Annotated in this window: 30 protein-coding genes (2 of these 30 cut by a window edge); 14 read left to right on the top strand and 16 right to left on the bottom strand. The window is 39.1% G+C overall.

The features are described from left to right. Both ACSBFT_RS16235 and ACSBFT_RS16230 read right to left on the bottom strand, forming a co-directional pair. On the bottom strand, positions 1–58 hold the 5' portion of the coding sequence (locus tag ACSBFT_RS16235) for a hypothetical protein (protein ID WP_489601472.1). The gene continues 2,288 nt to the left of window position 1, outside the view; only the first 58 of its 2,346 coding nucleotides appear in the window; it begins with the start codon at positions 56–58; its stop codon lies off the left edge, out of view. Between the two features lie 32 nt (positions 59–90). After that, positions 91–1,113: a hypothetical protein gene (locus ACSBFT_RS16230; protein ID WP_489601471.1), complete on the bottom strand. Its 1,023-nt coding sequence runs from the start codon at positions 1,111–1,113 to the stop codon at positions 91–93. Positions 1,114–1,229: 116 nt separating this feature from the next. Between ACSBFT_RS16230 and ACSBFT_RS16225 the strand changes: the two genes are divergently transcribed. Next, positions 1,230–3,053 carry an ABC transporter ATP-binding protein gene (locus ACSBFT_RS16225; RefSeq protein WP_489601470.1) on the top strand — a complete coding sequence of 608 codons (1,824 nt, stop codon included), beginning with the start codon at positions 1,230–1,232 and terminating at the stop codon, positions 3,051–3,053. Between the two features lie 79 nt (positions 3,054–3,132). Here the strand turns inward: ACSBFT_RS16225 and ACSBFT_RS16220 are convergent, their stop codons facing one another. The 4 genes from ACSBFT_RS16220 to ACSBFT_RS16205 form a co-directional block, all read right to left on the bottom strand. Next, positions 3,133–3,783 (bottom strand): hypothetical protein, encoded by a 651-nt coding sequence (locus ACSBFT_RS16220; protein ID WP_489601468.1) that lies wholly within the window; start codon positions 3,781–3,783, stop codon positions 3,133–3,135. Positions 3,784–3,804: 21 nt separating this feature from the next. Further along, entirely contained in the window at positions 3,805–5,157 is a 1,353-nt protein-coding gene (locus ACSBFT_RS16215) for a glycoside hydrolase family 140 protein (RefSeq protein WP_489601467.1), read from the bottom strand. 24 nt (positions 5,158–5,181) lie between these two features. Continuing rightward, on the bottom strand, positions 5,182–6,702 hold the full coding sequence (locus tag ACSBFT_RS16210) for a sialate O-acetylesterase (protein ID WP_489601466.1): 1,521 nt from the start codon (positions 6,700–6,702) through the stop codon (positions 5,182–5,184). Between the two features lie 187 nt (positions 6,703–6,889). Then, positions 6,890–7,108, bottom strand: a complete 219-nt coding sequence (locus ACSBFT_RS16205) for a DUF1059 domain-containing protein (RefSeq protein WP_489601465.1) — start codon at positions 7,106–7,108, stop codon at positions 6,890–6,892. Between the two features lie 145 nt (positions 7,109–7,253). On the opposite strand from ACSBFT_RS16205, the gene ACSBFT_RS16200 reads away from it, so the two are divergent. Together ACSBFT_RS16200 and ACSBFT_RS16195 are read left to right on the top strand one after the other, a co-directional pair. Continuing rightward, positions 7,254–8,960 (top strand): GMC oxidoreductase, encoded by a 1,707-nt coding sequence (locus ACSBFT_RS16200; protein WP_489601463.1) that lies wholly within the window; start codon positions 7,254–7,256, stop codon positions 8,958–8,960. A 4-nt stretch (positions 8,961–8,964) separates the two neighbouring features. Beyond that, the gene (locus tag ACSBFT_RS16195) at positions 8,965–9,549 is read left to right on the top strand and encodes a gluconate 2-dehydrogenase subunit 3 family protein (RefSeq protein WP_463048263.1); all 585 of its coding nucleotides are present in this window, start codon (positions 8,965–8,967) and stop codon (positions 9,547–9,549) included. A 245-nt stretch (positions 9,550–9,794) separates the two neighbouring features. Here ACSBFT_RS16195 and ACSBFT_RS16190 read toward each other — a convergent pair whose 3' ends face one another. The 6 genes from ACSBFT_RS16190 to ACSBFT_RS16165 form a co-directional block, all read right to left on the bottom strand. Beyond that, entirely contained in the window at positions 9,795–10,538 is a 744-nt protein-coding gene (locus ACSBFT_RS16190; protein ID WP_463048264.1) for a methyltransferase family protein, read from the bottom strand. Positions 10,539–10,638: 100 nt separating this feature from the next. Then, entirely contained in the window at positions 10,639–11,967 is a 1,329-nt protein-coding gene (locus ACSBFT_RS16185; RefSeq protein ID WP_463048265.1) for a BNR-4 repeat-containing protein, read from the bottom strand. A gap of 144 nt (positions 11,968–12,111) precedes the next feature. Continuing rightward, the gene (locus tag ACSBFT_RS16180; protein WP_489601461.1) at positions 12,112–12,933 is read right to left on the bottom strand and encodes a DUF2911 domain-containing protein; all 822 of its coding nucleotides are present in this window, start codon (positions 12,931–12,933) and stop codon (positions 12,112–12,114) included. A gap of 109 nt (positions 12,934–13,042) precedes the next feature. Continuing rightward, positions 13,043–13,951 (bottom strand): sterol desaturase family protein, encoded by a 909-nt coding sequence (locus tag ACSBFT_RS16175; protein WP_489601460.1) that lies wholly within the window; start codon positions 13,949–13,951, stop codon positions 13,043–13,045. A 143-nt stretch (positions 13,952–14,094) separates the two neighbouring features. Next, entirely contained in the window at positions 14,095–14,592 is a 498-nt protein-coding gene (locus ACSBFT_RS16170; protein ID WP_489601458.1) for an META domain-containing protein, read from the bottom strand. Positions 14,593–14,649: 57 nt separating this feature from the next. After that, complete coding sequence (locus ACSBFT_RS16165; protein ID WP_489601457.1) at positions 14,650–14,784, bottom strand: hypothetical protein; 135 nt, start codon at positions 14,782–14,784, stop codon at positions 14,650–14,652. A 32-nt stretch (positions 14,785–14,816) separates the two neighbouring features. On the opposite strand from ACSBFT_RS16165, the gene ACSBFT_RS16160 reads away from it, so the two are divergent. Next, positions 14,817–18,722 (top strand): 3-coathanger stack domain-containing protein, encoded by a 3,906-nt coding sequence (locus tag ACSBFT_RS16160; RefSeq protein ID WP_489601456.1) that lies wholly within the window; start codon positions 14,817–14,819, stop codon positions 18,720–18,722. A 1-nt stretch (position 18,723) separates the two neighbouring features. Here the strand turns inward: ACSBFT_RS16160 and ACSBFT_RS16155 are convergent, their stop codons facing one another. Next, positions 18,724–20,559: an ABC transporter ATP-binding protein gene (locus ACSBFT_RS16155; RefSeq protein ID WP_463048271.1), complete on the bottom strand. Its 1,836-nt coding sequence runs from the start codon at positions 20,557–20,559 to the stop codon at positions 18,724–18,726. Between the two features lie 365 nt (positions 20,560–20,924). Here ACSBFT_RS16155 and ACSBFT_RS16150 point away from each other — a divergent pair, with 365 nt between their 5' ends. From ACSBFT_RS16150 to ACSBFT_RS16120, 7 genes are all read left to right on the top strand, one after another. After that, the gene (locus ACSBFT_RS16150; RefSeq protein WP_489601455.1) at positions 20,925–27,221 is read left to right on the top strand and encodes a choice-of-anchor Q domain-containing protein; all 6,297 of its coding nucleotides are present in this window, start codon (positions 20,925–20,927) and stop codon (positions 27,219–27,221) included. A 240-nt stretch (positions 27,222–27,461) separates the two neighbouring features. Continuing rightward, positions 27,462–33,701: an FG-GAP-like repeat-containing protein gene (locus ACSBFT_RS16145; protein WP_489601453.1), complete on the top strand. Its 6,240-nt coding sequence runs from the start codon at positions 27,462–27,464 to the stop codon at positions 33,699–33,701. A 144-nt stretch (positions 33,702–33,845) separates the two neighbouring features. After that, the gene (locus ACSBFT_RS16140) at positions 33,846–34,001 is read left to right on the top strand and encodes a hypothetical protein (protein WP_489601451.1); all 156 of its coding nucleotides are present in this window, start codon (positions 33,846–33,848) and stop codon (positions 33,999–34,001) included. 120 nt (positions 34,002–34,121) lie between these two features. Continuing rightward, the gene (locus tag ACSBFT_RS16135; RefSeq protein ID WP_489601450.1) at positions 34,122–35,777 is read left to right on the top strand and encodes a tetratricopeptide repeat protein; all 1,656 of its coding nucleotides are present in this window, start codon (positions 34,122–34,124) and stop codon (positions 35,775–35,777) included. Between the two features lie 226 nt (positions 35,778–36,003). Beyond that, positions 36,004–36,339, top strand: a complete 336-nt coding sequence (locus ACSBFT_RS16130; RefSeq protein ID WP_463048276.1) for a LytTR family transcriptional regulator DNA-binding domain-containing protein — start codon at positions 36,004–36,006, stop codon at positions 36,337–36,339. Between the two features lie 5 nt (positions 36,340–36,344). After that, complete coding sequence (locus tag ACSBFT_RS16125) at positions 36,345–42,395, top strand: Ig-like domain-containing domain (protein ID WP_489601449.1); 6,051 nt, start codon at positions 36,345–36,347, stop codon at positions 42,393–42,395. A 554-nt stretch (positions 42,396–42,949) separates the two neighbouring features. Beyond that, a complete protein-coding gene (locus ACSBFT_RS16120) occupies positions 42,950–46,879 on the top strand; it encodes a choice-of-anchor Q domain-containing protein (RefSeq protein ID WP_489601448.1) in 3,930 nt (1,309 codons plus the stop codon). Positions 46,880–46,963: 84 nt separating this feature from the next. On the opposite strand, the gene ACSBFT_RS16115 is transcribed toward ACSBFT_RS16120, so the two are convergent. The 3 genes from ACSBFT_RS16115 to ACSBFT_RS16105 are packed head-to-tail and all read right to left on the bottom strand — an operon-like array spanning position 46,964 to position 49,876. Then, positions 46,964–47,959 carry a GRP family sugar transporter gene (locus ACSBFT_RS16115; protein ID WP_489601447.1) on the bottom strand — a complete coding sequence of 332 codons (996 nt, stop codon included), beginning with the start codon at positions 47,957–47,959 and terminating at the stop codon, positions 46,964–46,966. 16 nt (positions 47,960–47,975) lie between these two features. Further along, positions 47,976–48,884, bottom strand: coding sequence for a ribokinase (gene rbsK / locus ACSBFT_RS16110; RefSeq protein ID WP_489601446.1), 909 nt, complete (start codon positions 48,882–48,884; stop codon positions 47,976–47,978). 5 nt (positions 48,885–48,889) lie between these two features. Next, on the bottom strand, positions 48,890–49,876 hold the full coding sequence (locus ACSBFT_RS16105; protein ID WP_489601444.1) for a nucleoside hydrolase: 987 nt from the start codon (positions 49,874–49,876) through the stop codon (positions 48,890–48,892). 141 nt (positions 49,877–50,017) lie between these two features. Between ACSBFT_RS16105 and ACSBFT_RS16100 the strand changes: the two genes are divergently transcribed. From ACSBFT_RS16100 to ACSBFT_RS16090, 3 genes are all read left to right on the top strand, one after another. Then, positions 50,018–51,571 carry a sulfatase gene (locus tag ACSBFT_RS16100; RefSeq protein ID WP_463048283.1) on the top strand — a complete coding sequence of 518 codons (1,554 nt, stop codon included), beginning with the start codon at positions 50,018–50,020 and terminating at the stop codon, positions 51,569–51,571. Between the two features lie 38 nt (positions 51,572–51,609). Next, positions 51,610–54,348: a glycoside hydrolase family 2 protein gene (locus tag ACSBFT_RS16095; protein WP_489601443.1), complete on the top strand. Its 2,739-nt coding sequence runs from the start codon at positions 51,610–51,612 to the stop codon at positions 54,346–54,348. Positions 54,349–54,528: 180 nt separating this feature from the next. After that, positions 54,529–57,671 carry the 5' portion of a DUF8578 domain-containing protein gene (locus ACSBFT_RS16090; protein ID WP_489601441.1) on the top strand. 460 nt of this gene lie beyond the right edge of the window, so the window shows 3,143 of its 3,603 coding nt (coding positions 1–3,143); the start codon lies at positions 54,529–54,531; its stop codon lies beyond the right edge, outside the window.

The following is a 57,671-nucleotide window of genomic DNA, read 5'->3' as shown; positions in this document are numbered from 1 at the left end:
AGGCGAAAGAGAATAAGATGAAATAAGAAAGAAGCTTTTTGAAAGAGGTTTTTTTCATGGGGTCAAAAGGGTGCTTTGTTGATTATAAAATTAACGCTGCAAAAGACTTTGGTATTGATCTATGGTGAAATTATTCATACTCTTTTCATCTAGATGGAAAAGTAATATCTGGACATCCTTGTTAGGTACTCTTTGTAAAATGGCTTTTTTGACCTTGTTTAAGGTTTCGAAGCTGGCTTTTTCATGTCTGAAAATATCACCTTTTCGGAAAGACTGATTTTCAAATTCACAGTTTTCTTGACAAATCAGAAGTTTGCCATTTATACCAGGTAGGGTATTGAAATGTTTCTGTAAGTCTATCTTTGAAACATTTTTAAAGTAGGTATGGAATTTATTATTTCTGAAAACGATGGCCTGCTGATAAATAGGTAGGGCAATATCCACGGGCAATGGATACTCCGGAAGCCTGTAAATGTATTGGTCGATGATACTAGGATCAAAAAGCGAGTTTTTAGTATTAACATTGGTCCAGTCGCCCACATTATAGAGCATGAGTGCTACTCTGGCCACTGGCGGAACACCAGTTTGTTCTTTAAACTTTACCTGATGAAGTCTTAAAGTAGCAGTCAGCATGATTTCTTCACCCAGTTCTGGTTTTATTTTTTCTAAAAACAAGAAGTATTTTTCTCTCGTCTTCTTAGTCCAGTCGCAATCCAGCTGCACTTCTTTAAAAGTCAGAGCGTCTTGAGAAGCGATGGATTTTATTTTAGCAGCCGTTTTTGTTGCCAATTCTTCTATTTGAATCTCATTCAGAGCGGTAAACGTTCTGTTGGTGATATAAATAACTGGAACTATATCCCCCTGAGGCTTGTCTTTAAATTTAACCATTCCTTTAGGAATTGCCTCTTTGGCATCTGAGCTAAAATCAATATCAAAAAAACGAATATATTGTTTCCCGATATTTAATTTTTCAATGTCATTAAGGATTTTTTGAGAGGGCTGGTAAATAGATTTCCAGTGGTAAACTGCCGACGAGACATTCTTTTCTTCTGTATTTTTGGTACAGGATAAAAGAGAGAGACAGAACCATAATAATAAGAAACAACGACTCATAGATTCAAAGTAAATGCTTTTCCGCAACTTTGCGAATCAAAACAGAATAACTGAGACACAAAAGGGTGACTTAGGGATTTTATTTTTATCAGGAACGGCCAAATGGCTTAATTAATATGAAAACTTATTTCAAACTACTTTCTTTCGCTGGTAATTTAAGAAAGTTTGTAGTGCCTTTTTTGTTCACATCGCTTATCGCTGCGGTTTTTGGAGTATTGAATTTAGTGCTCTTAAAACCTATTTTAGATGTACTTTTTGGGCAGGCAGATCCAGAAATTATTCAAGGCTTTCTTCAAAAACCAGACGGCTTTAATCCTTTAAATTGGTTCAATTATTATTTGGCTAGTATGATGGAGGCCAATGGTAAACTTGGAGCTCTCCAGTTTGTTTGTGTGGCTCTTATATTGGGTATTCTTATAGGGAATGTTTTTAGGTATATCAGCTTACGTTTGTTGGAAGGTTTTAAGGTGAATATGGTTTCAAATCTCCGTCAAGCCATTTTTGACAAGGCTTTGCTATTGCCTATTGGCTTTTTCAATAATCAAAGAAAGGGAGACATCATCTCTCGGATAGTAACAGATGTGCAGGAAGTAGAAAACAGTATTGCCAATACCACTTCGGCGGGAATAAAGGAGCTTTTTCTTTTGGTGGGCTATTTGGTGGCTCTTTTTTATATGTCGGTTAAGCTGACCTTTTTTGCTCTTATTGTCATTCCTATTACGGGTACTTTTTTAGGCTTGATGCTCAAAAAATTAAGACATGATGCCGGTCAAGGGCAAAGCAGACTGAGTAATATTCTGAGTCTGATGGATGAGACCTTTGGTGGAATGCGTGTGGTAAAGGGTTTTGTGGCAGAGCGTTTTATAAGTGATAAATTTGAAACAGAAAATGAAGGGTATAAGAAATCTATATTTTCTTATGCGGTGAGAAGAGAATTGGCTAATCCGTTTTCAGAGGTTGTAGGTGTTACCATGGTGGCTTCGCTTTTATTATATGGAGGGAGCTTGATTTTATCAGAGCAGAGCAATCTGGATGCATCCACTTTTATGGCATATTTGGCGGTTTTTTCTCAGGTGGTACGTCCGGCTAAGACTATAGCTCAGGCTTTTAGTGCTTCACAAAGGGGAATGGCTTCTGGAAATAGAATTTTGGAAGTCTTAAATATGGATCCTGAAATTGCTGATTCGCCTGATGCGGTGGCGGTCAAATCTTTCGACCATACCATTTCTTTTGAAAATGTTTCTTTTGCGTATGAAGAAGGACAGCAGATATTGAACAGCATTGATTTTGTGCTAGAAAAAGGGAAAACCGTGGCTTTAGTGGGGCAGTCGGGTGGAGGTAAATCCACCTTGGCAGATTTGCTTCCAAGGTTTTATGAACCCACCGAAGGACAGATTAAACTAGACGGTATAAATATCAACGACATCTCTCAGGCATCGCTTAGAAGCTTAATGGGTATTGTTACTCAAGACCCCGTTTTGTTTAACGATAGTATTTATAATAACATTACTTTCGGCAAGGATGTAAGTCGTGAGGATGTATTAGCTGCAGCCAAAATTGCGAATGCTCATGAGTTTATAGAAGAACAGTCGGAAGGCTATGAAACCGTGATAGGCGACCGTGGCGTGAAGCTTTCGGGTGGACAACGACAAAGAATATCTATTGCCAGAGCCATTTTACAGAATCCACCGATATTGATTTTAGATGAGGCCACCTCTGCACTAGATACTGAATCAGAAAAATTAGTACAAGATGCCATCATGCATCTGATGAAAGATAGAACGTCGTTGGTGATTGCTCACCGCCTGAGTACCATTCAGCATGCAGATGAGATTTTGGTGATAGATAAAGGTCAAATAGCAGAAAGAGGAACGCATCAAGAATTATACTCCAGGGCAGACGGTATTTACCATAAATTGGTGGAGTTGCAGGAGATTTGATAAATATTTCTAAATTGATTCTCCATGAAAAACGAAAGCTAGTCTTTTGATTTTCATGGTAAATTGGCTTGTATTAGTCTCAATCGGGAGGCAAGAATTCAATCTTATCATTTATATATTTTCTCTTCCAAGTATACCTTTCTTTGTCGTAATAGTGTTTTTTTGTTTTTGCGTCCAGTACATTGGATTCTTCTTCGGTGATTCTTCGAATAAAAAAATGGGTGTTGCTCTTCTTTAAATAATCCGTTAGTTCTATAAAAGCAGTGTTATTAATTGTATCGGAATCTGATACAATGGCATAACCTTTAGAAAAGCTATTTAAAGTTTCAATGTTCTCTTCATAATTAAGTTCAATGAATTCGATTAAATGTTCTTTGGGAACGGATAGTAAATTATCGGGTTGGAGGTCTAGGAAGTGAACGTCTTCATATTCAATGCCTGTACCACACGAAGAAACCAATACTCTATTTAAATGAATGTAAATTTTATCTCCATAGAATATTATATTTTGTGGAGCGTAGGTGGTTCCGAATCCATCCACTACTTCATCTTTGATATATTCAAGAATGTTAGTTTTATAATGTTTTTCTAGTAATGAATCTTTTTTTGATATCACATACGGGATATTATAAAAGTCATCGCTCAGAGGGTTATCAGATGTTTCTTTTCCACAAGAAGAAAAAATACAGGATGCACCAATTAGTAGGATGTAGTTAAAATTTAGCCCCATGGGTGTAGTGTGAAATAATCTTTAAAACTTCGGAAGTTGATACTCAGAAAAAACATCCATCACTACCAAAACAAAATCACTTCCCCAGCCATTTGACCAAGGTGTAAAAACGGGGTTTTCTGTTGTTTTGAAAGTGCCAGCACTTTTGGATTTTCCACTTCTAGGGTTGTACCAATATGCTTTTAAATCATTTCCAGTCTTTATTTTTGATAAATCTAGTTGAAACGACTTTCCTGTGGGTGTATAAGCAATAATAAAATCCTTATTTTGACCAATGGATGCTAAAACATAAGACGCATCTTCTAGATTCGTAGAGCGTATCAAACTTTGGTCTCGGCTCATTTGCTGCCATGGAAAACTTTCAAAAAGAGCCTTTAAATACTTCATTTGATTAGCCCCAGGGAGTTGTAAAGCGGCTTCCCATCCTGTTCGTGCTTTAATCTGTGGTTCTTTATCAATCGCATACATTTGCCATACGTCATTGCAACCATAGGTATAACCTGCCGTACCTGATAAGATACTCCAGTACCCACTTATTCTAGCATCGGCATCATCTAACCAGCCCGTTTGTTCTTTGTCCCAAAAACGGTCACCTATATTCTCATATCTGGCCTCTCCATTGATAATGGGCCTGCTTTCAGAAACTTTATGTACATATTCATATTCTTTAGAGACCCTGCTATGTCCACTTTGGAACATATCTATGTCTAGCCATTTTTCGTCAAAATAATTACTCGCTATACTTGAACCTGAAGGATGGTAACTTATCAAATGCTTTTGGTCTACGCTTTTTATTCCTTTTGCCATAGACCTAACGATATCAAAATGAATACTTTCTTCAGGTATTCTATCGCCACCTAAAACCCAAATGATATTATCATACTTCAGATATTTTTTTGCCAATAATTGACCAAATACTTCAGCGTTTTCCGGATTGAAAATCACAGGCCCCTTACCCCATTTAAGATTGAACTTATCTCCCCAAGTGGGCAGTAAAGCTACTTGTAAGCCTAGCTTTTTGGCTTTTTTGATAACATAATCTACGTGCTCAAAATAGGCCTCGTTTAGTAGCTTGGGGTCATTGTTTACGAGTGGTTTTTGACCGTAGGCATTTGCCGTGTTTAGTCCATCAAGCTCGGCTAAAATTACCGTTTGAATTACATTAAAGCCCTGAGCAGACCTAGTTGTAAGGTAGTGATCCACTTCCGCTCTGTCTAAGCGATGAATTAATTCCCAAGCCGTATCTCCCATCCAGAAAAAGGGTTCCCCCTTTTCTGTGGATAGAAATTTTCCATTCTCGCTAATTTTAAGCTTTTGGCTATAGCTATTAAAGGAGAGAAGAACTAAGATTAAAAGACTAAGAAAAGCTTTCATTTGTATGTTTTTAGTCCAGACTTATTATCGTCCCGTTTTGCCGAAAGTTACACCTTCCCAAGTATCTGTTCTGAATGGCGTCATTGGCAGTCCATCACGGTTATACATGTTGCAAACAGGGTTATTTGCCCAAGCATATCTTACAGAAACAGGGTTTGAAATACTTTCGCTTGATATTTCCATTTGATTATTAGAGATGATTTTACCCTTCGCCCAAACGAATTTTTTATCTGCTCCGGCAATAGCAAAACCTACGGGCTCATTGGTGTCAAAGGCATAAAGTCCCTGACCAACGTTATCAAACGTCAGTAGAATTTTATCTCCTTTTACCTCCATTGATTTATAGCTTGGACCTTCGTAAATGATGTCTTTATGATAGTCTCTTGCCAGTGCAATTCTTGCCAAACGGTCGGCTACGGTTTGTTTGTTTCTTGGATGAATATCCCTGCCTTCTCCCAAGTCGATGATAACGGCTTCTCCAACATTTGAAAGTTTGCTTTTGGTCATCGTCTGAGCCTCACGAAGCTCTGCCCATCCACTTTCTTCTGGTTGTTCAGATTCTGCCATGAAATCTGCTAGTTGCACATAATAGAAAGGAAAATCGCCTTGCTTCCATTCGTTACGCCAGTTTTGAATCATGAAAGGAAACAAGTCGCGATATTGGTAAGAACGACTAGCATTTGATTCGCCTTGATACCAAATGACGCCTTTGATTCCGTAACCAATAGTTGGGTGAAGCACACCATTATAAATGTTTGCTGGTCGGTGGTTTCCTGTTAATAAGTCTGTTGGCTTTCTCGGCACATCTTCGTCCTTTTTCAGCTCCTCCAAAGATTTTTGCCATTTCTTTACTTCCTCATCATAAATATAAGTTTGTTCTATTTTTTTCCATGAAGACATCAGCTCCGTATAATTCTTATCGGATTCTAAAACACTCCTGTTTACCCACGCTTCAGCTGCTGAACCTCCCCATGCATTATCGATAAGTCCAATAGGGACATCCAAGGCATGATGTAAACGCTGTCCGAAGAAATAACCAATAGCAGAAAAATTAGCAGCGTTTTCTGGTGTAGTGGCCTCCCAAGAACCCTCAAAGTCGTTCTTGATTTTATCGGTGCCAACTTGCGGAACAGAGATTAGTCTTATATTGGGGTATTTTGCGGTAGCAATAGCCAATTCAGCACTGTTAGTTCTATTCAAAGGCCAGGCCATATTAGATTGCCCAGAGCATATCCAAACTTCTCCGACCAATATATCTTCAAAAAAGAATTTAGAGGTTTTTCCCTCAATATCCATTTTATAAGGGCCACCAGCTGGAATTGGCTTTAAAATAATACGCCATTGACCTTTGGCATCGGCAGTGGCGGAGTGACTTTGACCGTTTATGGCAACGGTGATTTTTTCGTTTGGCTCTGCCCAACCCCAAACTGGATTGTTCTGTTTTTGTTGTAAAACCATGTGGTCTCCAAAAATAGCTGGCAGTTTGATTTGTGCCTTTGCCTGAAAGCCCAAAAGGAGGGCAAGAAATAGGGGGATAAGTCTCATCGTAATACTTTTTATATAGGGTTAATTAAAGCAAAAGTTCAGTTTTTACTTTGGTTTACCAATATACTATATAAAATGGATGCCCATGATAAGGAATAGCTTAAAACAGGAAATTGACCTACAGTTTAGGTCAAAAAAAGGATTAATTTAAATTTCAGAAGCAAACTGTATTTTGAAAGAATTCTTATCAAAGAGCTTCAAATTCCTTTCGCTTATTGTCAAACCATTGTTTCATGGCATCTGGAGATTGCATCAATTTTTGCATTTCCGCCATGGCTTGCATATGAGCGGGGTCGTTTTTTTGATACATATCCATGCCGTGTTTTTTGCTCATTTCCGTCATTTCTTCAAAAGTTTCCGCCTTAAATTCTAGGTCACAGGCTCCTCCTAGTTGTTTGCAGGTCATTGTTTTCATCGTAGATTGGGATTAAAATATTTCAAACGGTTTTTAAAGATAAGGTTTTGATATTAATCTAGAGAAACAAGAATGCTCAAAGCAAAGCATCCAATTCTTTTCTTAAATTTAGAATTCAAATCTATAGAAATAATTAATGGCGAATTTTAATATTGACGCAAAGAAGGATATGACCTATGACGCTATTGTCATTGGGTCTGGAATTAGTGGCGGATGGGCTGCGAAAGAACTTTGCGAAAGCGGACTTAAAACTTTAGTCCTTGAAAGGGGAAGACTGGTGGAACACGTGATAGATTATCCCACCATGAATAATGACCCTTGGGACTTAGAACTAAAGGGTGCCGCTACAGCAGATGAATTAGACGTGCGTAAAATAGTGGCTCGTTCTGGTTTTGTAGGTGAAAACAATATGCACTTTTATGCTAAAGACGATGAGAATCCCTACAGAGAGGAAAAGCCTTTTATGTGGATTCGTGCCAACCAAATGGGAGGACGTTCTTTACTTTGGGGTAAACAATGTTACCGTTGGTCTGATTTAGATTTTGAGGCAAATGCTAAAGATGGTTATGGGGTAGACTGGCCTATCAGATATAAGGATATAGCTCCTTGGTACACGCATGTGGAGAAATTCGCAGGTATTTCTGGGGAAGCTTTAGGTTTGCCGCAGCTCCCAGATAGCCATTTCTTGCCTCCTATGGAGCTGAATTGTGTAGAAAAAGACGTTAAGAAAAGAATAGAAAAAGAGTTTCCTGGCAGAAACATGATTATCGGTCGTGTAGCTCATTTGACGGAGCCATTAAACGGTCGTGGCCAGTGCCAGTCTAGAAACCGATGTGACCGTGGTTGTCCTTATGGAGCTTATTTTAGCAGTAATGCGGTGACTTTACCTGCGGCAAATGCTACAGGAAATTTGACAATAAGACCATTTTCTTTGGCAGATTCTATCATTTATGATGAAGAAAAAGGGAAGGCCGTTGGTGTGAGAGTGATTGACTCTGAAACCAAAGAGACCATAGAGTATTATGCTAGAATTATATTTAGTAATGCGTCTACCATTGGTACCACGCAGCTATTGTTGAATTCTACTTCTAACCGTTTTGAAAATGGTTTAGGAAATGATAGCGGTGAGTTAGGTCATAACCTTATGGACCATACGTACAGAGTAGGGGCTATGGGTAAGTTTGATGGCCATGAAGATGAGTATTACAAAGGAAGAAGACCAAACGGGATTTATATTCCGAGGTATAGAAATATTGACGAAAAATCGACTACAGATAAATTCTTAAGAGGTTACGGCTATCAAGGTGGAGCGGGAAGAGCTAACTGGGGTGCTGGAGCAAACCAAGAAGCTTTTGGCGGTGAATTTAAAGATGCTCTAATGAAACCAGGAGACTGGGAGTTTTTCATTACGGGTTTTGCGGAATGTCTGCCGTACCATGAAAACCAAGTGAGCTTGGATAGAGATAAATTAGACAAGTGGGGTAGGCCAACTTTGGTGATTGATGCGGAGTTTAAAGAAAACGAATTGGCTATCAATAAGCAGATTCAGATAGACGCGGTAGAAATGTTAGAGAAAGCAGGATTGAAAGATATTGTGGGTTTTGATAACGAACATGGCATGGGTTACGGAATTCATGAAATGGGTACCGCAAGAATGGGTAAAGACCCTAAAACATCGGTACTTAATGCTACCAATCAGGTGCATGCTGTCAAAAACGTTTTTGTAACAGATGGAGCATGTATGACATCTTCGTCTTGTGTCAATCCTTCATTGACCTACATGGCTCTTACGGCTAGAGCTGCTAATCACGCTGTTTCTGAACTTAAAAAGAAAAACCTTTAATACTATGCAAAGAAGAGAAGCATTAAAACAAACCGCTCTATTTGGCGTAGCTACAGCCTTATTTCCATCGCTATTGCAGTCGTGCAAAGAAACGTCTAGGCTAAACTGGCAGCCACAGTTTTTGAGTGTAAAACACGCCGAACTTATTTCTAGCTTGGTAGATACTTTACTGCCAAAAACAGAAACGCCAGGGGCATTAGAAATGAAAGTTGTTATGTTTATTGACCTAGTTTATGGCAAACTTAACGGTGAGGCGGGTCAAGAAACTATGGACAAAGGCATGGATGACTTTGACGCCAGAAGTAAAGAGAAATTTGGTGACAGGTTTGCAGACTTAAGTCCAGAAAATAAAGTAGAATTTCTAAAGATGGAAGAAGCAAATTCTCCCAAATTTAATGGGTCTATCTGGGGAACTGCTGCAGGAAAACAAGAGCCTGTAGGCTTTTATAGAAACTTGAAATCAACCGCTCTTTGGGGCTATTTTTCTTCAGAAGAAATAGGTTTGAATGTGTTGACTTATGATCCAGTCCCTGGGCCGTATCAGGGTTGTATTCCGCTAGCGGAGGTTGGGAATACGTATAGTTTGTAGGAGTTTTAAAATAACAAATGCTCAGGAAATTCAAGTTTCTGAGCATTTGTTGTTAAGTCAAGTTTATAAAGTAGTTAGGTAATAACTGAAAGGGTAAATTTTCAATCTGCATAAAAGAAATTTACAAAATACATAGAATAAGAGATCTTCTTTTAAGAATCAATCACTAACAATAATCTTGGCTTTTTTCAACGAGGTTCCTGATTCTAGTCAGAGATAAAGTTAGCTTTATTGGGCTATGAGAATCACCTCCCATCCTCCAAGATATCCGTAGATCTTTTAATGACTTTAAGAATTAGATAAACGACCGCTGAAATTACAAAAGCCCAAAACCATTGATTTTTAGGTAAAGACCAAGAGCTTTCAGTAAGTCCTATTTTTATAACATCGAAAAGCCAAAATAAACCGAAAAGGGCAGCAATGCCATTCTTTTCCTTTTTGAGTACTTTTTTAAGACTGAAAGGGTATTTTGGTTTTGTAGGAAGTTTTAATTTTGGAACAAAAGCTGGTTTGTCTTTGGCCCATTCCAAGTATTTACTATCAAATTTATTTCTAAGAAAGGCTTCTTCTGCAAACATGATTCGTTCGTAGTAAATCCAGTATAGAAAGGTAAAAGAGACTATAAACCAGATATTTCCTGTTAGCATGGCTACCGCTAGCCACATCAAAAAGTTTCCAACATATAAAGGATGGCGTACCAAAGAATAAATTCCAGTCTCATTTAATTCATCTGCTACTTGCCCTTGGGTGGTGTTTCTTCCCGAAGTATTGGCAGGGGTAAACCCTACCGTGAAAATCCTAACAAACAAACCAAAGATTCCTACCCCCAAAGAGATATACCAGTAATCTTCAGAAAATAGGTATTCGTTTTCTGCAAGAACCTCAAAGTAAAAAACGGCTCCAGTTATCACCAGGAATAGTAGTGGAAAATAACTTCTGTATTTGAAAAGAAAATTTCCTTGTTCTTCAAATTCCTCTATCAGTGCCATTCTTCTTGTTTTTTTTGGACACAAAGATATAGGAATTAATGATTGTAACGCAAAAGGCGGAAAAAACACTAATTCCTTTTGAAAACCGCATTAAACAAAACTACTTTTTCTGGATATCCATCTTTATCTGCGTATTATAGTCCATGTAATGCGAATACCTATCGTTGAGCATCCATAAAATTTGAATTTTTGCATTATTTCCCGCTCCTCTGATGGCATATGGTCGTACATTATCTTTCTCAGAGTTTGAGGTTATTGCGGTTTCTGTCCATGTTTTTCCTGCATCTGAAGATTCAGATTTGAAGATTTCAAAAACATCACCAACAGGTCTTGAATAATAAACTACATTGGTGTTTTCATGGTCTAGGTATATTCCACCAGAATAATGCGGTTCTGGCTCACGCAGTTCTTTTGTCTTATTATATCTTGGAAACCATGAACCGGCCTCAGAGATTTTAGAATTCACCCATTTTTTTCCGTCCCATTTGGCATAATAATATTGGTGTTTGGATTCTTCTGGTAACCTAGAATAAACCATTACTGGATAACCTTTCTCATCTTCTGCAATATCCCAAATCCACGCTCTGCTACCGTTATGGCTTTGTTTAAATTCTTCAGGAGAATCATATACCACATCGCATGCTTCATGTTTTATAGGTAAAGATTCCATGGTACCCACTAGAGTTCCGTCTGCTTTATAAAACTTTCCAGCTTTATATTTTAAATAGTAGATACTGTTTAATGGCTCATTTCTAGGGTGTCCGTCTGTAAACGCAAAATTAATTTCGTCCTTGCCGTTGCTTGAAACTTTGACATACGGTCTTATACCGCTGTCAAAATCTGATTTTACCAGAGCAAAAACTTCAGACCAAGTTTGTCCAAAATCGTCTGTGTAGGCAAAAGTAGGTTTATAATCTCCTCCTCTCCAGAAAAGGTATATCCTATTATTCTCTTCTGAGAGCATCACTGGGTTTGAGTAACAAAACTTCATAGGGCCTTCGGAATTTTTAGTGAGCCTTTTTTGTGGCTCCCAAGAGCTAATGTCCTCAGGGTTTGTCGTGGTCGCGTAAGTGATAGCAGGCTCCTTTTCTCCTTTACCCAGTCTAGAGTGAGCGGAGAAAAATACCATTAACCTTTTGTCGGGAAGCACTAGAAAAGAAGGATTGGCGTGGTCGTCTTTATCAAATTGAGGAGAAATATTTACTTCTTTGGTTTGGCCAGTGGTTTGATTATGACTGGCCACCATAATGCTGCCATCTGCTGCTACCCAGCCAGCATAAATTTTATCGTTTAACTGTATCGCTCTAGGGTCAGAAAACCAGCACCAAGCTCCGTCTTTGGTCATGGTGTCAAAAGAGCTGGAATTTTGAGCCGAAAGGCATAAAGAGAAAAGGAAGAATCCTAAAATAGAAACAGAGAAGACTTTCATTTATTACTTATGGTTGAATTGAAGCCCTTAATCTACCAATATGTTTTAGCAAAATTAAATGAACAACCATTTTTAGAACATAAAAAAAACGCAGAGCCGTTAGGCTCCGCGTTCATTTATAAATTGAGTTTGCTCAAAAACGAATTAAAGCGTTTTAAGTAATGCTTCGTTAAGTCTTACATAATCCATGTTACCCGCTTTTTGAGCAAGTTCCAACGATGCTTTAGCGGCGACAGTTGCGGCAGCTTTATTTCCTGCTTTGGCGTTTGCCTTAGCTAAAAGATGTCTTACCCAGTAAGCATCAGGTTGAGCGTCTGCAGCTTTTTTAGCCCACTCTACTGTTTTAGTGATGTCTTTACCATTATCGAAGTAATAACTTGCAGCAGCATAATACGGCTTGTTATCTTTATTCATGACGTTGTCAATTTGACTCATGATATTAGAATCGATATCTGCTGTTACTGAAATAGTAGCCATTTTGTTGGCCCAAAGAATATCAATATTGGCAGAGTTGTTAGTCACATTGCTCACCATGATGGTAAATGTTTCAACATCAAAAGGAAGAGAGATAGCACTGGCCGTGAAGCTAGCTACCACACTTTCGTCTGTGAAGGTTGGAAGGCTAGTACCTTCTTTGCAAAGCATTACTTCCCATGAAGATTTTCCAGGAACCGTAATAACAGAATATTTGCCAGCTTTAACGGCTTTTCCACCAACAGTTACGTCTTGGCCAAAAGAGAATGTCGTAGCACCATTTGCTCCTGTTCTCCATTTTTCGCCGTAAGGCACTAAACCACCAAAAATAGTACGGCCTTTCATGGACGGACGAGAGTAGTTAATTTCGATGCTTGATAAAGCAAATTCTTGTGTGATAGTCTGACCTGTACTTGGGGCAGGAGTTTTAAGATTTTGAGCTGTGACAGATAGAGAGAAAAGCACAGCAAAACCTAGTAGTAAGTTTTTCATTGGTTTTGAATTTATATTATTTTTTAAATCAATTCAAAGGTAGTAAAATGAAGTGTGAGGTTGCATGACAATGGACATTAAATGATTTTAAAGATTTGCGATTATCAAATCAATTCTTTTTAAGATTGTTTCTTAAAGTTTTGGCTCGTTTATCTTCTCCATCATGGCTCCAACCCGGTGCCATAAATAGGTATCTTAACTTATCAGAAAATTTATCGGCTCTTTTAATGTCTTGGCAGATAGCGGCATACTCGTGACCAGCGACCTTTAATGGGTGATGCGTTTCTATATTTACGGTAAGACCATAAACGGGTTTTTCATGCTCCAGCTCTTCTGAGAAAGTGCCAAATAACCTATCCCAGATAATTAAAACACCGGCATGGTTGCGATCCAAATACCGGATATTGGAAGCGTGATGCACCCTGTGATGTGAAGGTGTATTAAAAATGGCTTCGTACCATTTAGGTAATTTTTGAACCAACTCGGTATGTACAAAAAACTGGTATAGGAGACTAAGCGAAATCATGGTGAAAATCATCAATGGGTCAAAACCCAGCAGTGGCAGCCAAAGCCAAAAGAAAAATTTATGGACTCTTTCGCCCACGCCTTGCCTCAGAGCCGTTCCAAAATTCATGTAAACAGAGGAATGATGAGGCACATGACCAGCCCAGAAAAACCTAACTTCATGGTTTAGCCTATGAAACCAATAATAACTAAAATCGTCTAAAAGAAAAAGAAGTATCCACGCCCACCACTGACGCTGAACAATATCTTTTAAAGGGCTTATTTCGTGAAGTAAAAGGAATACCATAAAGGCAAATAGTTTCGGTAAAAACTCCACAATACTACTAAAAATACCCATGGAAATAGAAACCCAGAAGTCCTTTCTATGGTAAAGGTTTGGGAGTTTTTCTTTCGCAAAAAGATATTCCACGGCTGCGGAAACTAAGAAAAGGGGAATGGCAAATAGTAGTAATTTGTCGTTTTGGAGTTCAAGAAGAGCGGCTTGAAAATTCATTTTTGATAGGGTCTTTATCAAAAATAGCGTTTTAGGAAGAAACTATACTTCCTAAAACGCTAAAACATTATGGCTTGACCTCTCTAAGAAGTATCTAATGCACAGAATCTTACAATTTTAATTTCGGGGGTAAAACATATATTCTATTTCTTCTCAAAAATCAGATAATAGCCGCCATCTCTAGGGTGACTGTTTTCATCTCTGAAGTTTCCAATTCTTAGTTCGCCATTATCAGAGAAGGCAAAATCTGTAGCGGTGTCTAGTTGCGTTAAAAAACGCGTTTCGCAATTCATCAAATTTTCTGGACCTGCCATTTTAGTACTTCCAATGGCACCGGTTTTTATTTTACCTGTTCTGTTTTTGTCGTCAAAAGAAATGACCTCTAAAGACCCAAAATAGGTATTAATTACAGAGTTGCCTCCAAAAGAATACTTGCCGCCATCCTTGCTTATTTTTAGTGTGAGTGGCTCATGTTTTTCTACCTCCCAGCCACATGGTGTATCTATGGCATCGCTTAAGAAAACGTTCTTTAAAACCCATTCTCCAGCCAAATCTTCCTTTATAGCCACGTCAACTTTTTCGCAAGAATCTAGTTGTGTCATAAGTAAACCGATGATAAGAAAAGCAACTTTATTTAACATGATATTTTATTTTTATTCTTAGACGCTTATCCACTCCAAAAGGTTGTATGGACAATTTTACTGATACCCCGCAGCCTGTAGATTGAAGAGTTCTGCATAGAGAGTATCATTAGCCATAAGCTCTTCATGCGTGCCTATTTCTAGAGAAAACTGTTGATAAAGTCTCAGAGAGCATTTAAAAATGTTATACATTGTATTACTATTAATAACACCACTTCTATAAAATGAGGAAAAGATTTATTCTTCTTTTACAATTTACATTATTCAGCATTTCCACAGCGGCTTATTCGCAGAAAAGCAATCAAGATGTTTCTGAAATTAGTATTCGGGCAACGAATTTTAATCTTTGCAACAATGAGGTTTCTAATTTAAGTGTTTCTAGTTCAAAAGATTACAGTAGATATGACTGGTACAGGAATGGCTTATTTATCGAAAGTTCTTTGGCTCCAATAATTCAAATAAGTAGAGGAGGTGATTATCTCGTAAAGGTTAAGTTCCAAGAGACTTTCATGACATCTAATGAAATAAGGATTGAAGACTGTGCTATTGAAGTTAAAAAAGAGGCGTCAGAGCGTTTTTTGAAAACGAATAACACTAGTTCGGAAAGGTCAATTTTAACAAATAATTATACGACATGTGCAGGTAGAGATTCAGTAGATTTATGGGTTTCGCCTATTTCTCTTGGCGAAACTTATCAGTGGTATATGACAAATTCCACTGGAGGCTTTTCTCCCATGGCCGGAGAAACAGATTCACTTCTTAGAACTAACCAATCTGCGGGTTATAGGGTCTTGATTTCAAATGGCTCAGGGGCTAATTATTCTGAGCTATTCTGGCTTTATTCTAGGGCACATATTAGATTTTTGGACGATATGGGCGAACTATATACTACTAAAAATGTAAATCCGAATGATTCAGTAAACCTGTTTGTGGAGGTTTATGGACCTCAACTTCCATTTCCCTTTATTGTAGAGCAATTAAGTGATTATAGTTATGAATATACGGCTACTACGTCCCCATTTGAATTAAAGTTATCAAGCCCTTTCAATGCATCATTTTATGCGAGAGGGTTAAATGCTAGTAATGAATGCGGTGGCACCGATACTTTTGGTGGGCATAGTTTAATTGTAGATTCTGATACAAAAATTGTGAAGGACAGTGTTGCATCTACAAATGTGTGTGCAGGGGAAATGATAGATTTTTGGTATGAATTGGAGGGTACTTTAAGGGATGTTAATAATGAAATCTTGGTACTTATATCCAGTAATATTAATGGAGGGACTAATGCTGATTTCTTTGAAAGTCCTGGACAGATACAAATACCCTCGAATGCACAATTAAATGAAGAATACTCCATTAGGTTATCTGGTAGAACGCCATATATACCTCACAGAATTTCTGAACATAAGTTAAAAGTCACCCAATTAGGTTGTTTTCCAGAGGCCGTAATAAGAGCCTCATCAGGCCCTTATATATGTGATGGAAATTATTTACATGTCAGTTATATTAATCAACCAGGACTTTCTTATCAATGGTTTAAAGATGGTAGTATTATAGAAGGGGCAACTTATAGTCACTATCAGCCAACCTTGAGTGGTTCCTATCATGTTCATGTTTTTAATAGCTCTGGATATGATTCAAACTCTAGACCATTTTCTATTTCTAAGATAGAACTTGAAAGTAAACTCGATGTATCTCAATACAAGAATTCTGACAATTCTATTAATACTGTTCTTAATGCAACTCCAAAAGGAAACAGTTACGCCTATACTTGGTATTTTGATGACGACTCTAGGAGTAGTTATGATAAAATGATTGGCCATACTGCAGACTCACTTAATGCTTTCTTTCAAGGTTATTACCAGGTGGGTATAAAAAGGGACTTTTGCAGTAAAAGGTCTAGGGTATTTAAATATAACAAACAGGAGAATGTTACTTTTTTCGACTCAAATGGTGATATTTCGACGACCATTGTTCCTGGAGATTCTGTGGAATTTGAAATAAAATTTGGCTCAAATATTGGACCGTTTGAGGCGGTGGTTAGTAGTAAGGAAGGAGAGATTAATTTATTTTCTATGAAAAACCCTATAAGGTTTAAAGCCGCTCCCAGATTTAGCACTAGCTTTCAACTTGAATTGGCGAAGTCTGGATTGGGAGAGATAGAATCTCTTTTATATAATTTTGTAAATATCAATGTTGAAAGGGTAACGCCTGATTTTACTTTTGTTACACCGACGTCATTAGATGTTTGCCAAGGAGAAAATGTTGAAGTTTTTATTAACCAAACGGGTAATTGGCCTGATGATTATTTTTTAGGTGTTTATAGAAAGATTGGTATCGGGGGAAGCAGCAAGGCGTATGATTGGCCAGAAGGAAATTCAGTAAGATTTGAAATTCCTGCCTACTCAAGTGTTGGTCAACAGGTTAGCATAGGGTTAAAGCCTGATTTCGGCTCTTATGCTCTGAAAACATCTAACTTTAAGTTTAATGTAATTTCTGAAGGTTGTTTTTCTTCTGATGCTGTTCTGATTAATTTGACTGAAAAGGATAGCTGCAATATAGAGAACAAGCTTTCCGCTTTTCCTAAGTCAGGGGATTCTTACCAGTGGTTTAAGGATGGTCTTTTAGTTGAAACTTCGAATTCTTCCTATTTGGATGTTCATAGTTCAGGAGAATACTTGGTGAAGGTTATTAAAGGTTCCATTATTCTAACCAGTAATACTCTAAATTATGCCTCTAAATATGGTAATAATCTTTCGGCTTCAATAACCTACTCTGCAGGTGGTGATTTCTGCTCTAATTCAGGAAGTGCAATATTAGATTTAAATTCAGATTACCTTTTTCCTAACACTACCTTTTCTTGGTTGGGTTCTGTAAATGGTAATAAATCACTTTCACCTTTAGCTGCGAATAACCCACAATGGATCGTAACCAAACCTGGAGTCTATGGTTTGTTAATTGAGAATGGAGGGTGTACTTATTTTAAAGAATTTCAGACATGCGATATTCTAATAGACTTTGACTCTGTTTCGCTTTGTAAAAACGAAAATTTTGCTGTGAAACTTAAAGTAAGTGATAACCTCCCTTATAAAACGGATACTTTGACACTACAGATATTTAATGCTCAATCAGGGGTTTTACTTGATGAAAAGTTGAAAAGAATTATTAGGAAGCCATATTACCCTAATGTTGATTTTTATACTTGGGATTTTAAAATATTGGAATCATGGCCTTCTGGAAATTATCGATTTCGTATAAAAAATAATGGAGCTAACGGATCAGAAAGCTCTGGAGTCTTAACAATTAAAGCTGAAACGGTAAGTGAGGTTAAAATTCAATCAAGTTCCGATTATACCCTTGATGGTGACCCAATCAGTATCGAGGTATTAGGGTGTCAATCAAGTAAGATAAAATGGAATAATGGAGGCGATGGAAGTGAGATTATTGTTTACCCTATATCGCCAACCCGTTATGAGGTGTTATGCGAAAGTGATATTTGTAGCAATCAAATCCTTAGAAAAACTATACACGAAGATTGCGATCCCTTTGAAGCTAACAATACTTATAAGGAGGCTATTAAAATAAGTCAATCAGATTATATTAGTGGCATCCTTTGTTTAGATCATATAGATGACGAAGATTGGTTTATCTGGTTTTATAATGGGAAACCATATTATTTTAGAATTCGGCTTGACGATACATTTGGTTCATACCCTGTGAATACTTATTTCGTTAAATTAAAAGTAGTTTCAGGTGTTTTAGAGTTTGAAACTGTTGGAACTCAAGCTGGTCAATACCTTTATAGCCCAATAGAGCTTTACGACTCCGATATGAAAACGATGTTGGCACATGCTCGATTTAATAAAGGTTATGGTTTCTCAAAAGTCACATATATCCTGCCGCAACTTAATTGTGTTGATTTTATTCACACTCACTCTAGTGTTTTTGATGTGAAAGCAGGTGAGAATATATCACATAAAGCAGAAAAAATAATTGGGAGTAATAAGATAAGTGATAATTCGGAGAGCTCACTTCTTGGTATCAAATCGATAACGCTAAACCCTGGTTTTGAAACCGAGATTATCAATATGGGCAGCTTTGAGGCTTCCATAGAAGGTTGTCCAGAATAGTTTACTGATACCCCGCAGCCTGTAGATTGAAGAGTTCTGCATAGAGAGTATCATTAGCCATAAGCTCTTCATGCGTGCCTATTTCTAGCACTTTGCCATCTTTTAAAACCATGATACGGTCTGCCATTCTTACGGTGCTAAATCTGTGGGAGATGATGACGGCGGTTTTTCCTTTGGTCAAACCTATGAATCGCTGAAAGGCTTCAAATTCCGCTCTGGCATCTAGGGCTGAGGTAGGCTCATCTAGAATTAAGACTTTGGCATCTTTCATATAGGCCCTCGCCAAAGCTATTTTTTGCCACTGTCCGCCAGAAAGGTCTTTCCCGTTTTTGAAACGTCTTCCTAACTGCTGGTCTAAGCCAGAAGGCATTTCGTCAATCACCTGATTTGCCAAACTTTTTTCAGCGGCGTTTTCTAATTGATTTACGTTTTCTATTTGGTCAATTTTCCCAACCGCCACATTTTCTCTAATGGTCAGTTCATATTTAACAAAGTCCTGAAAAATCACACCAAAATATTGCTGATAAGCGGCTCTGTCGTATTTTTTGATGTCAATTCCTTCTAGTAAGATTTGACCCTCCGTAGGGTCGTAAAACCTTAAAAGAAGTTTTATTAAAGTCGTTTTTCCTGCTCCATTTTCTCCTACAAAAGCCAGTTTCTCATTAGCCAATAGGTTGAAGTTGATACCTCTCACCACCCATCTTTCTGAGTTGGGATAATGAAACCCTACATTTTTAAATTCGAAACCAGTTTTGATTTCGTTAGGTAAGGGCAAATGTTCATCATGGCCAGTCTCTTCATTTTTAATGTCTAAAAACTCGAAGTAGTCTTTTAAGTAAAGAGAGCTTTCTGTGATTTGGGTGAAACGCGTAAAGAAGCCTTGTAACTTGTTCCGAAGACTACTGAATGAACCTGATAAGAAGGTTAAATCTCCAATGGTTAGTACACCAGCCACGGTTCTCATAAGAATCAAAACATATGCTCCATAATAGGCTCCAGTGCCCAAGACATTAAAAACTGAACCCCAAGAGGCTCGCTGAATAGATAGTTTTTTATTTGCTTCGTAATATTTGTCAGACAAGATTTTAAATCTATTTGCCAGATAATCTGCCAGTCCAAAAAGTTTCACTTCTTTGGCGGTTACGTCCGATGCACCCGCATAGCGGAGGTAATCAAGCTCACGGCGTTCAGAAGTCCAGCTACGCGATAAGGAATAACTAGTTCCACTAAATTTGATTTCGTTGATAACCGTCGGGATAATGGAAACCACTAGGAGCACAATTAGCCAAGGCTCAAAAACCACCAAACCTGTTAGCAATGAAACAATGACAATGACATCCTGCGTTTGCGTCAAAATATTCGACATCAAACCCACTCTGTTAGTGGTTTGGCGTCTAGCTCTTTCTAGTTTGTCGTAAAATTCAGCGTCTTCTAGTTGTTCTAAATTTAGCTCAGCGGTTTTCTGTATGAGTTCTACAGATGATGCATTGGAATATTGGTCACCTAAAAGAGCGTCTGTAAGGTTAACGCCTCGTTTTAAAAGGTCCGATAAGACAGCAAGGCCTAATTCTACGCCTACTAAAATCCAAAGTTGTTTGAGGTCTTTTTCAGGTAGGCTTACTTGTAGAATAACTTCGTCAATTATCATTTTACCTACCCAAAGCATCAAAACGGGTGTAACGGCGTCAATGAGTCGTGAAAAGATATTGAAGAAAAAGAGTAGTGGACTTACTTCTTTTACTTTCTTGAAAAACCTTGGAACGTATCTTAAAGCTTCAAAGCTTTCTTTGAAGTTGAATGATTTCGGTTTTAATGTTTTTATTGATGGAGGGGCCATAGGTTTTAAAACCACTTTTTGGACTTTATAATTCCTATAAAAATGGAAGTGCTAGGTGACTATTAATATTAGCTATATCCACCTAAGCGAATACATGAAAAATAGCCTCTTTTTTTGGGCATAACAGTTTAAAAAGAGCTTTTGAAGTGAATCTTATAAGTCACTGGTAGCGAGAAGGTTAGTTAAAATATTGATAGGGTTATTTATTTTTCAATTGTCTACTTTTTGTCCACCCCCAAACTCTTTATTTTTTAAATTTATTGGTTTAATTTACTTCTGTAAATGTAAAATCAACCTTTCAAAGGGCTACTAAAATATGCAGCCTGAGAAATAAACAATACAACTCGGACTTTATGAAACGAGCCATGAAAACGAATTGCAATCGTTTTAAAACTTTTGCATTCAACAAAATTTTCGTACTAGTTTTTCTACTAGTATGTCAAAGTGCAATTTTAAAGGCCACCGTATGGCATGTTAAAACCTTCGCCTCTGGTACCGCTTCGGGTGATAGCTGGACTAATGCTTCAGGAAGTTTGCAAGGAATGATCAATGGAGCCACCGCTGGTGATACCATTTGGGTGGCGGCAGGAACGTATTTGCCCACATTGGCACCAAATGGGGTGAGTACAAACACGCGTGACAAATCGTTTTACCTTTCAAAAGACCTCAAAATATTTGGTGGTTTTACAGGTGCTATTAGTGAAACCGATTTAGGCGATCGTGATTGGGCAGCGAATGTAACCACCCTAAGCGGTGATTTGGGAACGCTTAATAATAATACCGATAATTCTTATCATGTTTTTATCACAGCTAATTTGACCTATGCTGCTATCATTGATGGCTTTACCATTAAAGGCGGTAATGCCAATGGAAGTTCTGCTGGTCTTACGTTTGCCACTTACAGCTATAGAAGAGATGTCTGTGGTGGAATAGACAATGTATTATCTTCCCCAACCATTAGAAACCTTATTATCACAGCTAATTACGGCACCTATGCCGGTGGTATGTATAATCTCAATGCTTCGCCAAAAATCATTAATACAGTATTTTGGGCAAACTCCTCCACAGAAGGTGCTGGAATGTATAACAATACCTCTAATACTACCGTCACAAATTGCACTTTTTATGGGAATACTTCCTCAGGTAATTATGGCGGAATATTTAGTGGTAGCTCAAATATATCCATCATCAACTCTATTTTTCAGGGAAACTCTCAGGCAGGGTCAATCAGTGTGGCTGGGGCAGATATTGGAGGTAGCTCACATACGGTTACTTATTCTAAGACCCAACAAAATAGTTCTTACAGCAGCGGTACAGGAATCATTAATAACCAAGACCCGCTTTTTGAAGATACGGCTAATGGCAATTTTGCTTTAAGTGCAGGTTCACCGGCTATTGATATAGGAAATAATACAGCATGGACTAATACTGGTTTAAATACAGATATATTGGGCAATGTACGTCCGCAAAACGGTACTGTAGATATAGGAGCATTTGAATTTAATGTGGCAGTTACTCCAATTCTATATGTAGACAAAGATGCAACAGGTGGAGCTAATAATGGAACCTCATGGGCAAATGCCTACACAAATCTGCAAGATGCTATAGATGCTACTGCAATTGGAAATCAAGTTTGGGTAGCGGAAGGGACCTATTATCCCACTGCTTCTCCAGACGGTATTCCTACAAACACCAAAGACCAGGCGTTTCATTTCGATAAGGACATTGAAATTTATGGGGGATTTGCAGGCACTGAAACTCAGCTTTCACAACGAATTTGGAATTTACATAAAACTATACTTAGTGGAGATTTTAAAGGTGATGATGAAGTATCTGCCAGTGGAGCAACACTTTCTATAAGTAATAATACGGAGAATGCTTACCATGTGATGATTACTGCTAATTTAACAAATGCGGCAATTATCGATGGCTTTACCATAACAGGTGGAAGTGCAAATGGTTCTACATTTGGGTATATCACCTACGCTTTAAAAAACTTTTATTTTGACGGTGGCGGGGGCATGGTCAATATTTCTTCTTCTCCAAACATTGCCAATTTAACCTTCATTGGAAATGCTGCAGATGATGGTGGTGGTATTTTTAATTATGACTCGTCATCTCCTATAATTACAAATTCGAATTTTTCTCATAATTTGGCAGACGATGATGGCGGCGGAGGGTTATTTAATTCGAATTCTTCTCCCATTATTATAAATTCGATTTTCTCAGGAAATTCTGCGGATAATTCTGATGGTGGTGGGATTTATAATGAAGATTCATCCTCGCCGATTATTACAAATACTACTTTTTCTGGAAATTCTGCAGACAATGGCGGGGGAATTTATAATTCTTCTTCTTCTCCTGCTATCGTCAATTCTATTTTTTGGGATAACTCCCAAAATGGAAGCAATATTGTGGCAGGGGCAGACATTTACAATTTTGGTTCTAACCCTTCAGTAACTTATTCCCTAACCCAAAAAAATAGTGTTCACAGCACCGGTACAGGTATCATCAATGATCAAAACCCACTTTTTATAGATGCTTTCAATGGTGATTTTCGCCTATTAAACGGCTCCCCCGCTTTAGACGTTGGAGATAATAGTGCTTGGACTGCAACTGGCCTTAGCACTGATATAGCTGGCAGTGTTCGTCCTCAAAATGAAATAGTAGATATTGGAGCTTATGAGGGTGCAGTTCTGGTAGAAAGAGTATTTGTGGATAAAGACGCCACAAATGGCAATAAAGATGGTTTATCATGGGCAAATGCATATCTCAATCTACAAGATGCCATTGATAATCCTTTTCATTCCACTGAAATTTGGGTAGCAGAAGGCACTTATTATCCCACCATTACAACTGATACCGTATATACCGGTTCAACAAGTTCTCTAGACCCTCGAGACAAAGCTTTTCTAATATCAAGTAATATTCATATTTATGGTGGCTTTGTTGGTAACGAAACAGAATTATCACAAAGAGACTGGGAAGCACATGAAACCATTCTTAGTGGCGATTTTAATAATAACGATTTCATTAGTGGGAATGGTTCAAGCCTTAGTATTGCTAATAATACAGATAACGCTTATCATGTAATTCTAGTAACTACGGCTACTTCGTCTATTTTAGATGGATTTACCGTTAAAGGCGGGAACGCCAATGGACCTAGTAGAACATACCTGGATAACATGCAGTTTTTAAGAGGTCAGGGAGGAGGGATTTACGTTAATATTGGCCAAATTCAATTATTGAATCTAATCATAAAGGGTAATTATGCTACGGATGGTGGAGGGGGCGTACTCATTAATTCGAATTCAGGCAGTACTGTTCTTACCAATGTAAAAGTGTTGAAAAACGAGAATGATGGCGTTCGAACCGAATCGGCACTTACCATTAGTAGTTCCTCGTTTTCAGGAAATAAGGGAAGAGGAATTTACCTCGATGGTGCCATCAATTCTATTATTCGGAATTCCATATTTTCGGAGAATTCTAGTACCGGAGTTTACTGTAATCTTTCGACTACCACATTTACTAATAATACCTTTTACGGCAATTCGGGCTCCTCTGGAGGAGGAATTCATACCAAAAATAAGGCAAGTGTCATCAAAAACTGTATTTTCTGGAATAATACAGTAGGTGGTTCAAATAGCAGTTCAGGTTCTGACATATTCTATGAATATACTTTTTCAGACCAAATTCCTACGGTAGCATATTGCCTCACACAAGCAGGAAGTGAATTTAGCTCTGGAACGGGGATTATCAATAACCAAGACCCGCGTTTTATGGACCAGGATGGAGGTGATTTTAGAATTTTGGTAGGCTCGCCAGTCATAGATGTAGGAGATAATGCCGCCATCAGTGGGGTAAGTACAGATTTTGCTGGCAATGCCAGGATACAAAACTCCATTGTAGACTTGGGTGCCTATGAAGGAGCTATAGTTCTTGAAGTGATGTATGTAAATAAAAACGTAAGCGGTGGTGCAAACAATGGAAGATCATGGGCTAACGCCTATGTAGATTTACAAGATGCTATTGACAATCCTAATGGAACCACTGAAATTTGGGTAGCGGCAGGTACGTATTTGCCTACAGATGCACCAGACGGAACAACTTCTACTGGAGTTTCAGATAGAAATAACGCCTTTCACCTGGCCAGCGATATGAAAATATATGGTGGTTTTAACGGTACTGAAACTATGCTATCTGAACGGGATTGGCTAGTTCATAAAACCATACTTAGTGGCGATTTTAAAGATGATGATGTAGTTTCTGGTAGTGGATCAACACTTTCTATTCCCAATAATTCGGAAAATGCTTACCATGTGATGATTACTGGTAATTTAACAAATGCGACAATTATCAATGGCTTTACCATAAAAGGTGGAAATGCAGATGGTTCTGGAAACATCAGCTTTGCATCAAAAACCTTTAGTAGGTTCATAGGCGGGGGGATGTATAACGAAGCTTCAAGTCCTAGCATCAATCAGGTTACTTTTTTAAGGAATTATGGTCAATATGGCGGTGGTTTGTATAATTCGGGAACAGCAGAGATAATGAATGCCAATTTTATCGAAAATCTAGCAGAACAAGGAGGTGGCTTATTTAATAAAATCTTAGATTCAAAAATTAGCAATTGTATTTTCTATGCTAATTCTGCAAGTAATTGGGGCGGCGGAATGGTGATTTGGAGTTCTTCGCCAATGATTGTTAACAATACATTTGTGGCTAATTCGGGTGGTTCATCTGGTGGTGCGATACTTAACTACAATACGTCCGCTCCAAAAATCATCAGTAGTATTTTTTGGGATAATGTAAAAAATGGAGCTCAAAATTCCCAAGGAGCAGATATTGCCAATAGTAATGAAACCCCCGTGCCTATTGTAACTTATTGCCTCACCCAACAAAATAGCCTGTATAGCTCTGGTACTGGTATCATCAACAATCAAAACCCACTTTTTGTAAATGCGGCGAATGGAGACTTTAGGTTGACGGGTTGCTCTCCAGCAATAAATGCCGGAGATAATGCAGCATGGACGACCACAGGTCTTACTACGGATGCGGCAGGAAATACAAGGCCTTTTGGGATAAGTGTAGTGGATATGGGGGCTTATGAATACCAAGGAAATAATCCGTTTACCAATGCCATTTATGTAAAACACGATGCTACAGGAGATAATGACGGAAGTACGTGGGCCAATGCCTATACGGACCTGCAAGATGCCATAGATAATCAGTGTGGAGATTTGGCTATTTGGGTAGCGGCAGGTACCTATTTGCCAAAAGACGCACCAGATGGTACCACCTCCACAGGCTCTTTGGATAGAAATAATGCTTTCCACTTGGCAGCCGACATGCAGCTTTATGGCGGATTCATAGGCACAGAAACCATGCTTTCAGAGCGGGATTGGAAAATAAATGAAACCATTCTAAGTGGCGACATTGATAATGCTACTGAACCAGATGATGTATCTGGAAGTGGGAGTACACTCTCCATTACAGGAAATTCAGGAAATGCTTTCCATGTGCTGATAACGGTTAATTTAACAGCGGCAGCCGTTATTGATGGATTTACAATAAAAGGTGGAAATGCGTATGGAAGTGGTTTTTTTACCTATCAATCTAAACGATTTTATCGCAATGTTGGAGGCGGAATGTATAACTCCTACTCTTTACCAACGATTATCAATGCTACCTTTACGAATAATAATGCAAACAATAATGGCGGCGGAATGGAGAACGACTACTCTTTACCAACGATTACCAATGCTACCTTTACGAATAATAATGCAAACTATATTGGCGGCGGAATGGATAACTACTACTCTTCGCCAACGCTTACCAATGCTACTTTTACGAATAATAATGCACGTTATGGCGGCGGAATGGATAACGACAACTCCTCGCCAACGATTACCAATGCTACCTTTACGAATAATAATGCAAACGATGATGGCGGCGGAATGTATAACTACAACTCCTCCTCGCCAACGATTACCAATGCTACCTTTACGACTAATAATGCAGGTTTTGGCGGCGGAATGTATAACTCCCGCTCCTCCTCGCCAACGATTACCAATGCTACCTTTACGACTAATAATGCAAACTATAATGGCGGCGGAATACGTAACCACTCCTCCTCCCCAACAATTACGAACAGCATCATTTGGGATAATGGAAGTACTGAAGTAACTAATAATTATAGTAGTACGCCAATCTTTAAAAATTCCATTATAAAAGGCAGTGGCGGTAGTGGAGCATGGATTTCAAGTTTTGGTACAGATAATGGCGGTAATTTAGATATAGACCCCCAATTCCTAAATGCCGCCAATGGCTTTCTACAATTAAAATGCAACTCCCCCGCCATTAATACAGGTACCGCCACAGGAGCACCCACGGATGACATCACCGGTTTTAGCAGAGTAGGGCTGCCAGACATGGGAGCATATGAGTATGGGCAGGCGGTGGTAGATATTCAAATACCCAATGGAACCAATCCAAGCCTAAACGGAATGCCCATTTTAAAAGCCAACAGCCAAATCCTAAACACCAATAATGTGCTCTACCAAGGCAGCAATAATGTGCAGCTTTTACCGGGCTTTTCTGTCGCTCCTGCATCTGGGCAGGCTACTGTTTTTAGGGCGGAGATTGGGGGTGGGTGTCCTTAACCTTAAGGGCTTTATTTCAATGACGTATAATATTTTCAGACAAGGTGTTTTATTGAGCTTTTGAAGCTCATTTCGGGTTAATATTTTTTTTTAGAATGCTTAGCCTACCACTCCATAAAAAAAAGGATTTTAATTATTAGTTCCTTTCTGAAGAAATTAGTTTAGAGTTTTGAATTGATACACTGTAATCGTAAACAGTTTATTAAAAAATTGCAAACTACTTGTACCATGAATTTTGCCTTGAAAACAAAGAAAAGTTTATTAAATCCTATCGCTTTCAAAAACCTAATAGCCTTGGTTTTTTTAATTCTATGTCACAGTTCAATTGCTATGGCAACGGTTCGGTATGTAGACATTGACGCCACCGGTGGAGCTAATAATGGCACATCTTGGGCCGATGCCTACACCGACTTACAAGACGCCATAGATGCCGCGGCTGTAAATGACGAAATTTGGGTAGCTGCCGGCATCTATATTCCCTCAGATGCTCCTGATGGCACTATTTCCACTGGCCCAACAGATAGAAACAACGCTTTTCATCTTAATAAAAACATCAAAATCTATGGTGGTTTTAAAGGAGTTTTGGCGGAAACCCAACTCTCTGACCGTGATTGGACAAGCAACGTTACCATTCTTAGCGGAAAATTGAATGCAACTGATTCTTCCTATCATGTACTCGTTACCGCTAATCTTAACAATACCGCGGTTATAGATGGCTTTACCATTACTGCAGGAAATGCCAATGGAAGTTTAATTATTGGTTACAGCGGTTGGAGCTTTGAAAGGCTTACGGGGGGTGGTATGATTAATAGAAATTCTTCCCCAATCGTTAGAAATATTACCTTCACCGGAAATTCAGCTGAAATTGGCGGAGCGATGTATAACTTTGATTCTTCACCATATCTTATCAATTCTTTGTTCTATGGTAACATAGCTTCTAATTCAGCCGGAGCGGTATATAATCGTACTTTGCATGAAAGCTCGTCCATTTCCATACTAACAGTTACCAATTGTACTTTTTCTGGTAATTCGGGGGCCAATACGGCAGGAGCGATTCGTAACCACTTCAATTACACTTCCTTTGTTACTAATACTATTTTTTGGAATAACACAAAACTGGGGCAGACTAATCTTGAAGGAGCGGATATTGACAATAGTGGCCAAGGTACTAACTCAGCAACAGTTACATATAGTATTACCCAAGAAAATAGCACATCCAGCACTGGAACGGGCATTATCAACAACCAAGACCCTCTCTTTATAGATGCCGCCAATGGAGACCTTAGGTTATTGCCAGGCTCACCAGCTTTAGATGCTGGAGAACCAACCTCTCTTACAACCCCAATGGACGCTTGGACGCTTACGGGCTTAACAACAGACATAGGTGGAAACTCACGTCCCCAAAATACTACCGTGGATCTGGGGACTTTTGAAGGGGCAGATTGGCCACCTGTCATAAGTTCTTTTACTCCATTAACTGCCGAGCCAGGGGACGCCGTTACTATAACAGGCATAGTATTCAGCACAACTCCAGCTAACAATATTGTGTTTTTCGGAGCTACTCAGGCCACAGTAACGGCCGCCTCCGCCACCAGCCTTACCGTAACCGTACCTACGGGTGCTACTTATGCACCCATTACCGTTTTAAACACTGAAACCACTTTAGCCTGCTTTAGTGGTAGTAATTTTACACCGGTATTTAGCCCCGCCAAAACAGCTATTACCGCTGACGACTTCTTACCCAAACAAGATTTTACGACAGATAATTCTCTTCAGTCTGTGGCCATAGGCGATTTGGATGGGGATGGTAAGCCGGAATTAGTAGTGGCGAATTACAGTTCAAATTCAGTTTCCATTTTTCGAAATACCTCCAGTAGTGGGAGTATAAGCAGTGGAAGTTTTGCTGCCAAACAAGATTTTACGACAGGCATTTACCCTATTTCAGTAGCCATAGGCGATTTGGATGGGGATGGTAAGCCGGAATTAGTAGTGGCAAATTACAGTTCAAATTCAGTTTCCGTATTTCGAAATATCTCCAATAGTGGTAGTATAAACAGTGGAAGTTTTGCCGCCAAACAAGATTTCACTACAGATACTTCTCCTTATTCAGTAGCCATAGGCGATTTGGATGGGGATGGTAAGCCGGAATTAGTAGTGTCGAATTACAGTTCAAATTCAGTTTCCGTTTTTCGAAATACCTCCAGTGGTGGTAGTATAAACAGTGGAAGTTTCGCTGCCAAACAAGATTTCACAACGGGCAGTTACCCTCGATCTGTAGCTATAGGCGATTTGGATGGGGACGGTAAGCCGGAATTAGTAGTGGCGGATTACAATTCAAATTCAGTTTCTGTATTACGGAATACCTCCAGTAGTGGTAGTATAAACAGTGGAAGTTTCGCTGCCAAACAAGATTTCACAACGGGCAGTTACCCTTATTCAGTAGCTATAGGCGATTTGGATGGAGATGGTAAGCCCGACTTGGCAATAGCTAATTCAAATTCAAATTCTGTATCCGTATTTCGAAATACCTCCAGTAGTGGCAGTATAAGCAGTGGAAGTTTTGCTGCCAAAAAAGATTTCACTACAGGCAGAGCCCCTATTTCAGTAGCCATAGGCGATTTGGATGGAGATGGTAAGCCGGAATTAGTAGTGGCAAATTACAGTTCAAATTCAGTTTCCGTATTTCGAAATATCTCCAGTAGTGGGAGTATAAGCAGTGGAAGTTTTGCTGCCAAACAAGATTTCACTACAGATACTTCTCCTTATTCAGTAGCCATAGGCGATTTGGATGGGGATGGTAAGCCCGACTTGGCAATAGCTAACTTAAATTCAAGTTCTGTATCAGTATTACGAAATGCGGCTAATAATGCAGATTTATCCGCCTTAGCAATTTCCCAAGGTAGCTTTAGCCCTACTTTTGATGCCGCATCTACTACTTATACAGCTACGGTAAGTAACCCTGCCAATGATAATGTAATCACCATAAGCCCAACGCTCGCAGATGCCAATGCTTCCGTGACGGTAAATGGCGTAGCTGTCAATAGCGGAAATGCCTCAGGTAATATCAATTTAAACGTTGGTAATAATGTTATTGTCGTAGAAGTAACCGCCGAAAATGGCTCTACTAAAACCTATACCATCACTGTAACATTTGAAGGGGCAGATTGGCCACCTGTCATAAGTTCTTTTACTCCATTAACTGCCGAGCCAGGGGACGCCGTAACTATAACAGGGATAGCATTTAGTAGTACCCCTGCTAATAATATTGTGTTTTTTGGAGCTACTCAGGCCACGGTAACGGCTGCCACCGCCACCAGCCTTACCGTAATCGTACCTACGGGTGCTACTTATGCACCCATTACCGTTTTAAACACTGAAACCACTTTAGCCTGCTTTAGTGGTAGTAATTTTACACCGGTATTTAGCCCCCCCAAAACAGGTATTACCGCTGACGACTTCTTACCCAAACAAGATTTTGCGACAGATACTTCTCCTTATTCTGTAGCCATAGGCGATTTGGATGGGGACGGTAAACCCGATTTGGTAATAGCCAATATAGGTTCAAATTCTGTATCTGTATTACGGAATACCTCCAGTAGTGGCAGTATAAGCAGTGGAAGTTTTGCTGCCAAACAAGATTTTACGACAGGCAGCTACCCTTATTCTGTAGCCATAGGCGATTTGGATGGGGATGGTAAGCCGGAATTAGTAGTGGCGAATTACTTTTCAAATTCAGTTTCGGTATTTCGGAATACCTCCAGTAGTGGCAGTATAAGCAGTGGGAGTTTTACTGCCAAACAAGATTTCACAACGGGCAGTTACCCTAAATCAGTAGCAATAGGCGATTTGGATGGAGATGGTAAGCCCGACTTGGCAATAGCCAATTATGGTTCACATATTCTATCTGTATTACGAAATACCTCCAGTAGTGGGAGTATAAGCAGTAGTAGCTTTGCTGCCAAACAAGATTTCACTACGGGCAATTTCCCTTTGTCAGTAGCCATAGGCGATTTGGATGGAGATGGTAAACCCGATTTGGCAATAGCCAATTCAAATTCTGTATCTGTATTACGAAATACCTCCAGTAGTGGGAGTATAAGCGTTGGAAGTTTTGCTGCCAAACAAGATTTCACTACAGATACTTCTCCTTATTCAGTAGCCATAGGCGATTTGGATGGAGATGGTAAGCCCGATTTGGCAATAACCAATTCATCAAATTCTGTATCTGTATTTCGAAATACCTCCAGTAGTGGCAGTATAAACAGTGGAAGTTTTGCTGCCAAACAAGATTTTATCACAGGTACTTCTCCTCAGTCTGTAGCCATAGGCGATTTGGATGGAGATGGTAAGCCGGAATTAGTAGTGGTGAATTACAGTTCAAATTCTGTATCTGTGTTACGGAATACCTCTAGTAGTGGCAGTTTAAACAGTGGAAGTTTTGCTGCCAAACAAGATTTTACCACAGGTACTTCTCCTGAGTCTGTAGCCATAGGCGATTTAGATGGAGATGGTAAACCCGATTTGGCAATAGCCAATTCAAATTCTGCTACCATATTACGAAATGCGAACAGTAATGCGGACTTATCAGCCTTGGCAATTTCGCAAGGAAGCTTAAGTCCTACTTTTGATGCCTCAACTCCTACTTATACAGCTACGGTAAGTAACCCTGCCAATAATAATGTAATTACCATAAGCCCATCGCACGCAGATGCCAATGCTTCCGTGACGGTAAATGGCGTAGCTGTCAATAGCGGAAATGCCTCAGGTAACATCAATTTAAACGTTGGTGATAATGTTATTGCCGTAGAAGTAACCGCCGAAAATGGCTCTACTAAAACCTATACCATCACTGTAACATTTACCGAATATATTACTATAGGTGACGTAAGGGTAACCCAGCCTACCTGCGGCACACCTTCAGGGACTATAGTAATAACCGCTGAAACTCAAGCCCCAGGAGCTCTGGAATACAGTAATGACGGTGGTTCTAATTACCAATCCAGTAACACATTCTCGGGTCTTGTCCCTGGGTCTTATACGATTATTGTTCAAGAAGTAGGTACTACCAATAATCTAGCTTACGCAAGCAACCCAGTAGAAATCATCTCACCATCCTATACAAATGCCATTTATGTAGATATTGACGCCACCGGAAATAATGATGGTTCTTCATGGACAGATGCTTATACCGACCTCCAAGTTGCCATAGATAACCAATGCGGCAGCTTGGATATTTGGGTGGCAGCGGGAACGTACTTCCCAACTTCTTCACCAGATGGCTTATCTACAGACCTACGCGATAAAAGTTTTCACTTGGACTCAGATAGGAAAATCTACGGTGGTTTTGAAGGAGATGAGACCATGCTTTCAGAACGTGATTGGGTAAATAATAAAACCATACTAAGTGGTGATTTTAATAATGACGACGTGGTTACAGGAAGTGGTACCAGCCTATCATTTAGCGGAAACACGGAGAATGCTTACCATGTAATTATAACTGCAAATCTAACTTCTGCGGCGATAATTGATGGTTTTACCATCGAAGGTGGTCACTCTAATGGCTCTGAAAATTTAACTTTTGAGTCCAAAATATTTTCAAGATCAGACGGTGCTGGAATCGCTAACTCTTCTTCCATACCAAATATCGTAAATACCACTTTCACAGAAAACGCTGCGGGGGCGTTGGGAGGTGGAATGTATAATACATCCTCCTCTCCCGAAATATCAAAAACTTTCTTTTTGAATAATAAGGCAGGAAATAATGGAGGAGGTATTTATAATACTAATTCTTCTGCACCAGACATTATAAATTCGGTTTTAGCTGGAAATAATGCAGGTTTAGCTGGTGGTGGTATGTACAATACTACCTCACCACAAGACATAAAAAATTCGACATTTTTTAATAATTCAGCGGGATTTGAGGGCGGGGGCATGATCAATGTAGGCTCTTCGCCAAGCATACTAAACGCTATTTTTTGGGATAATAACCAAGGGGGTGATATAGCAATTGAAGGTGCCGGTATCCTAAGCATTGGAAGCGGCAATCCTACAGTTACCCATAGCCTGACCCAAGAAAATAGCACATACAGCACTGGAACGGGCATTATCAACAACCAAGACCCTCACTTTGTAGATGCAGTCAAAGGCTTTCTTCAATTAAAGTGTAACTCGTCAGCTATTAACGCTGGTGGAGCTGCTGAAGCTCCGTCAGTAGATATCACTGGTTTCGCAAGGGTGGGTTTACCCGACATGGGAGCTTTCGAATACGGGCAGGCGGTATTAGACTACGTAATTCCAGATGGCTTAAACCCAAACATCAGCGGTATCCCTGAAGTCAAAGCCAACAGCCAAATCCTAAACACCAATAATGTGCTCTACCAAGGCAGCAATAATGTACAGCTTTTACCGGGCTTTTCTGTCGCTCCTGCATCTGGGCAGGCTACTGTTTTTAGGGCGGAGATTGGGGGTGGGTGTCCTTAGGGATGATTAAAGTTTACTGTAAAATTATATTTAAAGCCTCTGGATAGTCATTCAGGGGCTTTTTATCATTGTCCACATTTTGTCCCAATAGAAAAAGTATACTTCTTTTTGTTTCCCCTAACATTGCCTGAAATTTAGATTTTGATGAGCCAAAAGAAGAAGAAAAAACTTAAAGATATCTTTTTGCAAAAGACCCTTTTGCAGCAGGATGTCATGGCTGAAATGGAAAGGTTGAAAGAAGAAATTAAAGGTCATTTTGAAAAGCTAAATACCAAGATTATTGATAATGAAGAACTATAACGTTCAGATTAATTAACTGTCATTAGATAGCTGTTAATCAAACAAAGCAAATCATTTAGCAAAAATGTTGAAATAGGTGGATAAGAAAGATGACCTTACATAAAATTGTTTTTAGCAATCATGAATTTGAGACCTTTTCTTCTTTTCTTTTTATTTAGTCATGGTTTGCTTTTTGCTCAAAATCAGAGCAAGATAGATTCCCTAAAATCAGCTTTTCATACTCAATTACCTTCAATAGAAAAAGCTCAGCTTTCACTGGATATAGTTAAATTTTATAGCCGTAACAATACCGACTCAACTGCCAAATATTTGGAGGTATCTAAGAATGCAGTCACCAAATATGGTACTAAAAGCATGCAAGCACGGAATAGGCTAAATTTTGCTAATTATTTACAAAACCGTGGAGATTTTGACCAAAGCATTAAGGTTAATCAAGAAGCAATTGATTTATATGAACGTATCAAAGACAACCAAGGATTGGGGTCTGCATATAACACCTTAGGCCTAACGTTTAAAAAAATAGGGAGAGACAAAAAAGGTTTAAAGTCTGTACTCGCCAAAGCTTTGCACTATTCCTTGCTCTCTAAAGACTATTATCAAAAAGCCAATGACACCAGTGGCCTTCTAAGTATATATTCTAACCTCGGCATTATTTACCGTAGCTTACACAGGTTTCCTGAAGCCGAAAAAAGTTATTTGGACGGATTGGCAATCGCCAAAGAAACGGGTCTGGACAGTTACGTGGTAGGGGTTTTGTATGCAAATCTTTCTCAAATCTATTCAGATAATTACCAGCAATACGATAAGGCAATCAGTTATTTGGAAAATGCTTTGGCCATATACCAAAAGCATGACATCTACAATTCTCAAGAGCATGTATTCAGAAACTTGGCCATTAACTACACCAAAAAGAAAGATTTTGTCAAAGCTAATTTTTACGCAGATAAGGCAGTAGAAATTGCAGAAAAGGGAAAGGATCCACATCGCATAATCAATGCTTATACAGCATTATTTCAAGCACAACATCAGGCGGGTAATAATAAAGAGGCCTATGATAATTTGTATTTTGTAAGACATTTAGAAGACAGTATAATGTCTATCGAGAAAACTGGAATTATCGCAGAAATGGATGCCAAATTTGAATCTGTGAAGAAAGAGGCTAAAATTCAAGTTTTAAGTAAAACAAATGAACTCAATAAATGGAGAATAGTAGTTCTTTTACTATTTCTGACGACCCTAGGCATATTGTATTATTCCATTCACCAAAAAAGGGGGAAAGACAAGCTGCTATTTGAAAATGAGAAAAAGATAGAGCAGGAAAAACTCAGATTTTCAGAAATAGAATTAGACATCAAAAAGAAAGAACTCACGGCTAAAATACTTCAACTGGCACACAAAAACGAGTTTCTAAATAGCCTCAAAGGAGAGATGCAGCATCTTAAAAATAATGTAGACGACTCCGTGAATAAAACCAGCCACAGAGTTAGCCGAATGATTAATAGAGATATAGAAGGTGATACGCAGTGGGCTCAGTTTTCAGAAGAATTTAGTGGTATTCATCAAGATTTTTTAAGGGCATTAACCACCAAATTTGGAAGTTTCACTAAAAGCGAAATCAGGCTCATTTCGCTTTTGAAAATGAATATGAATTCTAAAGAAATTACCGGCATTCTAGGTATAAGCGATGATGGCATTAGAAAAGCTCGCTACCGATTACGGAAAAAGATGCATCTGGAAGAGAAAGAGCTCCAGAGTTTTTTGTTGGGTTTTTCATAACCACAATTTTTTAAAACACTAAAAAGATGTCAAAAAGGCTCTGAATGTAGACTCAGAGCCTTTTTTGAATTGTCCACATTTTGTCCCATTCCAAAATCGTCGTTTCTTCATTTAAGCCTTAACCTTACCATCGCTAAGGCAAAGTCCTTCGTCTGATTTCTGCAAATTTCAATGACCAGGTGGAGGAAAGATTAAACCATAGGTTCTTAATCTAAACTCGTAAAATATGAATGTGCCCAAAATTTTAGATGCTGCCAAGCCTGATATGTTTACACATTTACAGGCTTCCATTAATTATACCATCTTAAATATGTATGATGGCAAAAAGCTAATATCAGGTTATAGCTTAAAGGTTTTTGAAGAACTTTTTGAAGGCAATTCCTTTGTTAGAATTGACCGCTCAAACTTAGTAAGCAAAGCTTTTATTATAGGATGCATCACTCGTAAAAACGGGGAATATATTTTGCTCAAAAATAAGAGCGAGCTACTAATTCCTAGAAGGCGAAGAGCCCTGCTTTTAGATAAGCACCCTAATCTTTTTACAAACCTCAAAACTGCTTAATAGCCATGAAAAGAATTTTATTTTTATTGATTTTTTTGATTGTCAATTTCCAGGAGTCAATGGCACAATCACCCAACCTCAATGATTACAATCTTGCAGTTTTTCTTCGTGACTGGAAAGCCTCACTTACCAACAATGACGGAGCTAATGGATTGGCCGATAATAGGATGTATCTTGATATAAAACTTGATACAGATAATCAGGCTACACAATTGGTGAATCTAACCCCAGGATTTGACAATAGAACTCTAGGTATACCTTTGCTTGGGATGAATAATAATCATGGAGTTCCTGATCAATATTTTTATTCTTGGGTTACAGGACAAGCTAGATATGAAGTATATTATTCTTATTTTTTTCAAAGGGGTATTACAGGAAGTAATGGAAAATTTGATGTCTCTGCCCTCACTTATGATGAATGTTGTAATTCAAATTATGTTTGGAATACAGACGATGCAGGAAAAGGAAACCTGAACCTTTTGGTTGATTTTAAAAACGGAAATATTCTTCAAGAAAACGATGTACAGCTTGACATTGACAATTATGGTGACAATACCTTCAACACAACCTATGATAGCAATGTTTACTTGAGGTATTATTGGAGACCAGCCCATGGGGAATATCTTTGGGATCCACTACAATTTGGAGTTTTGAGCACCAATACTACTACAAACCATAGAAATGCTCTTTTGGGCAACCCAAATTTTACAGAGCTAAATAACAGTAATGATCCCTACGGCTGGGAATATCATGACCGAAACTCTACGGGCTGGGGTGGATATAATGAATTTACAGCTTCTCGTGAGGTTTACTATGAATTTGTACTAAATGAACCCAGAGATGTGGTCATAAGTACTGATAATCCAGGCACCAATTTCGATACCTACTTACACTTGATTTCTTTAACGAACAACCGTAACAACTATACCTACATAGAAGGAGACGACGACGATGGCAGCAGTACAACATCCTATATTTCACGAAGATTAAACCCCGGCGTTTATGGGGTGATGGTAGAAGGGTATTATAGTACATCTACAGAAACTGGAGCTGAAGGCCAATTTGAACTTAGCGTAGGTAGCTCAAAAGTCTTACCAGTACCTGGGGTAATTTCATTGAATGGGGGTATTCTTGAGAGCTCAAAAGATCATTGTCCAGGCAATGGCAATATCGGCGAAGTTTTATATAACTATACCTTAGCCAGCAGTATTTATGGTAGCAGTGTTGCTTATTCTTGGGAAAGAAAAGACCCAAATCACGATTGGTTCAGCGTTAATAATTGTTACGAAGATGAGGCAAACGGTTGTGATCTAGGGAAAATGGAATCTTATGACTGGGTAAAGTTTAGAAGAAAAGTTACAGCTTATGGGGCTGTCTCCTATAGCAACGAAATCACTTTCAATACTTACACCTTGACCAATACTTCGGGAGGTACCATTACAGGAGATCACATTATACCTTTTTTTCAAGAAAAACCAGATACCCTAAAATCACTAACCCCCGGAGTTGCATACCCTTTTTTAAGTTACAGCTGGGAACAAAGCACCAATACGGGAGTTAGCTATGCTCCTATATCAGGAGCAACAAGCAGTCAATACATTATTCCCCAGGGAATTGGCGAAACCAATCCTGAATATCGGTTCAGAAGGCTTACTCATAATCAATGCCAAAATTCTTTAATTTCATATTCCAATGTCTCCACCATTAAAGTGATAACGGCCAATGGGAATATTTCAGGTTATGTGAGAGATAGAAACAACGTTAACGGGATTGATGGGATTAAGGTCTATGCCAAAAGGACTTCTACAGTATCAGGAGGAGTAATTAATAAGCTGGATTCAGCTATAACAAGCAATGGCGGAAATTTCATTATCCCAGATCTGTATTACGGCAATACGGCTAATTCTTCCTCTGATCAAGCAACCTATGTAGTGACACCCTACAAAGAAGGTCATGATTTTGATAAGAATATAGAAACCGTAGTTTTGTCTCGGGCCATTCCGGAAAGAGCACTTACATTTAGAGACACCACAGGCTTTACCATTACAGGGAATATTACTCAAGAATGCGACTATTGCGATGGAGCCACATTGTCTCTAAATACAGATGTACTAAAAGACGTCATTATACTGGAAAATCAAAGTCCTGGTAGCGGCAGCTTACAAGACTTAGGCATTAAAACAGATTCTGATGGAAAATATAGTACCATTAAGCTCAATTCGGGCGATTATACAATAAAACCACAATTTCATTCGCATCAATTTGCTCCTGCACAAACACAGGTAACTGTAGGCAATGGCAACGTGGTTTCGGGCATCAACTTTAAGGATACCACCACGCATTTCATAACGGTAAACGTGGCTAAAGATTGTGAATATTACCCGTCGGTAGGTTCTGCGGAATTGCTTTTTACCAAAATAGACCCCATTGATTCAAAAATAAAACTCACTGTTAATACCACTATTAATGGGTATGCGAAAGTGAGATTACCGGCAGGTAAATATAAAGTTCAAGTGAATAGCATTACAAATTTGCCTACATCATCACCAAATAATGACCTAAATGCAGGCGAAATGGTTAATTTTTTAAACGCATTGCCAGACTCGGTTTTAATTCGAGACATTACAGATGCCGATGCCATTATGAATCTTTTCTTTCATGAAAGTCCGGTAATAGAAGTGTATGGCTTAACCGCACCAACCTGCGACTTGGCAGAGACTAACCCAAATGCCAATTACACCCTTTTTAAGCAATTAGAACCTAAAACATTTTCAGTAAAGGTATTTGAGGGCAAACCGTTAAAACAGTGCCCAGTTAAAGACGACACTTTGAAGTATGCCTCTAACCTTCAGAAAAACAATGAAAAATTAAACTATCTAACTTCGAATGGGCTCAGTATTTTGACTCTTACAGGTGGTGATATTAGCACGGATGGTGGCCAAAACTATGCAAAACCTATCTCATTCACTTTCAGTGATAATTGGAACAGACCTGCCACACCAAAAGTAGTAAATGCCATTGTCACAGGAATTAAAGCCAGTGAAGGTGGCTTTACCACTACTTCACCGCAGATACCCTATTTAATATTAAGAGACCCACCTGGAGATGGAAGCTTTAGTTTTTTGGAGCAAAATAAAACCGTGGAAACCACTGAACAGATATCTTATGCCTCGGCCATTGAAAAAGATGATTGGATTACAGCCAAGCTTGGCTTTGCATTTGAGACGGGAGTTGGCATTAGTACATCTTCAGAGATTCACGTCAGTGCCACCGGAGAGTACAATTATAACAAACGTAGTGTAAATGATACGGTAAAGGTGCATACGCTTACAGCCAATACCACATTCAAAACTTCGGATAACCCAGCAGTGGTGGGCTCAGGCGGAGATATTTTTGTAGGTGCTGCCACCAATTACAAAACAGCCATAGTTAAAAACCTGAAATACAAACAAGCTACCTGTAATTTTGAGCTTAAAGACGTATTTATGGTAGCAGATAGCGGCTTTGCCACCGAGTTCATTTTCTCAGAAAACCACATTAAAAACACACTCATTCCTCAGCTTTTACAAGGCAGCAATACTACCGCCAATGATTCCACCAAAAGGGCATTGCTAAGGCAATTATCCGTATGGCAGCAAACACTTGATAGAAACGAACAGCTGAAAAAGAATGCCACATTCAGTCGTAACCGGTCTTTTGATGGAGCCGTAGGCGAATACACCAATTACGTTTATACTGAAAACTCAAGTACCATTTCTGTGGAGTTTGAAATAGGAATAGATAGCAGTGTTGCGGTAGAAATGGGTGCCGAAATAGCCGGGTCAGGTCTATCCGGAGGAGTAACCATTCGATTGAAAAAAGAAATTGGAGGTACCAATGCTACAAACAATATTCAAGATCGGCAAGTGGGCTATACCCTAAAAGATGATGATCCAGGCGATAATTTTTCGGTAGATATCAAAACGGACCCCGTATACAAAACTCCTGTTTTTGATCTGGTGGGTGGTACAAGTAGCTGCCCACATGAGCCCGGTAGCCAATTCCGCGATGTTTTTGATTTCTATGCGATCAACCCGATACTAGAAAATCAAACTGCTGGTCAACCCATAGTTTTTGATTTTAGGCTTTATAATTCCAGTTTTATCGACAGCGATGTCACTCGTAACTACTATGTGCGTTTTGTGGACGGTAGTGCACCAGGGGCTAAAATAACCAATGAAGGAAATCCATTTCTGGTACCTAAAGTATACACCTTATTTACAGAAAACACTAAACCAACGGCCAACGCAGCCACTGCAAGTTTTTATGTTGGCGTGGAGAAAGCTTACGGCAGTACACCTGAAAATAGGTGGGGAGATATACGCCTGCAAGCTTATGATGCCTGTAGCAGCGGCGATCCAAACTACATGGATGTCATGAAAGAAGTAAGCCTGGTGGCCGGATATGCCAATTCATGTAGTCCTATTCGTTTGTCGATGCCCGAAAATGATTTCAAGGTCAATGGTTCGTCTAATATAATTACAATTGAGTTTAAAGATTATTTATACAATGCATTAGGTGATGCTGATAAGGTGAGGTTTGAATATGCCGCAGCAGGTTCTAATACCTGGATATCAACACCGGCTTTTGAATTCCTCAAAGCTGATTTGCAAAATAGTAGCTTTGGTACTCAAAAAAGTATAAATATCAGTGCATTGCCAGACGGTGATTATAAGTTTAGGGCAGTATTAACTTGTGGTTTGCAAACAATCCTTTCGGTACCTGTCAATGGTACGGTGGATCGAATTCCTCCACTGCTTTTTGGCAACCAGGAGCCCGCTGACGGTATTTATGAATTAGGCGATGTGATTTCTATCAAATTCAATGAAAATTTACAATGTTCGGCTTTGAGCGGGACAAATTTCAGTTTGAAAAAAGTATCCAATAACCAAGAAGTTCCGGCTACTTTGGCCTGTTTTGGAAATCAGTTAATTATTACACCAAACAGCTCCATCCTTTCACCATCAACCGAGCGATATGCAGCTAGTGTAAATAACATACGAGATGCCTTTGGTAATAATAATACCAATTCATTTGAATGGAATTTTGGAGTAAAACAAGCCACTGCACCTTCCTCGCCCTATGTGGCTACTATATCAGCTGGTACCACTCAATTAAACGAAGATAGTCCCGATTCTTTGGCTATAATTTTTCAACTATCAGAAAAAATCCCTCATCCTGAAGTAATCAATTTTAGTATTGCAGGTAATGCAGAATATCTGAGCGATTATACAACAAGTTTTACTAAAACAAATCTGGGATACGAAGGTTCTGTAAAAATGGACTCCGCTCAATTGATAAAAACCATTTTCTTGAAACCCAAAGCGGATACCCAAGTGGAACCCAATGAAACTGTAATCATTAGCCTTGCTACAGGCGGAGAGTATGGTTTTGGTACAAATAATTCGTCGGTAATACTTACGATTACTAATGACGATGTTGCCATAAATGACTGTGATAATAATGGTGTTGCATTTAATCAAAGTAATAATAATGTGGATAATACAGCCATCGCCGAAAATACTTATCACAAATTATTATTGGAGTCGAATGGGAAAATTGAAGCACCAACAACCGTAATTTTCAAAGGAGAAAAGTCCATTACGCTAAAACCGGGATTCGAAGTTAAGAGTGGCTCAGTTTTCAGGGCTATTCTGGAAGATTGTCCTAACAATGTGGCTGCTTCTTTTGTAAATAACACCGACAAGGCGAGAATAAGGAACCAGACCGATGCTAGTAATGAGGATTTATTAGATCTACCCTATCATTTGCCTTATGAAGTAATTGACAAAGTAGGAGAAATAGAGCTTGATTTCGTTGGCAGTACAGATCTTTTAATGAGAATAAACTTATTTACTTTCAATGGCAATTTTGTGAAAGAAATCATGTACGACAAGGACCTTTCTGCTAAGGAAGATTTAGTAGTCGTTGACACCAAAAACTTGCAAAGTGGGGCATATTTTCTAAAAATTGAAAGAGAAGGGCAAGTATACTTTCATAATTTAATATTAAAGTAAACGAGAAGGAGCATGTTAAGAATAATGTAGATGAGTCCGTGAATAAAACCCGCAATCGTGTTATCAATAGAGACATTTAAGGTGTTATGCAGTGGAACCAGTTTTCTCAAGAATTTAGCGGCATTCATCAAGATTTTTTAAGGGCACTAAGAACCAAATTTGGAAGTTTCACAAAGAGCGAAATCAGATTCATTTCGCTTTTAAAAATGAATTCCAAAGAAATTACCGGCATTCTAGGCATAAGTGATGAAGGCATTAGAAAAACTCGCTACCGCTTACGGAAAAAAAGAACCTAGAAAAGAATGAGTTACAGAGCTTTTTGCTGAGCTTTTGATAAATACGAATTTAGATTTCTTCAAAAAAGGGCTCTGAGTCCATATTCAGAGCCCTTTTTTGATTGTCCACATTATGTCCCATGCCTAAATGGTGGTTTCCCTGTAAATAGCCTCACCTTACGATGGCTACGGCAAAGTCCTACGTCTGATTCCTGCAAATTTCAATGGCCAGGTTGAGGAAGGATTAAACCATGGGTTCTCCATCTAAACTCGTAAAATATGCGACAAGATATGATTTCAAGAAGTAAGCATTTGCCATTATTAAAAGATGGAAAAGTTAAGTCTGTTTTTAATAAAACTTTACTGATTTTTCTTTTTCTAATCCAAAGCTTTTTAGCCATGGCCACAGTATGGCATGTAAAACCCATAGCCTCTGGTGATGAATCAGGTACTAGCTGGGCTAATGCCTCTAGCAGTTTGCAAGTTATGATGAATGCCACCTCTGCCGGAGACTCTATTTGGGTAGCCGTGGGTACTTATTTGCCCACATCTTCTCCTGATGGTGTTTCCACGAATAATCGTGATAAAAGTTTTCATTTATCAAAAAACATAAAAATTTATGGAGGTTTCGCTGGTACGGAAGAATTGCTTTCAGAGCGGGATTGGACAACTAACGTAACCATACTTAGTGGCGATTTTGATGCCGATGATGTGGTTAGTGGCATAGGTGCTAGTCTTTCTGTAGACCAGAATGACGAAAATGCTTATCATGTGTTTATGGTAACTACTGCTACTTCACCCATTTTGGATGGTTTAATCATAAAAGGAGGAAATGCCAATGGTTCCAGTTCAATCCAACTGAACGGCAACCAGTTTTTCAGGTCGGAGGGTGGAGGCATTTATGTACGTATAGGCAACATACAATTAGCCAACTTAACAATAATAGGGAATAATGGCGGTGGGCTAAATATTGACGGGTCTACGAATAACACAACCATCACCAATGTTAGGGTATTAAAAAATGTCAATCATGGCTTGAAAATTAATACTACAGTTGACATTCGTAATTCCACATTTTCGGGAAATAAAGGTCCCGGTATTTATCTTTATTCATTGGGGTACTCGTACATTAGAAACTCCATCATTTCCTATAATTCTGTTAGAGGCGTCTACGATAATCAATTAAATAATAGCTATATTAATTGTACTTTTTATGGAAATTCAGCGGATTATGGTGGTGGGCTTGGGCTTTTTAGGCTGTACTCAGTCGCGACTATCAAAAACTGTATTTTTTGGGACAATGAGGCTACAGGTACTTATTCAGGTGCTTCTACTACTAATGAAATATATTTTGATGAAACAGGAGAGGTACCTACGGTGCAATTTTGCCTAACACAGCCGGGGAGTCCATTCGGATCGGGATACGGCAATATCAATGACCAAGACCCCCTTCTTATTAATCCCGAGGGCGGTGATTTTAGGATTTTAGCTGGCTCACCGGTATTAGATGTAGGTAATAATGCTGCCATAAGTGGCGTAAGTACGGATATTGCCGGCAATGCCCGTATCCAAAATACCACCGTAGACATGGGTGCTTATGAAGGCACCTCTATACCAGCTATTATTTATGTAGATAGCAGTGCCACCAGCGGCACAAAAAACGGTGCTTCTTGGGCAAATGCCTATATAGATTTGCAGAATGCTATTGACAATCCTTATGGAACTACCGAAATATGGGTGGCAAATGGCACGTATTATCCCACTCAAATACCAGATGGAAATACCATTGGGGTAAATGGCATAACTGTTAGAGACAAATCTTACCACTTAGCTACAGACATGCAAATCTATGGGGGCTTCGATGGATCGGAAACCATGCTTTTTGATCGGGATTGGACAACTAACGAGACCATTCTTAGTGGCGATTTTGGTGACAATGATGTGATATCTGGAAGTGGTGCCTCACTAAGTATAACCAATAATACTGAGAATGCTTACCATGTAATAATTACTGCTAATCTAACCAGTGCCGCTAAAATTGATGGTTTTACGGTGAAAGCAGGGAATGCTACTGATGTTGGAAACTTAGTATTTAATTCAAATGATTTCTATAAGGGTTATGGGGGGGGGCTGTATAATTTTTCTTCTTCACCAAGTATAAGCAATGTTACCTTTCAAGGAAATGCAGCAGAATCTGGGGGTGGGCTGTTTAATCAATCTTCTTCTACTACTATAAGCAATACTACCTTTCAAGGAAACTCAGCTCTCTATTCTGGCGGTGGGCTCTATAATTTTTCTTCTTCTTCTACTACTATAAGCAATACTACCTTTCATGGAAATGCAGCAGAATCTGGCGGTGGATTGTATAATTCTACTTATTCTTCACCAAGTATAAGCAATACTACCTTTCAAGGAAACTCAGCAACAGATAACGGTGGCGGGCTGTACAATAACGAATCTTCTTCTCCAAGTATCGTCAATTCTATTTTTTGGGAAAATTCTGGAAATGGGTTGCTGAATTCATTTTACAATGATAATTCTTATTTATCCATTAGTAATTCCTTAATTCCTGAAGCTGATTCTACGGCACTCAGTAATAACGCTAATGGCGGAATTACAAGTATTAGCAATATGGTTTACAACCAAAACCCACAATTTACAGACGCCGCCAATGGCGATTTAAGTTTAAGTGGATGCTCACCTGCCATAAATACTGGAGACAATGCGGCATGGACTGCCACAGGGCTTTCCATAGATTTGGCAGGAAATACGAGGCCTTTTGGGGCTAGTGTAGTAGATATGGGGGCTTATGAATATCAAGGAAATAATCCATTTACCAATGCCATTTATGTAAAATACGATGCCTCTGGCGATAACGATGGTTCTTCCTGGGCCAATGCCTTTAAAGACTTGCAGGATGCTATTGATAATCAGTGTGGCAGTTTGCCTATCTGGGTAGCGGCAGGCACGTATTATCCCACTCAAGCACCAGATGGGACTACATCCACTGGCCTTATGGACAGAAATAATGCCTTACATTTAGCCACAGATATGAAAATTTACGGAGGTTTTAAAGGCACAGAAACTTTGCTTTCTGAGCGGGATTGGAAAGCAAACCTTACCAACCTAAGCGGAGATTTTAAAGGAGATGATGTATTTTCAGGAAGTGGAGCAACACTTTCCATTACAAATAATACCGAGAATGCCTACCATATAATGATAACAGCTAATTTGACCGCTGCTGCTATTATTGATGGTTTTTATATGAAAGCAGGGAATGCTGATGGTGTTGGAAACATTGTCTTTTCAACAAGAACTTTCTCTAAGAGTTTTGGGGGCGGGTTGTATAATTATTTATCTTCTCCTAGTATTAGCAATGTTACATTTCAAGAAAACACTGCGTATTTCGGGGGTGGGATGTATAATTCTTCTTCTAATCCTAGTATAATCAATACTATCTTTCATGAGAATTTAGTTTCTAATTCCGGGGGTGGGCTGTATAATAATTTATCTTCTCCTACTATAAGTAATGCTATCTTCGAAGGAAACTCAGCTTATACCGGGGGTGGGCTGTATAATTCTACTTTTTCTCCTTCTATAGGTAATACAACCTTTAAAGGAAACTCAGCATTTGCAGGCGGTGGGGTATTTAATGATAATTCTTCTCCAAGTATCATAAATTCTATTTTTTGGGAAAACTCAGGAAGTGGTTCGCCAAATTCTTTTTATAATCATTCTAGCTCGTTGTCCATTAGTCATTCCTTAATTCCTGAAGCTGATTCTACGGCACTCAGTAATAATTCAAATGGGGGGATTAGTAGTATTAATAATATGGTTTATAGTCAAAACCCCCAATTCGTAGATGCCGCTAATGGCTTCCTGCAATTAAAATGCAACTCTCCGGCCATAAATGCAGGAACTGCTACAGGAGCACCCGCGGAAGACATCACAGGCTTTACCAGAGTAGGTCTTCCAGATTTGGGAGCGTATGAGTATGGAAAGGCAGTGGTAGACATTCAAATACCTGATGGCACCAATCCAAGCCTAAGCGATATTCCCATTTTAAAAGCCAGTAGCCAAATCCTAAACACCAACAATGTGCTTTACCAAGGCAGTAATAACGTACAGCTCTTACCTGGCTTTTCGGTAGCACCTACGGGTGGTGCAGCCACTGTTTTTCGGGCGGAGATAGGGGGTGGGTGTCCTTAATCTTTTAATTCCGATAAATTCGGAGCAGAACTCTGTGCCCCCATTTTGGTGACAGAAATGGTTACCTATTTATAATTCTATTGACTACCTAGCCATAATAATGAGCCCTAATCCAATCACGTAAAGGGCTAACATCATATTCAATATGGCGGAAACGCCCTTAGGGGCTTCCTTGAATTCTTTCCAAATAAAAATTCCCCAGATAGCCGCTACAATGGTGGCTCCTTGGCCAAGTCCGTAAGAAATAGCCGGTCCGGCTTTATCGGAAGCTAAGATGCTGAAAGACATTCCTAAACACCAAACTAAACCGCCGAGAATTCCCATAAGATGATTCCTTCTGCCTCCATTGAAGTAGTCATTATATGAAACGGGTTTGCCTTCAAATGGCTTAAACATGAGCAAGGTATTGAAAACAAGATTGCTTACGAAAATCCCGATACTGAAGACAAAAACAGCCGAATAGGGGCTAAGTTTTCCATTAATCGGCATGGCAAAGTCTGGAAACATGGAATTAGCTACATACTTATAGAAAAGCCCCATAAGAGCACCAGCCACCACAGCTAAAATAAGCCCTTTATTTGGTACTTTTTCTTGAGTCTGGGTAAGCTTTTTATAGGATATTGCATTCAGAATTATAGCAACAAGCACAAGACCAACACCTCCAAAGATCCAGATTGGATTGCCTACAGGAACATCTATATAGTTCACAATAACACCAATAACTAAGGCTAGCCCAATACCAATGGGAAATGCCACAGACATACCGGCAATAGAAATGGCCGCTACGAGAAGAATATTGGCCGCATTAAAAAGTATTCCTCCCCCAAATGCGGATATAATATTGGGCATTTCAGCTTGACCTAAGTCTTTTATAAAGGAACGGCTTTCGGTTCCTAAACTACCTGCCGTCAAAGCAAAAAGTAATGCAAAAATTACTATTCCTATAACATAATCCCAATAAAACAGCTCAAAACGCCAAGATGAGGAAGTTAGCTTTTGGGTGTTGGCCCAAGAGCCCCATGAGAGCATGGTAATGACACAAAAAAGAACTGCCAGTCCATATGATTGAATGATAAACATGATTATAGTTTTTGGGTTAAATGTCTAGGTCTTTTAAGTACGGAGCAGAACTCTGTGCTCCCATTCTGGTCACAGAAATGGCAGCAGCCTGATTGGCAAATGTGATGGACTCCTTCCAAGATTTGTTTTGGGCTAAGCTCACCGTTAAAGCACCATTAAAAACGTCGCCGGCTGCAGTGGTGTCAATGGCTTTCACCTTTTCGCTCTCTGTTAGGAAACTTTCATTTTTTGAAGCATAAAATGCACCTTGTTTTCCTAAGGTGATTATGATATTTTTAACGCCTTTATCCATTAAAATATCTGCTGCGATTTTACATTTTTCTATGGAGTCGGGATAGATACCAGTCAAGAGTTCTGTCTCTGTTTCGTTCGGGGTAATTAGAAAGAGTCCTTCTAAAATGTTTGCGGATAAGGCATTGGCTGGAGCAGGATTAAGTACGAGATTCTTATTATACTTTTTTGCCAAATTAACAATGGTCTCAGTACTCGCTAGCGGGATTTCTAATTGGGTTAAAATGATGTCAGCATTTGCAAAAGAGGACTCTAATTTTAGAATCTTTTCAGGAATCAAACTGGCGTTTGCTCCAGGGGCGACCACTATCGTGTTTTCTGCATTTTCATTGACGGTTATGACCGCTACTCCAGAAGGTTTGTTTTCTTCCAAACTTATAAGTGAAGTGTCAATTTTATCTTTTTCAAAACCTTCCAAGGATTGTTTGCCAAAAACATCATTTCCTAAATTGCATACAAAAGTCACTTGTCCGCCAAGTCTGGCTGCAGATACTGCCTGATTTGCCCCTTTTCCGCCTGGGAAAAGGAAAAAATCACCTCCTAAAATGGTTTCGCCAGGTTTAGGGAGTCTGGTGGTTTTTACCACCATGTCTGTGTTGGCACTACCTATGACTAAGATTTTTGGATTTTTCATAATGGTTATTTTGTATTAGGGAGGGTGTAATGTTCCATTCGGTTATAAAAGTCTGTCATCAAACTTTCTATATCAAAGTTTTCCCAAAGCGTGATTTTCCTTGCATTGTTTGGTCTTTCTTTCCACTCGTTATTTTCTAAAATTGGGGCAGGTATTCCTCTGGCAACACCCCATGCTGGATTTTTGATAATGGCTACTGCCACCATATCGAAAAGTGGTCTTGAAGGTGGTGTTCCATGTAAGGTAATATGATCAAAAAGGTCGATAGCGTAATCGCCAAAATGTTTAAAAGTGCCACCGTGCCTTCCTGTAATTTCTTCTGTAGCTTCAGGTCCTAATCCTGGCATTTTTTTTTGAATATCCGATTGGAGAGCTTTCACGGCATCTGTACCAGAAGGTTCGCCATATCTTACGGTCACCATTTCAAAAGGGATATTGGAGTCCAGCAAATAATTCATAGATGCAGGGTCACTGTTTTGATTGTATTCTCCAGGCTTAGGATAGTTAGAACCAAGCCAAACCAATCTTACTTTTTCAGCAAAAGTGGGGTCTTGTTTTACCGCCAAAGCAACATTGGTCAATTTGCCAACAGCTATTATAGTCAACGGGCCTTTATTGGCAGATTCAATCATAAAGTCCACGGCATCCGAACCATCGTTTTTTAGTGAATCAGAAGCTATAATTTCTTCAAAATTGGCATTAGCTCCATTTAAGAGGGGAATTTGTCTATTTAAATTATAGAGTTTCAGTATTCTTTCTGCCTCATTATAATGTTCTGCAATTTCTCCTCCGCTAGGTGTGGCGTTTACAGTAACCCCTTTGATGTCAAAAAACTCGCCATTACTTAAGAGGTAAGCTAAAGCATGCTGGTCGTCGAGTTCATTATTGGCATCGGTATCAAAAATGACGGTGATTTTTTCTTTACTAGGATCTTTTTTACAGGCAATAAAGAGAAGGAGTGAACAGAGAAAGAGTAAACTTAATTTTTTCATATTGGGTCAAATAATTGTTAGGTCTAAGCCTCATTAATAATAATGGGTCATTAAAACTATTTATAATTTCATTTCTATACTAGCAGAATGCTTGATTCATTTTTTTCGTAAATTCACCCGTCTATTCAACCATATTATTAAATGATTTATTTAAGAGTGCTCCTGATGCTATTCATCGGAGTTGCAGTGCAGGCTCAAAAAAGGCCTAATGTAGTTTTTATTCTAGCGGACGATTTGGGTTATCATGACCTTGGCTATACAGGCAGCAGTTATTACGAAACACCAAACATTGATGGCCTCGCTTCTAGGAGTTTAAACTTTATCAATGGTTATGCCGCTAGTCGGGTTTGCAGCCCATCAAGAGCCGCCATCATGACAGGGAAGTCGCCGGCTCGATTACATATCACAGACTGGATTGGAGCAAAATCGGGTACGGATTGGCGTACGGTTGGACGAGAAAACAAGCTTTTACCGGCTTCTTATATTCACCAGCTACCGCAAGAAGAAACGACTATGGCTGAAGCTTTCAAAGCACAGGGATACCGTACGTTTTTTGCAGGTAAATGGCATTTAGGTGGTGAAGGTTCTTATCCAGAAGATCATGGTTTTGATATTAATATTGGAGGTTACCATGCTGGTAGTCCGTTTGGCGGATATTTTTCGCCTTATGAAAACCCTAAAATGAAAGATGGAGAAAATGGAGAGAATCTATCCATTAGGCTTGCCAACGAAACAGCCAATTTTATTTCAGAAAATAAAGAAAAGCCTTTCTTCGCATTTTTATCTTTTTACGCAGTACATGGTCCTATCCAGACGACAGAAGAGAAGTGGCAAAAATATCAAAACAAAGCAAAGAAAGCGGGTATAGCGGATTCAGGTTTTGAAATGGAAAGGGTTTTACCCATTCGTCAGCATCAGGATAATCCTGTTTATGGTGGGCTCGTAGAAACCATGGATGATGCTGTAGGAATAGTGCTTAAAAGACTTGAAGAACTTGGTCTGGCTGAAAACACCATCGTCGTTTTTACTTCGGATAATGGGGGCGTGGCTTCTGGAGATGCGTTTTCTACCTCAAATGCTCCTCTTCGTGGAGGTAAAGGGTATCAGTGGGAGGGAGGCATAAAAGAGCCCTTTTTAATATCTGTTCCAGGCCTTACTCCTAGAAAAATCTCAGATAAAGTGATTGGTATGGATTTCTATCCCACGCTTTTAGATTTGGCAGGTTTGTCTGCCATAGAAGGTCAGTATTTAGATGGTATGAGTCTTTTACCTATTATTAAACAAGAAAAGGAGATCTCTAGAGATTTGTTTTGGCACTATCCGCATTATGGAAACCAGGGCGGCGAGCCTTCTTCCATGATTAGATCGGGTAATTGGAAGCTTATTCATTATTGGGAAGACGAAAGAAACGAACTTTATAATCTTGAAAAAGACCCTGAAGAAAGAATTGACCTAAGCCAAAGTCAATCTGTAAAAACAGCGGAACTGTTGACAAAATTGAAAGCATGGTTAAATACTTCTGAAGCAACGTTTGCTGCCCAAGATCCTATTTTTGACCAAAGAAAATATAATGCTGTTCTAGAAAAGAACAAAAAGATATTACTACCTAAATTAGAAAAAGAAAGAAAGCAAATGTTGTCAGAAAGTTACAAACCCAACGCAGATTGGTGGGGGAGTAGAGGTACTGATGATTGATCCCTATTCACTAATTTTATATAATTCAACCCTATTAAATGAAATCAATTTACATCATAGTAGCCCTTTTTATAGGGCTAAACTTCGCTATGGGGCAAGGCATACCTTTGCCAGAGCATCCAAGACCAGACTTTGAAAGAACAAACTGGCAAAACTTAAATGGCATTTGGGAATTCGAATTTGACAGCCTTAATGTAGGTCTCAGTAAAAACTGGACTTCTGGAACTGCAGATTTTTCCAAAGAAATAAACGTGCCTTTTCCGTGGGGTTCTAAACTTTCGGGAGTAGCAGACGAGGCTGATATAGCTTGGTACAAAAAGCATATAAACGTTTCTGAAAACTGGAAAGGCAAACGTACTTTTTTCACGATTGGTGCTTCCGATTGGGAAACTACGGTTTGGCTTGATGGAAAACTTTTGGGAAAACATGAAGGAGGCTATACGCCATTTTCTTTTGATTTGACAGAGCATTTGACCTACGGAAAAACTCAAAATTTGGTAGTGAGAGTGGATGACGTCCGTAGAATGTTTACACTTTACGGCAAACAAGGTTACGGAAATGCCAGAGGGATTTGGCAAACGGCCTACCTAGAGGCAAGAGGAGCTACCTATATAGATTACCTTCATTTTATTCCAGATATTGACAAAGGGCAATTTACCATCAAAGGAGAGCTAGGGCAGGCGACTATGAAAGAGGAAACCCTTGAACTCTCTGTGGCAGGTGTAGGAAATGCTTTTAAGACTATAATTAAGGCGGGTCAAAAAAGTTTTGAAGCGACCTTTGATTTAGCCAATGCACATTTATGGTCTATAGAAGATCCATATCTTTATGAGGTTACCGCTATGGTGGCAGACGACAAAGTAAAATCTTATTTTGGTATGCGTAAAATATCGGTGACCAATTTACCGGGTACAGATATTCCCTATGTGGCACTCAATAATAAGCCACTTTATCTGCAACTGACACTAGACCAGTCTTACCATCCAGACGGATTTTATACTTTTCCTTCCGATGAGTTTATGAAAAATGAGATTCAGTTATGTAAGGATATTGGTCTAAATGGACTTAGAACGCACATCAAAATAGACATTCCAAGAAAGCTTTACTGGGCAGATAAACTAGGCCTTTTAGTCATGGCGGATTTGCCAAATAGCTGGGGAGAACCAGACGCTGACGCTCAAAAGGAATCGGAGTATACCCTTCGTGAAATGATAAAGCGTGACTTTAATCATCCTTCTATTTTCTCTTGGATTACCTTTAACGAGACCTGGGGCTTGAAGACGAAAGTTAAAAACGAGAATGGCAAGCTTCAAGAAAAATACTTGCCTAAAACACAGTATTGGGTGGCGTCTATGTATTATTTAGCTAAGTCTTTAGACCAGACACGTTTGGTGGAAGATAACTCTATTTGCTGTGGAGCAGGACATACAGAAACGGACATTAATTCTTGGCATTCCTATTTGCCAGGCTATGAATGGGAGGCTTTTATGACCAATTTAGATAAAAACACCTTTGCTGGCAGCACATCAGATTTTAAGGAAGGATTTGCTCAAGGAAATCAGCCTATGATAAATTCTGAATGTGGTAACGTTTGGGGTTATGACGGTAGCACGGGAGATATAGATTGGAGTTATGACTACCACAGAATGATGAATGTTTTCAGACAGCATCCCAAGATGGCTGGTTGGTTATATACCGAGCATCATGATGTTATTAATGAGTGGAATGGCTACTGGCGTTTCGATAGAACCATGAAGTATACGGGTTTGAATGAAATAGTAAAGGGGATGAAAGACAAAGATTTTCATTCACTTTTTTATGTTTCTACAGGCCAAGATATAACCCAAACTGCCAAAGCTGGTGCTATGGCATCTGTGCCCGTTTTTATTTCGTGCCATACCGGTGAGGTGCTTCCGCAATCTAAAATGACGCTAACGTATCAAGTGACTGGGATAGACGTTTTAGGGAATAACGTAAGCATGCCAGCCGAATCTAAAACAATAGATTATACACCTTGGATGCAAAAAAGAGAGGCTCCTTTAAGTGTTAAAATGCCAGAAAATGATGGCTTATATACGGTGTCTCTAATATTGAAGGATATGAATGGAAGAGCACTCCATCATAATTTTATGAACTTCAAAGTGGGTGGAGGTAAGCTACCAACGGGCTTTTCTGTATTAGAGGTATCACCGAAAGCGGTTAAAAAAGCAGATTGGTCTATAAAAAGTTGGGACGTCATGGATGGTCTGAAAATGAATGGTACCGGAAACGGTTCTTTTGAGTATGTGTTTAGTGGAGATGTTAAAAATGTAAAGTCAGGTTACCTTTTGATGGAGCTAGGAGCCAAGGAGCTTTTTGCAAAAGACAGAGGTGGTATAGATTTGATTGATATGGATTATATGTTGGGTGCCATTGCGGAGCCAAGTCAAAACAAAAACGCATATCCTATGACCGATGAAACCAAATTTCCTTCAAAAGTTTCGGTGGCCATTAATGGCGTGACTATAAAAAATGTAAGCTTAGAAGACGACCCAGCTGACCATAGAGGTATTTTGAGCTGGCATAGCCAAAAGGAAGACAGATTACTCCATGAAGCCGGTAGTTATGGGTATATGGTTAAAGTGCCACTTACGAAAAACCAATTAAAGTCTTTGAAAAAGGATGGGCAGCTTACCGTTAAGTTGTCTGTTAAAAACGGTGGAGGTTTAGCCGTTTATGGCAAAGACTTTGGTCGTTATCCGTTTAACCCTAGTTTGGTTTTAAATTCAGATAAATAAGGATATTAAGAGAATCAAAAGGTCTTGGAAAACAGGTAAGTTGGTGTCTATTTATAAAACGGCACTTGATATTAGCCTTTAAGGGAATAAAGGCAGCATATACAAATTGGCGGCTTGTCGTAAATCGGGTCGCATAAGAGAGCGTTTAGGTCTAATTTTGCAAGACAATAACCTGTTGAAATGCAAAAACTAACGCTCTCTTTTCTTTTTCTATTTAGTCTGATAACCGTTAAGGCTCAGATTGTAAAAGTCGCTCCTGAAAGCCCCAGTGTCAATGACGAAATAGAAATTCTGTTTGATGCTTCCAAAGGCACGGCAGGTTTGCTGAATGCTACTTCTGTTTATATGCATTCTGGTGTCGTATTAACGGGGCCTGTTGGTACTTCTTGGGAGTATGTGATTGGGAATTGGGGCAAAGATGATGGCATTGGAAAAATGACCAAAGTGACAGGAGAGCAAAATCTCTGGTCTATTAAAATTCCGAAGGTCAGAGAGTACTATGGCGTACCAGTTAGCAGCACCGTCTTTAGATTATCCATGGTTTTTAGAAACGCAGATGGAAGTAAGGAAGGTAAAGGCACGGCTGGTAATTTTAGCGGAGGCACAGTTTCTTCCAATGGCGACATATTTATTGATTTGGATGTCAGTAATTATGTTCAAATCACGGCACCACTAAACACGACTGTTTATTTTACAGAGAAACAAGCTCAAACTTTTGCAGCTAAGGCTTCATCTGTTGCTAGTAAGCTTTCCTTATATTTAGACTTCGGAAAAGGCTTTGAATTGCTAAAATCTGTTGAGAATCAGCAAGAAATTAAGGCAGAATACATACCAAGCCAAACGGGTAAAGTTGAAATGTTAGCAGAAGCTATCTTTGAGTCTGACACCCAAAAAATAACTAAGAATTATCAATTTGTGATTCGTAGAACCATAAGTACAAAAGAACTTCCGGCTGGGATTAGAAAAGGGATAAATTACCTAGAAGATGCCTCAAAGGCCATTTTGGTGTTAGAAGCTCCAGGGAAGGAATTTGCCCATGTAGTCGGAGATTTTAATAATTGGGAAATAAAGGATGAGTTCTTGATGAATCAAACGCCTGATGGTGAAATGTTTTGGTTGGAGCTCAGTGACCTTACTTCAGGCAAGGAATATGTTTTTCAGTATTGGTTAGGAGAGGACATAAAAGTGGGTGATCCCTATGCCGATAAGGTGGCAGACCCGTGGAACGACGAGTACATTGAACCAAGTGTTTATCCAAATTTACCCACCTATGATAGAAGAGATTTTGGCGTAGCTACTGTTTTACAAACAGGTCAAAAAGCTTTTGAATGGCGGGATTCTGAAAGTTCTTGGTCAAAGCCAGCAAAGGAAAATTTGATTATTTATGAGCTATTGGTTAGAGACTTTATTGGCTCCCATAATTATAAGGACCTTTCAGATACGCTGAGCTATTTGAAAAAACTGGGCGTAAACGCCATAGAACTAATGCCTATTATGGAATTTGAGGGTAATGAAAGTTGGGGTTATAATCCCAGTTACTTTTTTGCCCCAGATAAATATTATGGGTCTAAGAATGCTTTAAAGAATTTTATTCAAACGGCACATGAACAGGGTTTTGCGGTGATATTGGATATGGTGCTTAATCATGCTTACGGTCAAAACCCGATGGTGAAAATGTATTGGGATAAGACTAAAAACAAGCCGGCCATCAATAGCCCATGGTTTAACCAAAATGCTACACATCCTTTTAGTGTTGGATATGATTTTAACCATGAGAGTTCTTATACACAGTCTTTTGTAGATGACGTAAATACGTATTGGCTCAAAGAATTTCACTTTGATGGTTATCGTTTTGACCTTTCTAAGGGTTTTACACAAACGCAGAATTCAAATAATGTAGATAAGTGGGGGCAGAAGGATGACACTAGAATTGCTATTTTAAAAAGGATGGCGTCGAAGATTTGGGAGAAGGATAAGGATGCCTATGTGATTTTAGAGCACTTTGCAGCGGCTGCGGAGGAAGATGAATTGCAACAAGCAGGAATGCTAACATGGGGGAATCATACACACAGTTATGGTGATTTATTGACAGGAAATACGTCTTCTAACATTTCTGGTGCAGATGACCATGGGATGGTTTCCTATATGGAGAGTCATGATGAAGAAAGACTCATGTATAAGGCCGATAATAGTTTGGTCAAAACCACCACTTACGCAATTCATGATGAATTGGTAGCTTTAAATAGGATTAAGATGTTGGCCGCTTTTTTCTATCCTTTGCCAGGTCCTAAAATGATGTGGCAGTTTCAGGAATTGGGATATGATGTAGGTATAGACTTTAATGGTAGAGTGGGGGTCAAACCACAAGTTTGGGGAGAAAACGGGCTTGCCTATTATAAGCAAGAAGAGCGTCAGAAATTATTGGAAGCTCATGCCGCTATCATTGGTTTAGTTCAAAACCATAGGGCTACATTTTCTGATGGCAAGTTGACAAAAACATTAAGCGGTAGCATCAAGCAGCTCAGTTTTGAAGCCGATGAAATGGACGCTGTCATTATTGGGAATTTCGATATTGAAGAGCAATCCAAAGAAGTGACTTTCCCTGCTTCAGGAACTTGGTTTAGCTATTTCTCTACCGACTCTTTAGTGCTTTCTGGTAATAAGACCACGGTGAAGCTAAGCCCCGGTGAGTTTCATATATACACCTCTAAAAAAATGGAAGCGAGGAAGGATCTAGTCACTGTTTTTGACCCGATCGTTTTTACGGAGGCTGATATTTTTTCTGGCAGTATGGATGTGACACTTTATTTGAAAGCGAATCTTGCTCAAAGTTTAGGTGCAAAGGACTTTAAGGACTTGGCGGATATTTATTTGCTTGGTGGCGTAGTGACGGATGGCCCCAATGGCGTGAAGCTGAAATATAAAGTCGATAATATTTCATCTAAAAATCAGCTTTCTTTAGGCTCTGCGGAGCAAAATATCTGGCAAATAGCCATGAATCCTAGAAGCTTTTTCGGGGTACCAGAAAATGAAGAAATTTTCAGAATAGGGCTTTATTTTTCTAGTAAGGATACTTTAACAAAGGGCTTGGGCTATGGAAATGAAATCATTTGGTTGAATTTGAAATCGGAAGGTGATGTGGTGAAAGTAAACCCTGAAGCGTTTTATAAGGATACCCCTATTACGATAACTTTTGATGCAGCCCTGGCAGGAACAAATGGTACGGCTGGCTTAACGGGTGCCAGTGAGATTTATATGCATGCAGGTATTATTACCAATGCTGCTGCCAGTCAAGATTGGGGATATACCGTTGGCAACTGGGG

Source organism: Arcticibacterium sp. SM2516 (assembly GCF_057914865.1).
Note: the sequence above shows the minus strand (reverse complement) of the source record. Positions and strands in the feature narration are given on the sequence as shown.

Excerpts from the sequence above, each read along its gene's own strand:
- ACSBFT_RS16230 (WP_489601471.1), bottom strand. The coding sequence starts at position 1,113 with ATGAGTCGTTGTTTCTTATTATTATGGTTCTGTCTCTCTCTTTTATCC.
- ACSBFT_RS16225 (WP_489601470.1), top strand. The coding sequence starts at position 1,230 with ATGAAAACTTATTTCAAACTACTTTCTTTCGCTGGTAATTTAAGAAAG.
- ACSBFT_RS16220 (WP_489601468.1), bottom strand. The coding sequence starts at position 3,783 with ATGGGGCTAAATTTTAACTACATCCTACTAATTGGTGCATCCTGTATT.
- ACSBFT_RS16215 (WP_489601467.1), bottom strand. The coding sequence starts at position 5,157 with ATGAAAGCTTTTCTTAGTCTTTTAATCTTAGTTCTTCTCTCCTTTAAT.
- ACSBFT_RS16210 (WP_489601466.1), bottom strand. The coding sequence starts at position 6,702 with ATGAGACTTATCCCCCTATTTCTTGCCCTCCTTTTGGGCTTTCAGGCA.
- ACSBFT_RS16205 (WP_489601465.1), bottom strand. The coding sequence starts at position 7,108 with ATGACCTGCAAACAACTAGGAGGAGCCTGTGACCTAGAATTTAAGGCG.
- ACSBFT_RS16200 (WP_489601463.1), top strand. The coding sequence starts at position 7,254 with ATGGCGAATTTTAATATTGACGCAAAGAAGGATATGACCTATGACGCT.
- ACSBFT_RS16195 (WP_463048263.1), top strand. The coding sequence starts at position 8,965 with ATGCAAAGAAGAGAAGCATTAAAACAAACCGCTCTATTTGGCGTAGCT.
- ACSBFT_RS16190 (WP_463048264.1), bottom strand. The coding sequence starts at position 10,538 with ATGGCACTGATAGAGGAATTTGAAGAACAAGGAAATTTTCTTTTCAAA.
- ACSBFT_RS16185 (WP_463048265.1), bottom strand. The coding sequence starts at position 11,967 with ATGAAAGTCTTCTCTGTTTCTATTTTAGGATTCTTCCTTTTCTCTTTA.
- ACSBFT_RS16180 (WP_489601461.1), bottom strand. The coding sequence starts at position 12,933 with ATGAAAAACTTACTACTAGGTTTTGCTGTGCTTTTCTCTCTATCTGTC.
- ACSBFT_RS16175 (WP_489601460.1), bottom strand. The coding sequence starts at position 13,951 with ATGAATTTTCAAGCCGCTCTTCTTGAACTCCAAAACGACAAATTACTA.
- ACSBFT_RS16170 (WP_489601458.1), bottom strand. The coding sequence starts at position 14,592 with ATGTTAAATAAAGTTGCTTTTCTTATCATCGGTTTACTTATGACACAA.
- ACSBFT_RS16165 (WP_489601457.1), bottom strand. The coding sequence starts at position 14,784 with ATGTATAACATTTTTAAATGCTCTCTGAGACTTTATCAACAGTTTTCT.
- ACSBFT_RS16160 (WP_489601456.1), top strand. The coding sequence starts at position 14,817 with ATGAGGAAAAGATTTATTCTTCTTTTACAATTTACATTATTCAGCATT.
- ACSBFT_RS16155 (WP_463048271.1), bottom strand. The coding sequence starts at position 20,559 with ATGGCCCCTCCATCAATAAAAACATTAAAACCGAAATCATTCAACTTC.
- ACSBFT_RS16150 (WP_489601455.1), top strand. The coding sequence starts at position 20,925 with ATGAAAACGAATTGCAATCGTTTTAAAACTTTTGCATTCAACAAAATT.
- ACSBFT_RS16140 (WP_489601451.1), top strand. The coding sequence starts at position 33,846 with ATGAGCCAAAAGAAGAAGAAAAAACTTAAAGATATCTTTTTGCAAAAG.
- ACSBFT_RS16135 (WP_489601450.1), top strand. The coding sequence starts at position 34,122 with ATGAATTTGAGACCTTTTCTTCTTTTCTTTTTATTTAGTCATGGTTTG.
- ACSBFT_RS16130 (WP_463048276.1), top strand. The coding sequence starts at position 36,004 with ATGAATGTGCCCAAAATTTTAGATGCTGCCAAGCCTGATATGTTTACA.
- ACSBFT_RS16125 (WP_489601449.1), top strand. The coding sequence starts at position 36,345 with ATGAAAAGAATTTTATTTTTATTGATTTTTTTGATTGTCAATTTCCAG.
- ACSBFT_RS16120 (WP_489601448.1), top strand. The coding sequence starts at position 42,950 with ATGCGACAAGATATGATTTCAAGAAGTAAGCATTTGCCATTATTAAAA.
- ACSBFT_RS16115 (WP_489601447.1), bottom strand. The coding sequence starts at position 47,959 with ATGTTTATCATTCAATCATATGGACTGGCAGTTCTTTTTTGTGTCATT.
- rbsK (WP_489601446.1), bottom strand. The coding sequence starts at position 48,884 with ATGAAAAATCCAAAAATCTTAGTCATAGGTAGTGCCAACACAGACATG.
- ACSBFT_RS16105 (WP_489601444.1), bottom strand. The coding sequence starts at position 49,876 with ATGAAAAAATTAAGTTTACTCTTTCTCTGTTCACTCCTTCTCTTTATT.
- ACSBFT_RS16100 (WP_463048283.1), top strand. The coding sequence starts at position 50,018 with ATGATTTATTTAAGAGTGCTCCTGATGCTATTCATCGGAGTTGCAGTG.
- ACSBFT_RS16095 (WP_489601443.1), top strand. The coding sequence starts at position 51,610 with ATGAAATCAATTTACATCATAGTAGCCCTTTTTATAGGGCTAAACTTC.